General features: G+C 57.0%; 53 protein-coding genes (1 of these 53 only partly in view). 32 read left to right on the forward strand and 21 right to left on the reverse strand.

Annotated elements, in window-relative coordinates:
• Window positions 1-42 precede the first annotated feature (42 nt).
• Window positions 43-2,052: a vWA domain-containing protein gene (locus tag AC3Y7R_RS12035; protein WP_490042294.1), complete on the reverse strand. Its 2,010-nt coding sequence runs from the start codon at window positions 2,050-2,052 to the stop codon at window positions 43-45.
• Between the two features lies 1 nt (window position 2,053).
• Window positions 2,054-2,590: an RNA polymerase sigma factor gene (locus AC3Y7R_RS12040; protein WP_490042804.1), complete on the reverse strand. Its 537-nt coding sequence runs from the start codon at window positions 2,588-2,590 to the stop codon at window positions 2,054-2,056.
• A gap of 59 nt (window positions 2,591-2,649) precedes the next feature.
• On the opposite strand from AC3Y7R_RS12040, the gene AC3Y7R_RS12045 reads away from it, so the two are divergent.
• The 8 genes from AC3Y7R_RS12045 to aqpZ all read left to right on the forward strand — a co-directional run bounded on the left by AC3Y7R_RS12045 (window position 2,650) and on the right by aqpZ (window position 11,210).
• Window positions 2,650-3,441 carry an alpha/beta hydrolase gene (locus tag AC3Y7R_RS12045; protein ID WP_490042295.1) on the forward strand — a complete coding sequence of 264 codons (792 nt, stop codon included), beginning with the start codon at window positions 2,650-2,652 and terminating at the stop codon, window positions 3,439-3,441.
• 120 nt (window positions 3,442-3,561) lie between these two features.
• Complete coding sequence (locus AC3Y7R_RS12050; RefSeq protein WP_490042296.1) at window positions 3,562-4,638, forward strand: hypothetical protein; 1,077 nt, start codon at window positions 3,562-3,564, stop codon at window positions 4,636-4,638.
• Between the two features lie 314 nt (window positions 4,639-4,952).
• Entirely contained in the window at window positions 4,953-6,083 is a 1,131-nt protein-coding gene (locus AC3Y7R_RS12055; protein ID WP_490042297.1) for a hypothetical protein, read from the forward strand.
• A gap of 47 nt (window positions 6,084-6,130) precedes the next feature.
• The gene (locus AC3Y7R_RS12060) at window positions 6,131-8,062 is read left to right on the forward strand and encodes an ATP-binding protein (protein ID WP_490042298.1); all 1,932 of its coding nucleotides are present in this window, start codon (window positions 6,131-6,133) and stop codon (window positions 8,060-8,062) included.
• 40 nt (window positions 8,063-8,102) lie between these two features.
• Complete coding sequence (locus tag AC3Y7R_RS12065; protein WP_490042299.1) at window positions 8,103-9,461, forward strand: DUF6638 family protein; 1,359 nt, start codon at window positions 8,103-8,105, stop codon at window positions 9,459-9,461.
• A complete protein-coding gene (locus tag AC3Y7R_RS12070) occupies window positions 9,458-9,727 on the forward strand; it encodes a hypothetical protein (protein WP_490042300.1) in 270 nt (89 codons plus the stop codon). The genes AC3Y7R_RS12065 and AC3Y7R_RS12070 overlap by 4 nt, the downstream gene beginning before the upstream one ends.
• Before the next feature lie 13 nt (window positions 9,728-9,740).
• Window positions 9,741-10,397, forward strand: a complete 657-nt coding sequence (locus tag AC3Y7R_RS12075; protein WP_490042301.1) for a DUF1523 family protein — start codon at window positions 9,741-9,743, stop codon at window positions 10,395-10,397.
• A 132-nt stretch (window positions 10,398-10,529) separates the two neighbouring features.
• On the forward strand, window positions 10,530-11,210 hold the full coding sequence (gene aqpZ / locus AC3Y7R_RS12080) for an aquaporin Z (protein WP_490042302.1): 681 nt from the start codon (window positions 10,530-10,532) through the stop codon (window positions 11,208-11,210).
• Between the two features lie 64 nt (window positions 11,211-11,274).
• On the opposite strand, the gene AC3Y7R_RS12085 is transcribed toward aqpZ, so the two are convergent.
• Both AC3Y7R_RS12085 and deoC read right to left on the reverse strand, forming a co-directional pair.
• Window positions 11,275-13,575 (reverse strand): aldehyde dehydrogenase family protein, encoded by a 2,301-nt coding sequence (locus tag AC3Y7R_RS12085; RefSeq protein ID WP_490042303.1) that lies wholly within the window; start codon window positions 13,573-13,575, stop codon window positions 11,275-11,277.
• A gap of 78 nt (window positions 13,576-13,653) precedes the next feature.
• The gene (deoC, locus tag AC3Y7R_RS12090) at window positions 13,654-14,688 is read right to left on the reverse strand and encodes a deoxyribose-phosphate aldolase (RefSeq protein ID WP_490042805.1); all 1,035 of its coding nucleotides are present in this window, start codon (window positions 14,686-14,688) and stop codon (window positions 13,654-13,656) included.
• A gap of 124 nt (window positions 14,689-14,812) precedes the next feature.
• On the opposite strand from deoC, the gene rpe reads away from it, so the two are divergent.
• Window positions 14,813-15,490, forward strand: coding sequence for a ribulose-phosphate 3-epimerase (rpe, locus tag AC3Y7R_RS12095; protein WP_490042304.1), 678 nt, complete (start codon window positions 14,813-14,815; stop codon window positions 15,488-15,490).
• A gap of 113 nt (window positions 15,491-15,603) precedes the next feature.
• Here the strand turns inward: rpe and AC3Y7R_RS12100 are convergent, their stop codons facing one another.
• Both AC3Y7R_RS12100 and AC3Y7R_RS12105 read right to left on the reverse strand, forming a co-directional pair.
• Window positions 15,604-16,062 carry a GNAT family N-acetyltransferase gene (locus AC3Y7R_RS12100; RefSeq protein ID WP_490042305.1) on the reverse strand — a complete coding sequence of 153 codons (459 nt, stop codon included), beginning with the start codon at window positions 16,060-16,062 and terminating at the stop codon, window positions 15,604-15,606.
• A gap of 133 nt (window positions 16,063-16,195) precedes the next feature.
• Window positions 16,196-16,534 (reverse strand): hypothetical protein, encoded by a 339-nt coding sequence (locus AC3Y7R_RS12105; RefSeq protein WP_490042306.1) that lies wholly within the window; start codon window positions 16,532-16,534, stop codon window positions 16,196-16,198.
• A gap of 253 nt (window positions 16,535-16,787) precedes the next feature.
• Here AC3Y7R_RS12105 and AC3Y7R_RS12110 point away from each other — a divergent pair, with 253 nt between their 5' ends.
• Window positions 16,788-17,714: an ABC transporter ATP-binding protein gene (locus AC3Y7R_RS12110; RefSeq protein ID WP_490042307.1), complete on the forward strand. Its 927-nt coding sequence runs from the start codon at window positions 16,788-16,790 to the stop codon at window positions 17,712-17,714.
• Window positions 17,711-18,472, forward strand: a complete 762-nt coding sequence (locus AC3Y7R_RS12115) for an ABC transporter permease (RefSeq protein WP_490042308.1) — start codon at window positions 17,711-17,713, stop codon at window positions 18,470-18,472. Before AC3Y7R_RS12110 ends, AC3Y7R_RS12115 begins: the two co-directional genes overlap by 4 nt.
• Here AC3Y7R_RS12115 and AC3Y7R_RS12120 read toward each other — a convergent pair.
• Window positions 18,469-19,272: a CE1 family esterase gene (locus AC3Y7R_RS12120; protein ID WP_490042309.1), complete on the reverse strand. Its 804-nt coding sequence runs from the start codon at window positions 19,270-19,272 to the stop codon at window positions 18,469-18,471. The two genes, AC3Y7R_RS12115 and AC3Y7R_RS12120, sit on opposite strands and share 4 nt — an antisense overlap.
• A 64-nt stretch (window positions 19,273-19,336) precedes the next feature.
• A complete protein-coding gene (gene truA / locus AC3Y7R_RS12125) occupies window positions 19,337-20,116 on the reverse strand; it encodes a tRNA pseudouridine(38-40) synthase TruA (protein ID WP_490042310.1) in 780 nt (259 codons plus the stop codon).
• A gap of 105 nt (window positions 20,117-20,221) precedes the next feature.
• Between truA and AC3Y7R_RS12130 the strand changes: the two genes are divergently transcribed.
• Complete coding sequence (locus tag AC3Y7R_RS12130; RefSeq protein WP_490042311.1) at window positions 20,222-21,625, forward strand: YcjX family GTP-binding protein; 1,404 nt, start codon at window positions 20,222-20,224, stop codon at window positions 21,623-21,625.
• A complete protein-coding gene (locus AC3Y7R_RS12135) occupies window positions 21,622-22,620 on the forward strand; it encodes a YcjF family protein (RefSeq protein WP_490042312.1) in 999 nt (332 codons plus the stop codon). The genes AC3Y7R_RS12130 and AC3Y7R_RS12135 overlap by 4 nt, the downstream gene beginning before the upstream one ends.
• A 6-nt stretch (window positions 22,621-22,626) precedes the next feature.
• On the opposite strand, the gene AC3Y7R_RS12140 is transcribed toward AC3Y7R_RS12135, so the two are convergent.
• The 3 genes from AC3Y7R_RS12140 to AC3Y7R_RS12150 all read right to left on the reverse strand — a co-directional run bounded on the left by AC3Y7R_RS12140 (window position 22,627) and on the right by AC3Y7R_RS12150 (window position 24,475).
• Window positions 22,627-23,811 carry an FAD-dependent oxidoreductase gene (locus AC3Y7R_RS12140; protein WP_490042313.1) on the reverse strand — a complete coding sequence of 395 codons (1,185 nt, stop codon included), beginning with the start codon at window positions 23,809-23,811 and terminating at the stop codon, window positions 22,627-22,629.
• Window positions 23,812-23,873: 62 nt separating this feature from the next.
• Window positions 23,874-24,305 carry a group III truncated hemoglobin gene (locus AC3Y7R_RS12145; protein WP_490042314.1) on the reverse strand — a complete coding sequence of 144 codons (432 nt, stop codon included), beginning with the start codon at window positions 24,303-24,305 and terminating at the stop codon, window positions 23,874-23,876.
• A complete protein-coding gene (locus AC3Y7R_RS12150) occupies window positions 24,302-24,475 on the reverse strand; it encodes a hypothetical protein (protein ID WP_490042315.1) in 174 nt (57 codons plus the stop codon). Before AC3Y7R_RS12150 ends, AC3Y7R_RS12145 begins: the two co-directional genes overlap by 4 nt.
• Before the next feature lie 79 nt (window positions 24,476-24,554).
• Here AC3Y7R_RS12150 and AC3Y7R_RS12155 point away from each other — a divergent pair, with 79 nt between their 5' ends.
• The 3 genes from AC3Y7R_RS12155 to AC3Y7R_RS12165 all read left to right on the forward strand — a co-directional run bounded on the left by AC3Y7R_RS12155 (window position 24,555) and on the right by AC3Y7R_RS12165 (window position 28,636).
• Window positions 24,555-25,025 (forward strand): RrF2 family transcriptional regulator, encoded by a 471-nt coding sequence (locus AC3Y7R_RS12155; protein WP_490042316.1) that lies wholly within the window; start codon window positions 24,555-24,557, stop codon window positions 25,023-25,025.
• Between the two features lie 143 nt (window positions 25,026-25,168).
• Window positions 25,169-28,156, forward strand: coding sequence for an isoleucine--tRNA ligase (gene ileS / locus AC3Y7R_RS12160; protein ID WP_490042317.1), 2,988 nt, complete (start codon window positions 25,169-25,171; stop codon window positions 28,154-28,156).
• Window positions 28,157-28,171: 15 nt separating this feature from the next.
• Window positions 28,172-28,636: a methylated-DNA--[protein]-cysteine S-methyltransferase gene (locus tag AC3Y7R_RS12165; RefSeq protein WP_490042318.1), complete on the forward strand. Its 465-nt coding sequence runs from the start codon at window positions 28,172-28,174 to the stop codon at window positions 28,634-28,636.
• On the opposite strand, the gene AC3Y7R_RS12170 is transcribed toward AC3Y7R_RS12165, so the two are convergent.
• From AC3Y7R_RS12170 to fsa, 6 genes are all read right to left on the reverse strand, one after another.
• Window positions 28,633-29,328 carry a CDP-alcohol phosphatidyltransferase family protein gene (locus AC3Y7R_RS12170; RefSeq protein ID WP_490042319.1) on the reverse strand — a complete coding sequence of 232 codons (696 nt, stop codon included), beginning with the start codon at window positions 29,326-29,328 and terminating at the stop codon, window positions 28,633-28,635. The genes AC3Y7R_RS12165 and AC3Y7R_RS12170 overlap by 4 nt on opposite strands.
• Before the next feature lie 110 nt (window positions 29,329-29,438).
• Window positions 29,439-30,029, reverse strand: coding sequence for a cytochrome P460 family protein (locus AC3Y7R_RS12175; protein ID WP_490042320.1), 591 nt, complete (start codon window positions 30,027-30,029; stop codon window positions 29,439-29,441).
• A 101-nt stretch (window positions 30,030-30,130) separates the two neighbouring features.
• Window positions 30,131-31,060 (reverse strand): tyrosine recombinase XerC, encoded by a 930-nt coding sequence (locus AC3Y7R_RS12180; protein ID WP_490042321.1) that lies wholly within the window; start codon window positions 31,058-31,060, stop codon window positions 30,131-30,133.
• Window positions 31,060-31,761 carry a DUF484 family protein gene (locus AC3Y7R_RS12185; protein ID WP_490042322.1) on the reverse strand — a complete coding sequence of 234 codons (702 nt, stop codon included), beginning with the start codon at window positions 31,759-31,761 and terminating at the stop codon, window positions 31,060-31,062. Before AC3Y7R_RS12185 ends, AC3Y7R_RS12180 begins: the two co-directional genes overlap by 1 nt.
• Before the next feature lie 109 nt (window positions 31,762-31,870).
• Window positions 31,871-32,821 (reverse strand): DMT family transporter, encoded by a 951-nt coding sequence (locus AC3Y7R_RS12190; RefSeq protein WP_490042323.1) that lies wholly within the window; start codon window positions 32,819-32,821, stop codon window positions 31,871-31,873.
• A gap of 225 nt (window positions 32,822-33,046) precedes the next feature.
• Window positions 33,047-33,700: a fructose-6-phosphate aldolase gene (gene fsa, locus AC3Y7R_RS12195; RefSeq protein ID WP_490042324.1), complete on the reverse strand. Its 654-nt coding sequence runs from the start codon at window positions 33,698-33,700 to the stop codon at window positions 33,047-33,049.
• Between the two features lie 85 nt (window positions 33,701-33,785).
• On the opposite strand from fsa, the gene AC3Y7R_RS12200 reads away from it, so the two are divergent.
• From AC3Y7R_RS12200 to AC3Y7R_RS12215, 4 genes are all read left to right on the forward strand, one after another.
• Window positions 33,786-35,966: a primosomal protein N' gene (locus AC3Y7R_RS12200; protein ID WP_490042806.1), complete on the forward strand. Its 2,181-nt coding sequence runs from the start codon at window positions 33,786-33,788 to the stop codon at window positions 35,964-35,966.
• Window positions 35,967-36,073: 107 nt separating this feature from the next.
• Window positions 36,074-37,144 carry a histidinol-phosphate transaminase gene (gene hisC / locus AC3Y7R_RS12205; RefSeq protein ID WP_490042325.1) on the forward strand — a complete coding sequence of 357 codons (1,071 nt, stop codon included), beginning with the start codon at window positions 36,074-36,076 and terminating at the stop codon, window positions 37,142-37,144.
• Window positions 37,145-38,059, forward strand: a complete 915-nt coding sequence (locus AC3Y7R_RS12210; RefSeq protein ID WP_490042326.1) for a prephenate/arogenate dehydrogenase family protein — start codon at window positions 37,145-37,147, stop codon at window positions 38,057-38,059.
• Window positions 38,056-38,904: an extensin-like domain-containing protein gene (locus AC3Y7R_RS12215; RefSeq protein ID WP_490042327.1), complete on the forward strand. Its 849-nt coding sequence runs from the start codon at window positions 38,056-38,058 to the stop codon at window positions 38,902-38,904. The genes AC3Y7R_RS12210 and AC3Y7R_RS12215 overlap by 4 nt, the downstream gene beginning before the upstream one ends.
• Here AC3Y7R_RS12215 and AC3Y7R_RS12220 read toward each other — a convergent pair.
• A complete protein-coding gene (locus tag AC3Y7R_RS12220; protein WP_490042328.1) occupies window positions 38,901-39,902 on the reverse strand; it encodes a DUF2125 domain-containing protein in 1,002 nt (333 codons plus the stop codon). The two genes, AC3Y7R_RS12215 and AC3Y7R_RS12220, sit on opposite strands and share 4 nt — an antisense overlap.
• Window positions 39,903-39,967: 65 nt before the next feature.
• Between AC3Y7R_RS12220 and AC3Y7R_RS12225 the strand changes: the two genes are divergently transcribed.
• From AC3Y7R_RS12225 to AC3Y7R_RS12235, 3 genes are all read left to right on the forward strand, one after another.
• Window positions 39,968-40,513: a gamma-glutamylcyclotransferase gene (locus AC3Y7R_RS12225; RefSeq protein WP_490042329.1), complete on the forward strand. Its 546-nt coding sequence runs from the start codon at window positions 39,968-39,970 to the stop codon at window positions 40,511-40,513.
• 81 nt (window positions 40,514-40,594) lie between these two features.
• Window positions 40,595-41,821 (forward strand): biopolymer transporter ExbB, encoded by a 1,227-nt coding sequence (locus AC3Y7R_RS12230; protein ID WP_490042330.1) that lies wholly within the window; start codon window positions 40,595-40,597, stop codon window positions 41,819-41,821.
• A 4-nt stretch (window positions 41,822-41,825) separates the two neighbouring features.
• Window positions 41,826-43,670 (forward strand): peptidoglycan -binding protein, encoded by a 1,845-nt coding sequence (locus AC3Y7R_RS12235; RefSeq protein WP_490042331.1) that lies wholly within the window; start codon window positions 41,826-41,828, stop codon window positions 43,668-43,670.
• On the opposite strand, the gene AC3Y7R_RS12240 is transcribed toward AC3Y7R_RS12235, so the two are convergent.
• Both AC3Y7R_RS12240 and clpA read right to left on the reverse strand, forming a co-directional pair.
• Window positions 43,657-44,628 (reverse strand): M23 family metallopeptidase, encoded by a 972-nt coding sequence (locus AC3Y7R_RS12240; RefSeq protein ID WP_490042332.1) that lies wholly within the window; start codon window positions 44,626-44,628, stop codon window positions 43,657-43,659. The genes AC3Y7R_RS12235 and AC3Y7R_RS12240 overlap by 14 nt on opposite strands.
• Window positions 44,628-46,961: an ATP-dependent Clp protease ATP-binding subunit ClpA gene (gene clpA / locus AC3Y7R_RS12245; protein WP_490042333.1), complete on the reverse strand. Its 2,334-nt coding sequence runs from the start codon at window positions 46,959-46,961 to the stop codon at window positions 44,628-44,630. The genes AC3Y7R_RS12240 and clpA overlap by 1 nt, the downstream gene beginning before the upstream one ends.
• A gap of 281 nt (window positions 46,962-47,242) precedes the next feature.
• Between clpA and AC3Y7R_RS12250 the strand changes: the two genes are divergently transcribed.
• The 7 genes from AC3Y7R_RS12250 (at window position 47,243) to AC3Y7R_RS12280 (ending at window position 53,632) form a co-directional block, all read left to right on the forward strand.
• Complete coding sequence (locus AC3Y7R_RS12250; RefSeq protein WP_490042334.1) at window positions 47,243-48,004, forward strand: methyltransferase domain-containing protein; 762 nt, start codon at window positions 47,243-47,245, stop codon at window positions 48,002-48,004.
• A gap of 283 nt (window positions 48,005-48,287) precedes the next feature.
• Window positions 48,288-48,848, forward strand: coding sequence for a F0F1 ATP synthase subunit delta (locus tag AC3Y7R_RS12255; protein ID WP_490042335.1), 561 nt, complete (start codon window positions 48,288-48,290; stop codon window positions 48,846-48,848).
• 1 nt (window position 48,849) lies between these two features.
• The gene (atpA, locus tag AC3Y7R_RS12260) at window positions 48,850-50,388 is read left to right on the forward strand and encodes a F0F1 ATP synthase subunit alpha (RefSeq protein ID WP_490042336.1); all 1,539 of its coding nucleotides are present in this window, start codon (window positions 48,850-48,852) and stop codon (window positions 50,386-50,388) included.
• A gap of 15 nt (window positions 50,389-50,403) precedes the next feature.
• A complete protein-coding gene (locus AC3Y7R_RS12265; protein WP_490042337.1) occupies window positions 50,404-51,276 on the forward strand; it encodes a F0F1 ATP synthase subunit gamma in 873 nt (290 codons plus the stop codon).
• A gap of 18 nt (window positions 51,277-51,294) precedes the next feature.
• Complete coding sequence (gene atpD / locus AC3Y7R_RS12270) at window positions 51,295-52,719, forward strand: F0F1 ATP synthase subunit beta (RefSeq protein ID WP_490042338.1); 1,425 nt, start codon at window positions 51,295-51,297, stop codon at window positions 52,717-52,719.
• A 19-nt stretch (window positions 52,720-52,738) separates the two neighbouring features.
• Window positions 52,739-53,128, forward strand: a complete 390-nt coding sequence (locus AC3Y7R_RS12275; protein ID WP_490042339.1) for a F0F1 ATP synthase subunit epsilon — start codon at window positions 52,739-52,741, stop codon at window positions 53,126-53,128.
• A 153-nt stretch (window positions 53,129-53,281) separates the two neighbouring features.
• The gene (locus tag AC3Y7R_RS12280; RefSeq protein ID WP_490042340.1) at window positions 53,282-53,632 is read left to right on the forward strand and encodes an H-type lectin domain-containing protein; all 351 of its coding nucleotides are present in this window, start codon (window positions 53,282-53,284) and stop codon (window positions 53,630-53,632) included.
• Window positions 53,633-53,761: 129 nt separating this feature from the next.
• On the opposite strand, the gene AC3Y7R_RS12285 is transcribed toward AC3Y7R_RS12280, so the two are convergent.
• Window positions 53,762-54,778: a ribose-phosphate pyrophosphokinase gene (locus AC3Y7R_RS12285; RefSeq protein WP_490042341.1), complete on the reverse strand. Its 1,017-nt coding sequence runs from the start codon at window positions 54,776-54,778 to the stop codon at window positions 53,762-53,764.
• Window positions 54,779-54,896: 118 nt separating this feature from the next.
• Here AC3Y7R_RS12285 and AC3Y7R_RS12290 point away from each other — a divergent pair, with 118 nt between their 5' ends.
• Both AC3Y7R_RS12290 and AC3Y7R_RS12295 read left to right on the forward strand, forming a co-directional pair.
• Window positions 54,897-55,493 (forward strand): 2-hydroxychromene-2-carboxylate isomerase, encoded by a 597-nt coding sequence (locus AC3Y7R_RS12290; protein ID WP_490042342.1) that lies wholly within the window; start codon window positions 54,897-54,899, stop codon window positions 55,491-55,493.
• On the forward strand, window positions 55,494-56,136 hold the 5' portion of the coding sequence (locus AC3Y7R_RS12295) for an alpha/beta fold hydrolase (RefSeq protein ID WP_490042343.1). Its footprint extends 98 nt past the window's final position; 643 of the gene's 741 nt are visible here — the first part of the coding sequence; it begins with the start codon at window positions 55,494-55,496; its stop codon lies off the right edge, out of view.

Raw genomic sequence — 56,136 nt, forward strand, 5'->3', positions numbered from 1 at the left:
AAATACCTCCCCCGGAGGGTCGGGCACCACAAGCTCTTAGCTTTACTTTGGAGACAGGCTTTGTGCCAACCGCATCAAACTGATCGCCTCTGCACGGTAGCCGAAACTGTCCTCGCCCTTGGTTGCCGTCGCCAAACCGATGGCGTCGGCGTAGCCCCAGTCACCTAAGGCGGCGTTCCGGGTCAGTAGTTGCGCGAAGCCAGCGATGGCAGTGGCAAAGCCTGCTTCGGCGTTGGTCTCAGTTGCTTGGGTCGAGATGACTTGTTCCAGCAGCTGGCTTTTCTCACTCCCCGGTTCTTTGTAGCGCAGGCGTAGGAAGGCCAAGTCGCTGGTGTTGCCACCCTCAACCACAGTGCCAAACCGCAACGGGTCGGTAAGGGTCGCGTCCGAGCCGACGGGCGTGACCTCATAGAGAGCCGTCACTGTGTGGCCAGCGCCGATCTCGCCTGCGTCCACGTGGTCATTGTTGAAATCCTCGCGTTTTAGCGCGCGGGTTTCGTAGCCGATGAGGCGGTATTCTGCGACGGTGGCTGGGTTGAACTCGACCTGAATTTTCACGTCTTGGGCGATGGTAAACATGGCCCCTGACAGCTGATCCACCAGCATCTTTTGCGCCTCGGCCAGCGTGTCGATATAGGCGGCTTGCCCGTTGCCGTTTTGGGCCAACGTTTGCATCAGCGCATCGTTTACATTGCCGCGCCCGAAGCCCAAAACAGATAGGTAGGTGCCCGATTTGCGTTGTTGCTCGACGAAGCTTTTTAGCTCTGCATCAGATTGCATTCCGACGTTGAAATCACCGTCAGTGGCCAGTAATACACGGGACACCTCGCCGTCAGTGCTCATCCCTTTGGCCAGCGCATAGGCCGCGCGCAACCCTTCGCCCCCGGCGGTGGAGCCACCGGCAGATAGGCGCAGCAATGCCGCCTCGATCTTGTCGCGCTCGGATGCGGGCGTTGGCTCCAACACGGTTCCGGCTGATCCTGCGTAGGTCACGATTGCTACTTCATCTTCGGGGCGCAGTTGGCCTAGCATCAGGCGAAAGCTTTGTATCAGTAAGGGCAGCTTGTTCTCGGCATTCATCGAGCCGGAGGTGTCGAGCAGGAACACTAAGTTCAGCGGCGGGCGTTCCGTTATTTGCGCACCTTGGATGGCGATGTGCATGAGCTGCGTGTCGGGGTTCCACGGGGTCTGGCTTAGGCTCACGGTTTGGCGGAATGGCACGTCGCCATCCGGCGCGGGGTAGGCATAGGGGAAGTAGTTCACCATCTCCTCGATGCGCACGGATTTGGGGTATGGCATCCGGCCGCGCATCAGGCTGGAGCGCACCCAAGAGTAGCTGGCGGTATCCACGTCGATGGAGAAGGTCGAGACCGGCTCCTCGGAGGCGACTTTCAACGGGTTGGCAGTGGCGTCGGGGAATTGGTCGTGGGATTGGGCCATTTGCGGCTGCGGTAGCCGATCGCGTAGCGGCCCGCTGTTTGAGGCCATGAGGCCACTGGTCGCCGCACGGGAATTAGCGGACTTGGCCGTACGCTTTGGGGCAGTAGCCCCCATATGTTCAATAAGGCCGTCAATGTTTGAAATACCTGAGCTACTGTCATCTGAAGTCGCGTTTTGAGGTATATGCGGAGAAGCCGCTAGATCGATCAAGGGGCTGGCTTCAGGCGCAGCTACTTCGGCCGGGGCAGGCTCTGATATAGCGGGGTTACTTTTTGACATGACTGGTGGTTGAACAACGTGTTCGCTCTCGGTGATTGGGGCGGGTTTTGGGCCCATCAGGGGTGAGGTTAGCACGACACCAACGCCAATAATCACCAGTGAAGAGGCCGCCAACATCATGGGCTTCAAGTTTTGCTTCATAAACATCCGTTTAAATCCTTTCAGAAATTCTGCCCGCTGGGGGCTAATATCTGTAGGACGTGCGACGCTGGCCGTTCCTTGGAAATTTGCAAAACTTTCTTCTGCCATGCGCAAAGAAGCCTCTTTGGCCGCATCATCGGGCACGGGGGCGGCCTCGTGCAGTGCAGCACGCAGTTTGTCTAACTCATCCATATTATTTGGCCTCCCTTTCGGCCATCTCGCGCAGGTGGCGTTTTACTTCGGACATGCGCCACGCGATTGTTCCCTCGGATAGTCCCATGACCTCTGCCGCCTGTGCCTGCGTCAAATCCTCACCCAAAGTCAGGGCCACGGTTTCGCGCAACTCCGCGGGCAAAGCGCGCATCGCATTGGTTAACCAATCTTTAGCCTCAGCCGCTTCGGCATCCTCGGCGGCGCGGCGCATGTAATCTTGCCCCCAACCTGTCCGCGCTTTCGTGCGCCGCTGTGCTTTGCGGGCGCGATCAGTCGCGGCGTTCAATGTCACGCGGTACAGCCATGTGGTGAACTTGGCCTCGCCACGGAACGCGCGCAGCTTGCTCGGTAGGGCCGCGAGGATGTCATGGGTCAGATCCTCGGCATCAGCTTTATGCCCGGTGAGCCGCCATGACAGGCGGAACAACCGATCATAGTGACGGCGGACCAGCAGGCCAAAAGCCTCGCTATCCCCATCACTCGCGGCTTTCGCCAAGGCCTCGTCACTGGTTTTCATACGCATATTGATGGTAGGACGCATGGGCGGCGTCAATCCTTGGAAAGAAATTGAGAAAAATGTCAAAAACTCAACAAGAGCTTGATTTGGAGTATGAAAACGGCGGTTTTATCCCGAATGCACAAAGCTATGCAGATGCTTGGGAGGCGGCGTCTGTACAGTTTCGGGCGCAGCAGGCCGGGGAATATGACGTCTCTTATGGGCCAAACCCGCGTGCGAAATATGATTTGATCCGGCCAGAGAGCATCCCAAAGGGGCTGTTTATCTTTGTGCATGGTGGTTATTGGCTGCAACGCCATAAAGATGACTGGACGTGCTTTGGGGAGGGCGCGCTGAGCGCTGGCTGGGCGATTGCACATCCGGGCTACCCCTTGGCTCCGGAGATGCGGGTCAGCGAAATTACCGCACATATTGCACAGGCGGTGACGGCATTGGCGGCGCAGGTGGACGGTCCGATCGTGTTGGTGGGCCATTCGGCGGGCGGGCATTTGGTGGCGCGTATGGCAATGGCGGGCGTGTTGCCTGAGGGTGTTGCAGAGCGCTTGTCGCATGTGTTGTCGATCTCTCCCGTGTCGGATTTACGGCCCCTTTTAGCGCTGAGCATGAATGAGGTTTTGCGCCTTGATGCGGCTGAGGCGAAGATGGAAAGCCCAGTTCTGGGGCAGCCGCTCGATGTGCCTGTGACGGTGGTGGTCGGGTCGCAAGAACGCCCAGTATTCCTGGATCAGGCGCGATGGCTGGCGCAGGCTTGGGACACACGGCAGATAATTTTATCGGGGCGGCACCACTTTGATGTGATTGACGACTTGCGCAACGTGAACAGCGCGATGATGCGGGCTGCATTGCGTTAAAATGCCAAAATTTCCCTTTTTGCTATAGCGTGGGGCGGGTCCGCCGTGGCAAACTCTTTAAAACGGCTGTTTTAGTCACTATGTAAATAGCAGTAACATTTAAACGAGGGGAATTTATCTATGGCCAATTTCGATGCGCAGGTTCGTGAAAGCCAAGCCCAAGTGGCTGAGGCGCAATCTAAAATTTCCGAGATGACGAGTAAGATTGAATCTGCCCGGGCCAAAATGGCCGCAGGGGACGTGTTGGAATTGGACATTGAGAATGCCTCGCTAGAGGATGTGCACGCGCATACGGCGGCGATGGACGCTAATATTGCCGAGTTGATCATGGGCTTGGACGATGTGACTGCGGGGTTTTCGGAAGATTTTTCGGCGATGCGCGACAAAACGGGTTGGGAAAGTTTCGTTGGCATTTTTTCCTCCGGTAAGTCGGAAAGTATGCGCCAAGAGCGGATGCGCACGGCCTCTATCGACGATAAATTGCAAGACCTGATTGGTAAATCCGACACTATCGTGGTGCTGCTGCAAGGCCAGTTGGGCCTGTTGAATGAGCAAAAAGAAAAGGTCGAGAGCAACCTGACCGCGACGCTGGATGATCGTGAATTTACCGTGGGAGAGCTGGAAGCCCTGCGTGCTGACATTCTGGCGATGGACCCGAAACTGATCACGCTAGAGAATAAAATCAGCGTTGAGCAGGATGCCGCCGCGCGGACCAAGCTAGAGACCAAACTGGCGAGCTTGAACTCGAAATACAACGAGAAGGTGCAGGCCGAGCAGGTCAAACTGGCCAAGTCGCAAACTCTGGAGCGCTATATCGAGCAGGGTAAAACTTGGGTTGATAGCCTGCAAAACCAAGCGGCGACGCAGATGGTGCTGATCAACAAGTTGGAGACGGACACCAAGCAACGTGTTGTCCTATACGATGCGTTAACCAAGTCGTTGAAAACCGCGCAGCAGCAAGATGTGGCGCATAAGATCAACGAAATTGGCGTGAAAACCGACCAAGAGGCGCAATCCGCCATGGCCGGTATCGGTGCCGCGACGAACGCGCGCATGGCCGAGATGATGGAAGCCCACGGCGACCAAATGGTGTTCGCGCGCAAGGTGCTGGAGCAAAAGGCCAAGGCGGACGAGCGGTTCGCGCGGCGCTTTGAGAAGATTGTCGAGAAGCACGACAAGAACTTGTATGGGGCGTAAATGCGCTTTGCGCACCAACAGATACTCGCGTTAAGTCCCGGCCTTCTCCTGATTGCTAAATCAATGGTGGGGCTAGTACTTTCTTCCGATGCAAATGTGCCGTTTGTAGCGGAAGAAATCCATATTGTAATTTTAACTCCACTTCAGATTTTGTTTTATTTTGCTATAATCAGGTATGTTTGTTGGGCATGTTGGGGAACTAAAAGAGGTGAAGTTTTATTGCGACACGTCGGCTTGAGAGGCTCTTCAAAACACTATCGCCCCACGCGCCTCGAACGATGGTGGTTCTATTTAGATGAGAATGGCCAACTAAAATGACAAAAGACCTAAACCTCACCCAAGACCACTCTGGCTTGACCGATGACCTTGCGGCGCGGCGCTATTTTGCCAAGTTTGAGCGGATCACTGGCCATTTGGCCCGTGTGGCCGCCGAGATGGAGGCGGAGCGGACGTTCTCTAAGTCGGACGTTGCGATTATCTCTGCTTATGTGCAGAAGATTGCGTTCACGTTTCGCGCGCTCAGCCACAAGTATCTGCTGACCGGGCGCGACACGGGCGTGTTCTTTGGTTCGCTGTCGATTGATCGTCATGAGAGCGGGTTTCCGGTCTTTGCAGAGCTGATGAAGATGGCCAATGACGCGCAGCAGGCGCGGGCCCATTTGGCCGGAATGCGCAGCGTCGAGGAGCTGAAAGACGAGATGGTGCGCCAGATCGTGGGGGATTTGAGCATCCCCACTAAGCTGCAATATGCCATGTCGCAACGGCTGTATTATGAGCAGCTACAGATGGGGAAATTGTTTTGGGCCAGCAATGATGCGCAGGCGTTGTGGACTGGCAACACGCAGGATCGGCGCAGCTATCTGTTGCATTGGGCGGTCTATGACAGCCAACAAAATGTGCCGACGATCTATATGATGGATGTCGAGGATACGGGCGATGTGGCACTGCCCAAAGACGCGCGGCGCTGGCCTGCGGTGCAGGCGCATTTGGCCGCACAGGGCTCGGCCGGGTTGAAGTTGTTGACCATCGCGCAAGGCTTTGATCGTGACTTTGACGACCTGCACCCCAAGCGGTTGCGGCGCATTCATGTGGGGCCGATGTATTCGTCTGCGTTCACGTTGCAATCAGGCCCGATCCGCGAAGTGTTGGAAGAGGCGCAAGGGGCTGTGGGCGAGGATTGGACCTTGGCATGGACCGTGGAGGATTTGCATTCCGAGCGGGTGGAGCTGGAGAAGAAGGGCTGGTTTGGCTCTGTTGAGCGCGAAATTTTCAAGCTGGATCCCTTTGCCGGGCGCGGGGCGGAGACCGGTACGACAAGTATTGAACGCGCGATTATTTTGCCGCAGCGCCCGTTTCAGGTTTTGGCCGAGAAAAACCCGGCCGGATTTCGCGATGTGCGTAAATTTGTGGTCAGCCCTGCGGGGCGGGTTGTGAGCTACCGATAGGTTTATCCAAAAGTCCGTATTTTTAAGAACAAAGAAAAGAGATTAGTGTGAGCATTTCAGCCGATTTGATGGAACTGAGCGAAGACGACATCCGCAAGCATTATGCAGCGGCGGTGGCGATGCTGGAGGGGGTGGATCACACGCCGCGGATCGCGGTTGCCAAAGAGGCTCCTAGGGCGGAAAAATCTGCGGGGCTTGGCACGCGGCGGAGATTTCGCTCTACCACGCCGGGGCTTGTGACCCGTTCGACTGCGCGCCCTGAGGGTGTGCGTTTGATTGAACGGGTCGAGGGCGTGGGCGAGGATGCGCTGCCCTCTGCCATTCAAGCCACTGTGTTGCAAAACTTGCGCCGCGCGTTGGCGATTGCTTTAGCCACGGGCGAGGCATTTTCTGAGGCTACGGGACTGGCTGAGTTGAAGAAAGAAAACCTAGCGGGTCGCATTGCGGAAGCGCGCCGCGTTGAGTTTGGCGAATTGCTGGCGGCGGAAGCGTTAGCTGGTTTGTTTACATTCGCTAATGCGGTTTCGTTTCTTTTGGGGGTGCAATCTAGCGAGGCGTCAGTTGAGATTGGTGCGGTTGAGGAAATCCTGACCGATAATGTGCAACTGGCCCTGCACGGCGCGCTTTGGGAGTTGGACCAAGACCTGACTTTGTTTGCGGATGGTGACGCTAAATTGGTCGCCACCGTGCTGGCTTATGCCGAGCAGGTGATGGAAAAAGTCGCCTTGCGCGCCCAAAATACCTCTCGTTTACAGGCGTTTAACGCGGCTTCATATCGTGTTGAGGCGGACAATTTGACCATTAATGGCTTCGCCCCGGCCCATGCTGCCAAGGGCACCAAGCTGACGATGACCTTCAAGAAACCCAATGAGGTCGTTGGTAACCATATTGCTAAATACCAGTCGATGAAGCTGTCGAAGATGCTGATGGCCTATGATTTTGAGCGCAAGCTAAACCCGTTTGCGGAGCTTGGCGGTTTCATCTTTACCTTTATGGGCGACGGCAAGCCGGGCACTGGCAAAACCACGCTGATCCAGATGATGGCGGGGTTGGTGTCAGGCTATTGCGAGACGGCGGGTTATCCGTTTCGCTATCAAAACTTGTCCACGGATAATATTGACAGCTATCAGGGTAAATCGGGCCAAAACGCGAAAGCGTTCATTAATAATGTGCTCGACCCGAATGCGATTGGCTTTGGCACAATCGACGACATTGACCAGTTGGCGGGCAAGCGCGGCGACCGTCAATCTAGTGCGGGGCAGTTGGAAATTACCGCTGTTTTGATGGAGAGCTTTGCGGGCGCGAATACCGTTGTGCGTGGCAATTGTACGTTCGGGATGTTCTCCAACTACCCCGAGAATGTCGATGATGCATTGCGCCAACGCGCGGGCGCGCGCTTTTTGGTGGACGGGCCCATTACGCAGGATGACTACATCGACATCTTGCATTTGTTGATGGGCAAAAACCATGACATCCCGCTGGGTGATCACGAAGCATTTGCGGCCCAAGAGATCAAAAAGGCTGTTGCAGCCTCGTTTGAAGGCCATGGCAGGCCGCATGAGGACGGGTTGATCAAGGTCTTTGACCGCGTGTCATCGGAGATTGGGGAGTTGGATACAATCGCCAAAATGGGGGCCTATCTGAAAGGCATCCAAGAGGCGGATGACCGCTTTACTGGGCGTGCCATCAAGAACATCACTGACGCGGTAAAAGTGCGCGCTATGGACTTTGAGCTGCCGGATGAGTGGATGGAAGAGCCGGATTTATTTCTGTTCAAAACCTATGACGAGAAGAAGGGCATGATCGAGGAGCTGCGCCAGCCGATCACCGTGGACATGGTTCTGCAAGAGATCAACCGCTACGCGGATAGTGAGTTCCGCTATGCCGATAAGTCCGATGAGGTGGCGATTGAAAATATGGTACGTGATTTTGGGCGTTCTGAAGAGGCCAAACGGCGATATTTGGAGGGGAAGGGGTGACGCGCGTGAGCGGCATTTCTACAGTTAAAGGCACATGCCTATGATGCGTCTCATCGAAAAAGGGCTGATGTTTGGCAACCTGTTCCATGTGCAGGGCCAAGCCATGGCGGACCGCTATAATCGTGCGCTTAAGCATCTGACGGGCAAGACCACCAAGCTGACCGACTTTCACGTTGATATTTCGGGCTATGCGCCGGAGGTGGGCGAGGAGTTGGGGGATCATCTTTATCTCAACCCTAATGGCTGTAACCGTCAGTTTATTCTACTCTCGACCGAGCAAAAGACCGCGCCTTTGCTGGAGGCAAAGTTCTCTACGTCGCGTGGTATTTTGCGCCAGTTCATCATCTCCAACGAGGCGCAGCTTTTTGCGCTGACGGCGCGTGATGCGGTGGCGGGGGAGTTGGTGAACTCGATCTATAGTGTCGATAAGGCAGCGCATTTATTCGATATCCGCAAGATCAAAATCGAGGCGGACACGACATCTGGTGTGGTTGCCGATGCGGGCAAACTGGACGCGATGATCACAGAGTTTCGCGCCCGAGATGACGCTTGGTGGGACGATGTGTTGATCGCGGATATGATCACGCTGGCGCATAAAACCGGTGATGTGACGCGCGCTCCGGTCAAGCTGGGCTTTGCGGAATATGAGCAGGGCAACTTCTGGACTGCGCATTTTGGCGGGTTATATGCCTTCCGAGATGTCGAGAAGCCGGGGGTTATTTCGGTCTCGGATGATGACTTGGGGAAGCTACCTGTAGGCAAGGGCGGCGCAGCTATCCAATTATCGCAGCGCACCAAAATTGCCAAATTTCTGGACGCTAATGATTTGGTCGAGCCGATTGTGAAAGCGCGTGGCGTCAATGCCGTAGCGATTTTACGCCAGAAGCTGGATTTTATTATTGTAGATGTTGGTGCGACTATGGGCGCTGACTTGACCGATTTGCGCCGCGCAGATTTGCGGGCTTTGGCGCGGCAATATAGCGATCTGCTGCCGCCGGAATTCCATACCCTTAGCAAACTGTTGCGTTGGGCCGAGGGCGGCGGTGCGTGGCCGCGTATTGCCTCGACGAACCCGGCTTATTTTTACACATTGCGCGCCAAATCCCATGCGGATCGCGACTTGGTGAATATGCTGCTGTCTGAGTTGTCGATGCTGGACGTGCGCCAACTGTTCATTTGCCACAAGGAACTGTTCTACAGCCGTTACCGCGATTGGCCGGAGCAAAAGAAAGCCTTTGTGGCGGATTTCCTCGCAAGGGAGTATCAGGTGGACAAGGTGGGTGCGCGCGAGGCCTTGTTTGGCAGCGGCGACGCGCCTATGGAGGAGCCGCCCCAATCAAGGTCGCGCGATATTGTTGACGTGGTTGGCCCATGGGGTGCAGTGAGGAGAACGCGATGATTTTCGGACTAATCCGACTTGGGGCAATGGCATTCGTCGTTATGCTTGTGGTCTATTTCGTGCTGTCGGCATGGTCACGCTCGGTCCGCCGGGGCAAATTGGGCGCGGAATGGGACGAGGATGTGCACACGGGTGATCGTGATGCCTTTATCGAAGATGGCCTTGCCGAGTACGATCACTCCTTACGTCGCAAACTGATTTTTGGGGTCTTTATCGTTCCCTATCTGGTGATCGGCGTGCTGGTTTATGTGGTAAATTTCCAATGAAGGAGCCTCGCTGATGCGTTGGGTCAAATACACAATCGTTTTGCTTTTCTGGCTGCTGGTGGGATCATTCTTCCACTACACATTGCCACAACGAGACATCGTAAGGATCGTTGAAACAGAGGTGCGCCGCGTTGATTTCGGCGAAAATTCAATCTTCTGGGCTAGTGCGGATAGTGGGCAAGATACAACCGGGGTGAACCGCGATGTGCGGTTTATCAATGCGGTTTTGTATGAAAGCGGTCGGGTGATGGTTTACCGCAACGAGGATACAGGCTGGGGCTGGCCCCCATATTTCAAACTGGATTCGTCCAATTTGCAAACTGAAGCCGCCGATCTGGTGTCTAAGAAAGATGACCCGCAATGGGTTGTGATTACGCATTACGGTTGGCGCAATGAGTTTTGGTCGATCTTCCCCAACTCGGTAAGCGTGCGGGCCACTGATACGCCGGACAAGACGTTGATCCCCTATTTTAATATCCTGATCTTGATCATTTTGGCGGGGTTGTGTCTTGGCCTGTTTCGGATGAGCCAGTGGTTTAAGCGATCCAAGATTGACCCGATAACTGAAAGTGTAGGCGAGACTTGGGATGCGGTGGACGACTATACCGACGAGACCCGTGCGGGCTTTCGGGGATGGCTGGATAGCTGGAAAAGCAAGCCGCGCAAGTAGGCTGACTGGCACCTTCCAAGTGCAGGAGGGGAAATGCAGAGAGTTTCTCCCATTTAGGGGGATCCCAAAGTTGGTTTACCCTGCTCTGGTAATTGCAGGCAAAACGCCGCGATGGAGTTAAGGGGACAGGTAATGAACAAGTATATCGCGGAATGTTTCGGGACATTCGTTTTGGTGTTTTTCGGGGTCGGCTCTGCCGTTCTTGCGGGAGGCGACATCGGGTTTACCGGCATTAGTTTTGCCTTTGGTATTTCGGTCATTGCTATGGCCTACTCGATTGGTCAGATTTCTGGCGCACATTTGAACCCAGCCGTATCCATGGGCGCATTGGTTGCAGGGCGTATCAACGCCAAAGATTTTGTGGCTTACAGTGTGTCACAAACTATAGGTGCAATCATCGCGGCGGCTGTTGTCTATATCATCGCGACCGGAAAACTTGCTGGCTATGATGTGGCGGCGAGTGGTCTTGGCCAAAATGGCTGGGGCGAAGGTTATGGCGGTGGCTTTAGCATGACTGCGGCCTTCATCTTCGAGGTCGTCGCAACGGCTGTTTTCTTGGTTGTTATTCTTGGCGTGACAGCCGAGAGCGGCAATGGCGCGATGGCTGGTTTGGTCATCGGCTTGACGCTGGTGATGATCCACCTTGTGGGGATTCCAGTTACGGGCACATCCGTGAACCCTGCGCGCTCGATCGGGCCGGCATTGTTTGCGGGCCCGGTGGCCTTGTCACAATTGTGGTTGTTTATCGTGGCCCCGCTTATTGGCGGTGCGTTGGGCGGCTTTTTGCATAAAGCCCGCATTACTTCGCCGTAAAAACAGCATAATAACAGGTAATTACGCCCCGGCTGAAACATGCCGGGGCGTTTCTTTTTTGGGCCTATTCTCCGTAGGGTATCCAGATGTTTTTCACTTCGGTCGCGGCCTCTAGCATGGAGCGTGCGGAGCCGGGGGCCGTCGCGCTCAGGGTGCGTTTTAAGTTGCTGGCGGAGGCGCTTTCAATCGCGGATGCGTGGGCTTGATCCGAGAAGTTCCAGACCGCGTCAATGTCCATATGAGCGCCCATGTGGGGTGCCAGCTCTTTATGGTCGCCGGTGAGCAGGTTAACGACCCCGTTTGGCATGTCGGAGGTCTCCAAGACTTGGATGAAATCGGCAGCCGCCAGTGGGAATACCTCGCTCGCTGACACAATGATCCGATTGCCCATGGCGAGTGCAGGGGCGATGGCCTCGACCAGTCCGGCCAGTGGCCTTTGATCGCAAAGGGCTGCGATTACGCCAACGGGCTCCTTCATAGCCAAGGCAACGCCACGGATGGGGACGCCGTGAACCTGCCCGTCGAATTTATCGGCCCAAGCGGCGTAGGTGAATAGGGTTTGGATTGTGCTCTCAACCTCGTCGCGACCCTGATTTCCGGTCATACGCTTGATGCGGTCGGCAAATTCTGCGCCGCGGGTGGAGAGGTTCTCCGCCATGTAGTACAGAATTTGCGCGCGCAAGTGGCCGGTGGTGCGACCCCAAGATTTGGCGCTTTGGGCTGCTTCGACTGCGTTACGCAGGTCTTTGCGGTTGGCGAGGCTGACCTCCCCCAAGGCGTCTCCTTTGGGGCCATAAACCATGCGGGTGTAACCGCCATCGGGGCGCGATTGCTTGCCTCCGATGTAGAGCTTGGCAGTGCGATCAATCGGGTCGGACAACCCGCTGGTTCCAGTAAATGCGGTGACAGGTTTGGCGGGTTTTGGCACGGTCTTGGGCTTGGTATAGCTTGCCAAGCCTTCCCAACCGCCCTCGCGTCCGAAACCACTTTCGCGCACTCCGCCAAAGCCTGCGGCGGCATCCATTAGGTTGGTGGAATTTATCCAGACAATGCCTGCGACCAGTTTCGGGGCAACATCTAACGCCAAATTTATGTTTTCAGTCCAGACGGTTGCGGCCAACCCGTAGCGCGTGTTGTTGGCCATCGAGACGGCCTCGGCTGGGGTGCGGAACGTGGTGGAGACCAATACAGGCCCGAAGATTTCTTCCTGCATTAGGCGCGAAGATGTCGTCAGGCCAGTGATCAGGGTCGGTGGGTAATAGCAGCCTTCGGGTGCGGGTGTTTGGTAGGTTTCACCTTCGGTATTTGTGGCGACCATATCCGCAATAGTTGCGCGTTGAATGGGGTCTACGATGGCGCCCACGTCAATGCATTTGTCAAGCGGGTTGCCGATGCGCAGCCCGTCCATGCGGGATTTTAACTTGCGGTAGAAGGTGTTAGCGATGCCCTCTTGAACCAAGAGGCGCGAGCCAGCGCAGCAAACCTGTCCTTGGTTGAACCAGATGGCGTCCACCAAACCCTCAACGGCGCTGTCGATATCTGCGTCGTCAAAAACGATGTAGGGGGATTTTCCGCCTAACTCTAGTGACAGTGCTTTGCCGGAGCCAGCAGTGGTTTTGCGGATGATGCGACCAACCTCGGTAGAGCCGGTGAAGGCCAGCTTGTCGACGTCCGCGTTGGTGATCATTTCCCCCACCGCGCCGTCGCCTGTGACGATATTTACGACACCTTTTGGCAGCCCGATTTGGGTGCAGATTTCCGCGAATAAACACGCGGTTAGGCTTGTGTATTCCGCCGGCTTCAGCACCACGGTGTTGCCCATCGCCAGTGCTGGTGCGATTTTCCAAGCCAACATCAGCAGAGGAAAATTCCATGGAATAATCTGACCGCAAACACCAAGGGGTTGGCGGTCTGGCAGCTCGTCTTCCATCAGTTGGGCGAAGCCTGCGTGGTGGTAGAAATGACGTTGAGCCAGGGGGATGTCGATATCGCGGGACTCGCGGATTGGTTTGCCATTATCCAGCGTCTCCAGCACCGCAAACAGGCGGGAATGTTTTTGCAATGCACGCGCCAAAGAATAGAGGTATTTCGCACGGGTGAGGCCTGATTTAGACCATGATTTCTGTGCCTTGCGCGCCGCAGTGACGGCGGCGTCTACATCGGATTGACTGGCTTGGGACAGCGAGGCGAGCACCTCTCCGGTGGCCGGGTTTTTTGAGGTGAAATCTTCGGTGGGGGCGGTGAACTTGCCGTCGATAAAATGGCCGAACTGGCGGTTCTTGGCGTTGAGCCACGCCATTACCTCGGTGGTGCTCTCGGGGGCGGGGCCGTAGTCCATGGATTCGAGGATATCTTTGACGGTCATGGCGTGGTCCTTGGTTTTGTACGCAGGGTACATGGCGTACAGAATTGTTTCTCAAAGGTACAAATCGGGCGCATCTGATCAGCCCATCGGGTGGCGGTAGGAGGCAGAATAGGCACCAGTGACGTGGTGTTCTAACTGGCGCTCGATGTCATTTAACAGCGAGGATGCGCCGAAGCGGAACAGGTCGGGTTGTAGCCAGCGGTGGCCTAATTCGTCCTTCATCAAGGCAAGGTAGGTGATCGCATCCTTGGCTTTGGAAATGCCACCCGCAGGCTTGTAGCCAACGTGAAAACCGGTGGCGTCATAGTAGTCGCGGATGGCGCGGATCATCACGAGGCTGACGGGAAGTGTGGCATTTACGCTTTCCTTACCCGTCGATGTTTTAATGAAATCAGCCCCAGCCATCATGCAAATCAAGGAGGCCCGCGAAACATTTCTTAAGGACCCCAACTCGCCGGTGGCGAGGATGGCTTTGACATGGGCGTCGCCGCACGCCGCCCGAAAGGCTTTCATCTCGTCATAGAGAGCCTGCCAGTTTTGAGTGAGAACATGACGGCGCGAGATGACAATGTCGATTTCGCGCGCGCCTGCTTTGACGCTTTCCTCGATCTCGGCCACGCGCAGGTGGAAGGGAGACAGGCCTGCGGGAAAGCCAGTGGAGACAGCCGCGACAGGAATGCCGCTGCCTTGCAGGGCGTCAACGGCGGCCTCAATCATGTCGTGGTAAACGCAGATAGCCCCGGTCTGGATGCCGCTTACACCAAGCGCGGTTTGGATGTTTTCCGTGATGGGCTGGCGGGCTTTGGCGCAAAGGCGCTGGACGCGGCCCGTGGTGTCATCCCCCGACAAGGTGGTCAGGTCGATGCAGGTCACGGCCTTGAGCAGCCACGCGGCTTGATAGTCTTTCTTGACAGAGCGGCGGCCGGGAAGTGCGGCTGCGCGGCGCTCGATCGCGGAGGTATTGGCCTGCACTTTCGCGACCCAGTCAAGATCCAGCGCCATGCCTGCGTTGCGGGGCAGGTGCACTTGGGGCAGCTGCGTTTGGGGGTGGTTGGGCGCCACGGTTTTGGGTGTGGTCGCCAGAATATTGGAGGGAGTGCTCAAGATGCGCATCCTTTGATGTGATGAAGCAAGAAATGTGACATGGGCGGGCGGGTGTTGCAAGCATGCGTGCGACTTCCCAAGCGTGAGATGGACGGTTAGGAAAGGGGAGACATATGCATCAGGGGATTCTGCCATGACCATCGACCGTTCTGTGAAAATTGCGCCTTCCATTTTGGCGGCAGATTTTGCCAATTTTGGCGCTGAAATTGATGCGGTAGAAGCGCAGGGCGCTGACTGGATCCATGTGGACGTGATGGACGGGCATTTTGTGCCCAATATCAGTTTCGGGCCAACCACCTGCGCCGCTATCCGCCCACACATTAAGACTGTGATGGACGTGCATTTGATGATCGCGCCGGTTGATCCGTATATTGAGGCTTTCGCGCAGGCGGGTGCTGATTTTATCACCGCGCATGTCGAGGCGGGCCCGCATATTCACCGCACGTTGCAAGCCATTCGCGGCGCGGGGGCCAAAGCGGGCGTTGCGCTGAACCCCGGCACGCCCGCCTCCGTGGTGGCGCATTTGCTGGATGTGGTGGATTTGGTGTGCGTGATGACGGTGAACCCCGGCTTTGGCGGGCAGAGTTTTATCCCGCTTGAGGGCAAAGTGGCCGAGTTGTGCGCGATGATCGGGGACCGCCCCGTGCATATTGAGATTGACGGTGGCGTGACGCCAGCAACAGCACCGGGATTGGTGGCCGCAGGTGCGGATGTGCTGGTGGCAGGATCTGCCGTGTTTAAAGGCGGATCGGTCAGCAATCCGGCATCTTATGGCGAAAATATTCGAGCTATTCGTGCGTCTTATGCCTGAGCAGGTATGAAACCTGTTTGGGGGATTTGATCGTTCCGTTGAGCATTAGCCTTGGCTAATAACCGGCTAAGGGTCGATTTAAGCCCTTTGTGAGCGCTAGTCATAAGGCGCTTTCACGGCAATTTGTGCCATTCATATAGCGCATCTGGGATCTTCTCTTCGTTAGCCGCCCCGTCGGTTTCATGGACCATTTTGAACCCGTTGCGCTCGTAAAAACTAATGGCACGATGATTTTGCAGAAAAACCCAGAGCTGTAAGTACATGTTGCGCTCTTTCGCCTTATTCAAAAGTGTCTCGCCAAGTGATCTGCCGACATGAGTTGGAAGAAGGTAAAGGTGATCAACCCAGCCTTTTTTAAAGGCACAAAAGCCGACAAGGGCGTGGTTTTCTTCAGCAACCCAAACGTCACATTCCGGCAAGACCCTATTCTGAAAATAGGTCTTGCCGTCATCAGGAGAGTGCAACTCGGGCAGGTAAGGTAGGAAGGCCGCACGAGATTTTCGCGCAATCTCAGCTACGGTGCCGGCTTCGTTAGCCAGCGCTTGCCTAAAAGTTGTCGTTCTACTTATCAAAACCGGCCACCTCCATCGTCAGAAGACCCCATAGCTGACGTTTGTATCCGCAGAATAGCACTTAAAACGTCAGGGTCTTCAAGGATGTGGCTGTGATCCGAGAATGCGTTGGCTAAGACAAACCTACGCGGCGTTATAGGTCTAGGAAAAAGGGATCGTGGGTGTGCCAATAGTCCGTTAAGTCGCGGCCCGTTGGGGCAAAATTGCCGCGTTTCTGTAGGGCGAATAGGTCGCTGGCCAAGAGGGCTGCGACGCGGAAAGTTTGCTGGACCTCGTTGCTGGGGTCGGGCTGGGGGCCGAAGACCCGCTCGATTGCGTGGGCTGTGCTGACCAGAACGAAGACGATTTGCGCGCCAGTGACATCGGGCCACTCGCGCGCCAGATCGCGCACGACGCAGCGATAGCCGTCCTGCCCGCTGGAAACATGTGCGATTGCGAAGTCGATCATGGTGTCGATTTGCTGAAGGCTCAACGGGTATCAATCCTAATCATTACTGTCGTTTTATACGTCCCCTGTCACGTTGGGTATGTTGTCCAGATTTGACAGGCAGGGGTTTAGATTTAGTTTTCCTTTTGAACTAATGCGGGCGAATTTACCCAAAGGTTTAATTAAATCAAGTAGGTTGCGTTCCGCGCACATGTAACCGCATCTGCCGCACATAACTTTGGCTTCCTCTGACATGCCTCGCCGCTTACAAGGTCCTTTGATTTATAGAGGGGATAATATGTCCGCAGTTGTATCGGTGAAAAACGTCACAAAGGTCTATGAGGGCGGTTTTGAAGCGCTCAAGAGTGTTTCGCTGGACATTATGACCGGAGAAATTTTGGCGTTGCTTGGTCCCAATGGCGCGGGCAAGACGACGCTGATTTCGATTATTTGTGGCATGGTGAACGCCTCGTCCGGCTCGATTACAGTAGGCGGGCATGACAATGTGACCGATTTTCGCGCGGCGCGGCGGATGATTGGGCTGGTGCCGCAAGAAATTGCACTGGAGCCGTTCGAGACGGTGATGAATTCGGTTCGCTTTTCGCGCGGGCTGTTCGGCAAGCCGCGCAATGATGCCTATCTGGAGAAAATCCTGCGCCAGCTGTCCTTATGGGACAAACGTGACGCGCGCACGAAGGAGCTGTCAGGAGGCATGAAGCGGCGGGTTTTGATCGCCAAAGCGCTGAGCCACGAGCCGCGAGTTTTATTCCTGGACGAGCCATCGGCGGGGGTCGATGTAGAATTGCGCAAGGACATGTGGGACATCATGCGCGGGCTGCGCGCGGACGGGGTGACGATTATCCTGACGACCCATTACATTGAGGAAGCCGAGGCGATTGCTGACCGCGTGGGGGTGATCAACGGCGGGGAAATTTTGCTGGTGAAAGACAAGGCCGAGTTGATGGCGCAACTGGGCCAAAAAGAGCTGCGGATCGAGTTGCAAGACCCCGTGGATGCGGTGCCCGAGGCATTGGCCAGCTACAATCTGGAGCTTGGCACACAGGGTGAAAGTATAATCTATACTTACGACACAAAGGGCGATCGAACGGGGATTACTGCCTTGCTCAGCGACCTTGCCGCTCATGGGTTGGTCTTGCGCGATGTGTCGACGTCGCAATCCTCTTTGGAGGATATTTTTGTGGGCTTGGTGGAGGGTGCGGCATGAGCTGGACGGCGATCAAAGCAATCTATGTGTTTGAGATGGCACGATTTTTCAGAACTTTGTTGCAGAGTTTCATCTCTCCAGTGTTGTCAACATCGCTGTATTTCGTGGTGTTCGGTGCGGCCATCGGGTCACGCATCGAGACGGTTGAGGGGGTCAGCTACGGCGCGTTCATTGTGCCGGGGTTGATTATGCTGGCGGTGATGACGCAGAGCACGGCGAACGCCAGTTTCGGGATATATTTTCCGAAATTCATCGGCACTATTTACGAGCTGCTGTCCGCCCCAATTTCGTTCTTAGAAATTGTCATCGGTTACGTGGGCGCGGCGGCGACCAAATCGCTGTTCATCGGGTTGATCATTCTGGGCACCGCATTTGTGTTTGTGGACATCGAAATCGCCCACCCGTTTGCTATGTTGGCTTTCTTGGTGATGACCTGTTTTAGCTTTGCATTGCTAGGCTTTATCATTGGCATCTGGGCGAAGAGTTTCGAGCAGTTGCAACTTATTCCGCTGCTGGTGATCACGCCTTTGGTGTTCTTAGGCGGCTCGTTTTACTCAATTTCGATGCTGCCGCCGATCTGGCAAACAATCACCATGTTTAACCCGGTGGTCTACCTGATCTCGGGGTTTCGGTGGGCATTTTTTGGCACGTCTGAGGTGTCGATCGGCTTTAGCCTGTTTGCGATTGGGGTGTTTACGGCGGCCTGCATTGCGGTGATCGGTTGGATATTTAAGACAGGGTATCGGCTGAAAAGCTAAGGTGCTGTGAGCAGTTCGTCCAACTGGCGTGCGATCCAGCCGCGCGGAATGAAATGCCCGCGTTGATGCACGTCGAGCACCACTTTGCCAGTGTCGCAGCCGGCCCAGATGACCCGCTCGAAGGTGTCTTTATCGGTGGTGGCATAGGTGGCGTTGCCCGTGGGCGCACCGCAGCCCAGCCGTTTGCGCCACAGGGCAACGGGATAGGTAGTATCCCCATCGGGGCCGAAGGGAAAATCCATCACAGTATCGCGGGTGCCGTGAACATGGCGGACCTCGGCGGGGGCGGTGGTGCAGGTCTCGTCTTGGTCAAGCGTGCCGGAGATTGCCAGTAATGCGCGGACCTGAAGGCCGCTTTCGCAGGCGTATCGCCACGCCATAGCCGAGCCGTAGGAATAGCCGGAAATGAAGATTTGTGCGCGGTCAATGGGGAAGCGCTTGGCGGCATCTTCGATGACGGCGGTGGCGAAATTGGTGTCGGGGCTGTCAGCGCCCCAGAAGTCCCAAGAGCCGCCGCGCCCGTTGGGGGCAAGAAGCAGGACGCCGCGCGGGCGGGTGGCCCCGGAGATACGCGAATGTTTAACGATTAAGGTGCCTTGGCGGCCCCAGCCGTGGAAGTGTAGCAATATGGGAAGGGGGGTGATGCCGTCCCAACCGTCGGGGGGAAGCAGGTGGTAGGAGCGGTTGCCCAGAGGGCAGGGGATCTGGGCCGTGCAGTCGGATTCAGTAGCGGTTTGGGCCGCGCTGGCGGTGGCCCATAAGCCGAGGGCGAGCATCCGTAGTAGTTTCTTAACACGCATTTGTTAGCCCCTTGTGTGCCTAAAGCTTAGCGGCATGTCAGGGGGCTGGCACGTCACAAAGCCGTTAGGGCGCAAGGCCGGTAAAGGGATCGTCGGGATAGCCGACGCTCGCAAGGTACAAGCCACCCGGTGGGCAGACGGGACCGCAGGCGGCGCGGTCACGGGCCTCTAGGGCGGTTTTCATCTGGTCGGGGTGCCAAGAGGCGCAGCCGACTCGCTCTAGCGAGCCTACAAAGCTGCGGACTTGGTTGTGCAGGAAGCTGCGCGCGCGAATAGAGAAGTGGTATTCGGCGCCGTAAGGCACGGCGACTTCCTCAATGGTGAGTGCATCAAGGGTTTTGATCGGAGACTGGGCTTGGCAGGTGGTTGAGCGGAAGGTGGTGAAGTCATGTTGGCCGATCAAATGCTGGGCGGCTTCGCGCATCAGGGCGATGTCCAGCGGGTACTTTACTTGCCACACGAGACCCTTCGCATGAGCAGCAGGCGCGCGGCGATACAGGAGGCGAAACCAATAGCGGCGCTCTAGCGCGTCAAAGCGTGCGTGCCAGTCATCCGCAACTTTTGCCACTTCCAGGATCGAGATGGGCAGAGGTTTGAGGTGGTAATTCAACGCCTCATTCAGGCGAAAAACCTCCCAATCGCGGGTCATGTCAGCGTGGGCGATCTGCGCCAACCCGTGCACGCCAGTATCGGTGCGGCCTGCGGCGGCGATGGTGTCAAAATCTGGTTGCAGCTTGCGCAGCGCGGCCTCGATGGCACCTTGCACCGTCGGTTGGCCGTCTTGGCGTTGCCAGCCGTTGAAGGGCTGACCGTTGTATTCGATTTTGAAAGCATAACGGGGCATGGAGGACAGGTAGCGCGGGTGGCGCGCGATGCCAAGTCTTTGTGTGAGGTCTACACATGTGCGTTTGCGGGCCTTATATATCGGGTAGCAACCCGAGGGGCGGATTTGATTTTATACGATATTGTGGACGGCATCGGGCGCTCTGTTGAGGGGGCTACGCAGTCCGTTACGGGCATATTCGAGCCGACGATCCGACTGGGCGTCACCGGATTAAGTCGCGCGGGCAAGACGGTGTTTATCACCTCGCTGGTCGCCAATTTGATGAACCGTGCGCGCATGGGACAGCTTCGTGCCGCCGCGTCGGGCGGGATACAGGCGGCGTATTTGCATCCGCAGCCGGATGACACGATTGCGCGCTTTGACTTCGAGACACATCTGGCGGCGTTGACAGGATCGGAGCCGCATTGGCCTACGTCCACGCGCACCATATCAGAGTTGCGATTGTCGATGCGGGTTCAGCCGACAGGGTTGGTGGGCATGGTGTCGGGGCCGCGCACGGTGCATTTGGACATTGTGGATTATCCAGGTGAATGGCTGCTGGATTTGGGGCTGCTGGAAAAATCCTACGCGCAGTGGTCGGCGCAGGCTTTGGAGCGCGCGCAGGGCCGTGAGGCGGGGGCTGAGTTTTTGGCCTTAGTAGGCGAGGCCGAGGGTGGATCAAAGCTGCAAGAGCCGCAGGCAAAGGCTTTGGCCGAGGCGTATACGCAATATTTGCATACGATCCGCGAGGCCGGATATTCGGATTACACGCCGGGGCGGTTCTTGTTGCCGGGCGATTTAGAGGGCTCTCCGGTGCTGACCTTTGCGCCGATGGCGAAACTGGAAAAGGCCAAACGTGGATCGTTGTACCGCGAATTTGAGCGCCGCTTTGAGGCGTATAAATCAAAAGTCGTGAAGCCGTTTTTTCGTGATCATTTCTCGCGGATTGATCGGCAAGTTGTGTTGGTCGATGCGTTGGGCGCGATCCATGCAGGCCCGCAGGCGGTGGATGATTTGCGTGTGGCAATGGCGGATATTTTAGGCGCATTCAGGCCCGGCGCAAATGCTTGGCTGAGCCAGCTTTTGTTTGGCAAACGGGTCGAGAAAATCTTGTTCGCGGCAACCAAGGCGGATCATTTGCACCACAGCCAACATGCGCAATTGACGGCGATCATGGAGGCGTTGTTGCGTGACGCACGCGATAAGGCAGATTTTGCGGGCGCTAAAACCAGCGCGATGTCGATTGCTGCGCTCAGAGCCACGACCGAGGACCATTTGCAGGGCTTGGATGTGGTGCGCGGGCGATTGTTGGACAGTGGAAAACAGGCGGCGTTCTACCCCGGCGAGTTGCCATCTGACCCATCTAAGATTGTTGGGGCCGCACAAAACGGGGCGCAGACATGGCTGGATGCGGAGTATTCAGTGATGAACTTTGCACCTGCCAAGCTGAATTTGCCCCCCGGCGAAGGCCCGCCACATATCCGACTGGACCGCGCGGCAGAGTTTTTAATCGGAGATCGTTTGAGATGACTAAATCCACGAAGTCAAAAGGCCCAACATTGATTGAGCTAGACACGCCCGCAGAGGTGACGCCTGCAACGGCTCCGGTGATTGTGGATGATGTGCCGCAGGGGCGCGCGATGCAATCGATGGCGGCGTTGGCCGCGCGCAAGCCCTCGCGGTTGGCGAAGTTTTTCTGGTCGGCATTGCTGGCGCTGATTGGTTTTATGGCCAGTGTTGCCGCGTGGGATTTTGTGAACTCTTTGGTTGTGCGAAACCCAATTTTGGGTGCGATTGCCATGGGGCTGACGGGGCTGTTTGTGCTGGCACTGTTGCTGGTGGCGGGCAAGGAATGGCTAGCGATTGGGCGGCTTAAAAAGATCGACGGGATGCGCGGTGACGCGGAGGCCGCTTTGGCGGCGGATGATCTGGCGGCGTCAAAGACGGTGTCGGGAAAGTTGTTGGTGCTCTATGCAAACCGGCCTGAACTGAAAGCCGGGCGTGCGGCGATTGCGGCGCGCGGTGGTGATCATTTTGATGCGGACGCAGTTTTGGGCGCGGCGGAGGTGCATTTGCTGGCGCCGCTAGATGCTTTGGCGCGTGCAGAGGTGGAAGCGGCGGCGCGACAAGTGGCGATGGTGACGGCTTTGGTGCCATTGGCTTTGGCCGATTTGGTGACGGCGCTGACCTCGAATTTGCGGATGATCCGACGGATCGCAGAGATTTACGGCGGGCGGTCCGGCACCTTGGGAAGTTGGCGGCTGACGCGCGCTGTGCTGACGCATCTGGTGGCCACGGGGGCTGTTGCGGTGGGCGATGATTTGATCGGCTCGATTGCGGGCGGCGGGGTGTTGTCAAAAATTTCGCGCCGCTTTGGCGAGGGGATGATTAACGGTGCATTGACCGCGCGCGTGGGTGTTGCGGCAATGGATGTGTGCCGCCCGCTGCCCTATGTGACGCAAGATCGCCCGTCGGTGACAGGGCTGGTGCGGCGCGCGCTGACGGGGTTGTTTCCGTCAGGCTAAATGCGGTTAATCGCGCGGCGTGAGAGACGCCATTGGTGGGATCATGTCGCCGCGCACCAAGCGGGTGAGCAGTTTGGGCAGGGGCCCTAACTGGCTGACAGGAAACAAGAAACGATCGCGGATATACGGCAAAATGCGGCTGTCGGATTGATATTGCGGCGTGAAACTCCACGACATTGCTTGATATATACGTACGTGCCAGCGCCGTGCCATGGCGTAGGCGGGCAGGGCCTCGGATATCGGATAAATGGCGATGGCCTTGGCCAAGGCGGACGCGTCTAGCATGGCCATATTGGCCCCTTGGCCCAGTTGTGGCGAGGCTTTGTGCGCAGCGTCCCCGATGATGGCGAGGTGCTCGCCATAGGGTTTGCGCAGGGTGCCGTGGGAATATCTGGCCATGGTCATTTGGTCATGGTCGGTGATTTGCTCAAGGAAGGGCGCGATGGCGGGCCACAGGGTTGTGGCCTCGGCCTTCCAATCGTTCAGCGGGGTTTTGCACCACGCATCATAGGCATCGCGGGGCATGGACCAGAAGATGGCGGCCTGTTCTTGGCTCGATCCGGGCAGGCTGCCTGACGGCATGGCCCCGATCATGCGGTCGGCGCGGCGGTAGGCTTGGGTAAGGTGATCCTTGGGCAGGTCGGTGGTTTTAGGCCAAGGCACCGTGCCCCAGATTGCGCCATAGGGCAGGGGCTTGGCGGTGATCGGTGATAGGGGCGATGAGACGCCGGAGCTGTCGATGATCAGATCAAAGGGGCCTTGAGGGGCTTGGGTTTTGAAGTGCAGGTGGCGGTCATTAAGGCGGGTGATTTCATGTGATGGCACAAGGGTAGCGCCCGCTTTCAGCGCGGATTGCAAAATGGCATCAAACAGCGAGGCGCGGTGAATGGCGAGGCCAAAGTTTTTGCCATCTGGGTCGTGATCATAGGTGACATCTAGGACGGGGCGACCATGATCGACCTCATGACCAAGCATTCGGCGGATTTTGTTGCCTTTGGCGCGGGCTGCGTCGCCTGCGCCGATCTCGTCCAGCACGGCTTGGCCGACAGGTTGGATAACGAGGCCGGACCCCACAGGGCGGGGCTTGTCGAACCGGTCGAAAACCGTGACGTTGTGGCCCTGATTGGCAAGGAGTGCTGCGGCAGTCAGGCCGCCAATACCGGCGCCTGCAATGGCAATATCATATTTCATGAACCGCAACTTAAGGGGTTAAGTCGTGGGCGTCATGGGGAAATTTATGGGAGCTTAGGGGCTTAAAGGGACGGTGGGGCGTCTGCGGGGGCGTGCAAATCCTCGACGCCCAAGCGCAGCCCATGGGCGATGCGGTGGGCAAGGGTGGAAAAATCCTGCGCGGCATCCTCGGTTAATTCGCTGGCCAAAATCTTGTCGAACAGCGCCAACCAGCGCGGAAAATGCTCGGCGCGGACGTTGCCTGCGGCCATGTGTGCCTGCATCGGATTGCCGTCATAAACCCGTTGGCGCAAAACGACGTTGCGCCAGAAACGGGCAATTTTGTCCTCGTGGGCAGGCCAGCCATCGCTGGGCACATGGGCGGCAAAGATCGGGCCAAGCACTGTATCAGCGCGAATTGCCGCGTAAAATTTTGCGACAACTGTTTCGATTTGCTCGGTTGTGACTTTGATGCGCGGGGGCTGCGCCATGCGCGGGTGTTGCAGATCGCTCACATAAAAATCCACACGATTGGCAGTAAAATACACAGGTATACCAGCATGTTAAACATGGAACGGATGAGGCCCATGTCCTCGGTCGGTGCGACGCCGAAAAGTTGGCAGATTTTGGTGCCGGGCCATAGCAAGACGTCCGCGATTTTCTCAATGGTGGGTTTTGAGGACATGATGCGACCCTTGCTTCAATATTTGCACGAAAATTATCTACGGCTTTTAATTGCGCATTGCAAATGCTAATTAAACTCCATGCAATTGGATAAATTCACCGACTACGGCCTGCGAGTTTTAATTTACTTGCGGGTTTGTGGTGCGCGCAAGGCTTCGGTGAATGAGATTGCGACCAAGTTTGGGTTGTCAGAGCATCACCTCTCGAAAGTAGCGACGGCGTTGGTGTCTGAAGGGTATGTGCGCTCGGAGCGGGGACGCGGGGGCGGGCTAACCTTGGCGCGTGAGCCTGTGCAAATCAGCGTGGGCGCCGTGGTGCGCAGCCTATCGCGCAACCTGACAATCGCGGAATGTTTCGCGGGCAACGAGGCGTGTGCCATCACCCCAGCGTGCGGCTTGCGTGGGCCGCTGCGAGAGGCGCAGGACGCCTTTTTTGCGGTGTTGGATGGCTACAGTTTGGCGGATGTGAGTGCGCAAGGGGCCGCAATGTCGCGACTGTTGGGGCTGGAGGCCGTTAGTGCACTGGACGAACCGACCCAGCCGAGGTTATAAGCGCCCTATGACTTACTTTCGCGTCATTATACGAATTATTTCCCCGGCGCTCTGACACAGATGAGACGCCGGGCAAAGGTGTTTGAGATGCTCGCACCGACCCGAACCCGTATTTGCAAATCCGACGAAAAAGGACGCCAGACATGTGCGCCGACACCCCCGAGACCATTTCCTACAAAGATACGCTGAACCTGCCGAAGACGGATTTTCCGATGCGCGCGGGGCTACCCAAGCGCGAGCCGGGTTGGTTAGAGCGCTGGGCGCGGATTGGCGTTTATGAGCAACTGCGCAATAAGGCAGTCGACGCAAATGGCACGCGCGAGCCGTTCACGCTGCATGACGGCCCACCCTATGCCAACGGGCATTTGCACATCGGTCACGCGCTGAACAAAATCCTCAAGGATATGGTGGTGCGTTCGCAGCAAATGATGGGGCGCGATGCGCGTTATATCCCCGGTTGGGATTGCCACGGGCTGCCAATCGAGTGGAAAATTGAAGAGAAATACCGCTCCAAGGGGAAAGATAAAGACGCGGTTGACGTGGTGGAGTTTCGCCAAGAATGCCGTGAATTCGCAGCGGGCTGGGTGGATATTCAGCGCGAGGAATTCAAGCGCTTGGGCATCACCGGCAACTGGGATGATCCGTATCTGACGATGAATTTCCACGCCGAGCGGGTGATTGCAGAGGAATTTCAGAAGTTCTTGATGTCAGGGGTGTTGTATCAAGGCTCTAAACCTGTGATGTGGTCGCCGGTTGAAAAGACCGCTTTGGCCGAGGCCGAGGTCGAGTATCACGATCACGTATCACACACGATCTGGGTGAAATTCCCGGTGGTGGGTGTGGCTGGCACCGAGGCTTTGGTGAGCGAAATTTCAGGTGGTGACGAGAGTAAAGTGGCGGCCGCGGCGCAAGAATTGGGCGCGGATTTTGCCAACACCAATGTGGTGATCTGGACAACGACGCCATGGACTATCCCGCAAAACCGCGCGGTCTGCTTTGGGCCGAAAATGTCCTATGGTTTATATGTCGTGACCGAGGCGGCCGAGGATAACTGGGCCAAAAAGGGCGAGAAATACTTGATGGCCGATGGTTTGGCCCAGAGCATTTTTGCCACCGCCCGCGTGGACGGGTTCGAGCGGTTGCGCGATGCGCCGCCAGCCGTGTTGGAAGCGTTAACCTTGAAGCACCCGCTGCGCGGCGTGCCCGAGGGCAAGGGCGAATGGGACTACGACGTGCCAATGTTGCCGGGCGATCATGTGACCGAAGAGGCAGGCACGGGCTTTGTGCACACCGCGCCGTCCCACGGGGATGATGACTACCAGATCGGCGTCAAATTTGGCCTGCCGATGACCTATAATGTCTTGGAGGATGGCTCTTATCGCGCCGACTTGCCGCTGTTTGGGGGCAAACGTATCCTCAAGGCGAATGGCAAGGAGGGTGACGCGAACAAGGCAGTTATCGAGGTGTTATCTTCGGGTAACCTATTGATGGCGCGCGGGAAAATCACGCACTCTTATCCGCATTCTTGGCGCTCCAAAGCGCCAGTGATCTACCGCAATACGCCGCAATGGTTCGCCGCCATCGACAAAGAAGTAGGCGATGGGCAGGACACATATGGCACCTCGATCCGCGAGCGCGCGCTGCGCTCGATCGACGAGTTGGTGACATGGACGCCGCAAGCCGGACGCAACCGTCTGTACTCGATGATCGAGGCGCGCCCCGATTGGGTGCTGTCACGCCAGCGCGCGTGGGGCGTGCCGCTCACCTGCTTTACCAAAGTGGGCGCGTTGCCCGATGACGCAGAATTCTTGCTGCGAAATGAGGACGTTAACGCCCGCGTTTTGGAGGCTTTTGAAGCTGAGGGCGCGGATGCGTGGTACAAAGAGGGCGCGAAGGAGCGGTTCCTTGGCGGTATCGTGAACCCCGACGACTACAATCAGGTGATGGACATCTTAGATGTGTGGTTCGACTCTGGCTCGACCCATGCGTTCACCTTGCGCGACCGCGAAGACGGGTCAGCGGACGGGTTGGCCGACCTGTATCTGGAGGGCACGGATCAGCACCGCGGCTGGTTCCACTCTTCAATGTTGCAAAGCTGTGGCACCCAAGGGCGTGCGCCGTATCGTGGGGTTTTGACCCACGGGTTTACGCTGGATCAGAAGGGCATGAAGATGTCCAAATCTGTGGGCAACACCGTGGCGCCTGAGAAGATCATACAACAATATGGCGCCGATATTTTGCGCCTATGGGTGGCGCAAGCGGACTACACCGTGGACTTGCGGATCGGGGATGAAATCCTGAAAGGTGTGTCCGACAGCTACCGGCGTTTGCGCAACACGATGCGCTTTATGTTGGGCTCCCTGAGCGCCTTTAGCGAGGCCGACCGGATGGACCCCGCCGATATGCCAGAGCTGGAGCGCTGGGTGCTGCACCGGGTTGCCGAGTTGGACGAGGTGGTGCGCGAAGGCTACGATAAATACGATTTCCAAGGTGTGTTCCAAGCGATCTTTACTTTCGCAACCGTGGATTTGTCGGCGTTCTACTTCGATATCCGCAAGGATGTTTTGTACTGCGATGGTGATACAGAACGCCGGCGCGCGGCGCGCACGGTGCTGGATATTTTGTTCCACCGTCTGACGGCTTGGTTGGCCCCAGTGTTGGTGTTCACCTGCGAAGAATTGTGGCTGGAACGCTATCCGGGCGATGACAGTTCGGTGCATTTGACCGATATGCCAGAAACCCCATCTGCATGGCGCGATGAAGCTTTGGCTGCCAAATGGTCAACTGTGCGCCAAGTGCGCCGGGTGGTGACAGGGGCGTTGGAAGTGGAGCGGACGGCGAAGGTTATCGGCTCATCATTGGAAGCCGCGCCGAGTGTGTTTGTATCGGGCGACGTGGCCGAGGTGCTTAAAACGGTTAGTTTTGAGGATATGTGCATCACGTCGGGCATCTCGGTGACGACGCAAGCCGCACCAGAGGGGGCCTTCGCGTTGGAGGACACTGATGGCGTGGCCGTGATCTTTGACAAAGCTGATGGCGACAAATGCCTGCGGTGCTGGAAGATCCTGCCAGACGTGGGCAGCCATGCGCATGAAGGGGTCTGCGGGCGCTGTGACAAGGCGCTAGATTAAGATGAGCGGCGGGAAATGAACGACAGGGCGCGAGCAGGTCTCGATAGCCCCGTCGGACCGATCACTTTGATCGAGCGGGATGGCGCGATTGTGGAGCTGGAATGGAACGCTTCTGGCGGGCTAGCCCCGTCTGATTTGCTGCGCGAAGCTGTTGCGCAAGTGGGGCAGTATTTCGCCGGGGAGCTGCGCGAATTTAGCGTGCCATTAGCCCCGCGCGGGTCCGAGTTTCAACAGAGGTTTTACGCCGCGTTGTGCGCTATTCCCTATGGCGAGACGCGGACCTATGGCGATTTGGCGCATGATCTGGGCGTCTCGGCGCAGGCCATTGGGCAGGCGTGCGGTGCCAATCCGATTGCGATTTTGATCCCGTGCCACCGGGTTTTAGGGGCTACAGGTTTGGGCGGGTTTTCTGGCGCTGGCGGGGTCGAGGCCAAGGTGGAATTGTTGAAACTGGAAGGTGCGGCGTCGCTGCTGATCTAGCCGTCTTTGCCGTGGAACGCTTGTTGCGCGACGCCTGCAAACAGTAGGTAAAGCGAGGTGATTATCAGCCCCCAATGCGCCCAGCTTGCCGAGTCGAAATCCAACCAAGCGGCCCAGCCTGCAAAAATTGTCCAAGCCAATGCCATGGGCAAAGTGATGGCGCGCCACCGCTCTGTGCGCACAGGGTGGACGAATTTAAGCGGCAGAAACATGGCTATGGCCAGCACGGTGATCAGCGCCAAAATAACCCAGAAGTTTGGCTCTAGGGCGAAGACCACAATGGCAACCATGTTCCAACATCCGGGAAATCCAGAGAAGGAATTATCCTTGGTTTTCATCCGTGTATCGCAAAAATACAGCGCGGAGGCAAAAGTGATAACGATGATCACGAACCAACCGGTCCAGCCTTCAAATAGACCCGATTTGAACAGGGCGAAGGCGGGAATGAACACGTAAGTCAGGTAGTCGATGATCAGGTCGAGCAGCACGCCATCGAATTGCGGGGCGTATTGTTTGACGTCATATTTGCGCGCTAACGGCCCGTCGATGCCGTCCACGCCGAAGGCCACGACCAGCCACACGAACATCAACGCCCATTTGCCATCCACTGCCGCGAGCATGGCAAGCATGGCCAAAACCGCGCCAGTGGCGGTCAAGAAATGAACAGAGAGGGCTTTTACTTGCGGTGTCATGCCCCGTCATGGCCCAAATTTGAGCGGGATGCAAAGCCAAAGGGTTAACGCCCTATGCTGAAAACAGGCGCAGCCATATAGGCGCGCCTGAAGATTGTAGCGTGGCTAGCCTAGTGGCTGATGCGCACCTCTTCGAGGGGATAGGCCAGCATGTCCTGATCCTCATAGGCCGCGTGGCAATCATGGCAGAAGCTTTGCTTAATTTTCATGACTTTGCCGTTGGGCTGGATGCCTGCGTAAAGCCAATCGGCGGTCTCTGGGATTGAGCCAGCTTCCATCTTGGTCATAACGAACAGCGGACCGATACGGGCCTGCTTTTTCTTCTTGGAAATGGAGATGGATTCCTTGGCCAGAACGGAGCCAACGGGCATCACCACGCCCTCATTGGCGAATTCAAGGTACTGTTCGGCGGCCAGATCATTGGCGAAGGTCTGTAGCAGGCGGTTGCCATGCGGGCCAGCGACGCCGGGGCGCGTAGAGGTTACGGTCCAACTGCGGAAGTTGGAGCCAACCTCGTCGCCCGCTTTGGCATAACCCTCGGCCATCGCGTCTTTGAGGCAGTCGTAAATCTCGGTGATCTGGGCGGCTTCTAGGTCAAAAGGGTCAGCCACATCAACGGGACAGTCGGTAGCGGCAGAGGCCGCAGTGGCCATAAGAAGGGTGGCGGTGGTGGCTGCGGCAAGCGTGGCTTTGATGGTCATGAAAAAAGTCTCCCGAAATGAATGCGTCGGTGAAAGTGTCGCAGGCGGGAGGGTGTTAGGCCAAGTCACCTTTCCAAACAAATGGACACAAAGGCGTGAGACTAGCCGTGTTTGCGGCCCTTGGGGTGGGCGTTATCGTAGACCTCCATCAGGCGGACGGTGTCGACAGCGGTGTAGGCCTGAGTGCTGGAGAGGGAGGCGTGGCCGAGCAGTTCTTGGATCGAGCGCAGGTCGCCGCCGGCCTCTAGCAGATGGGTCGCGAAGGAGTGGCGCATCGCGTGAGGTGTGGCGGTGGCGGGCAGCCCAAGTTGCATGCGCGCGCTTTCCATGGCTTTGGCAATCAGGCGGGGGTTAAGTGCGCCGCCACGCGCGCCACGAAACAACGGGTCATCAGGGTTCATCGCGAAAGGTTGCAGCGCGAGGTAGGTGTCGACGGCGCTGCGGGCGGGGCCGATGACGGGGACGATACGCTCTTTGCCGCCCTTGCCGGTGATGCGGATGACGTCGGGCAGGGGGGCATCGCGGAAAGTCAGGCCTAGGGCCTCGGAGATGCGCAGCCCGCAGCCATAGAGCAGGGTCAGCACAGCAGCATCGCGCGCGGCGATCCAGTCTCTGGGGGCTTGGGCGTCCACGGTGTCGATCATCGCGCGCGCGGCATCAACAGCCAGCGGGCGGGGCAATTTTTTCTGAAACTTTGGCGCGCGGGTGGAGAGGACGGCGGTGGGCTCGAACCCTTCGCGCTCGGCCAGCCAGCGGTAGAAATTTTTGACCGAGGACAACTCGCGGGCCAAGGAGCGCGCGGCGACGCCACGACCCCGCTCATGTGCCATCCACGCGCGCATGTCAGTGGTTTTGATCCGGGCAAGGGGGGCCAAGCCCGCTGCATTACCGAAATGGCCTGTTATAAAGGTGAGGAAGCCCAAGACGTCGCCGCGATAGGCCTCGAGCGTGTTTTGGGCCACAGCGTCGAGTGATTTGCGGTGGCTGAGCCAAGCTTCCAGCGCGTCGCGCGAAGCTGGCGAGATTAGCATTACGCCAGCCAGCGTTTGATCGCGCGCTCAAAGGCTGCACCGAAGAAGGCCAGCAGATCGGTGCCCTGATTGGGGCGGAATTGATGCGGGTCTTCGGAACCCATGACCAGAAGTGCGGGCAAGCGGCCATCGCCAAGATCAAGCCGTAAAAGGGCCTCGGATTTGATGTAGGAGGCGTTGTCTCCGTAGACGTCTTCGGATGCGGGCGAGACTTGGCGCAATGAGACCGGGCGTACGGGAATATCGCGGCCTGCGGTAATATAGTGGTCGACGACGCCCGGCTCGACGATGGACAAAACGTCCTCGAAGCCGATGGAGGGGCTTTCGTGTTCCTTGGATTCCAAGATCAGGCGCAGGCGAGAGACGCGCAGAGCCTCTAGTAGGTCACCGGACAAAGTGGATAGAAATGTCGGGAAATCGGTTGGCTCAAGGACCTTCAAGACAGCGCTGTGGATCAGGTTTGTACCCGCAAGATTTTCATAAGCGGCGGCGATCACCGAGCGGTGAGTGTCTTCAAGGCGGTCAAGACGGCTTTCCAGCCGGTCCATGGCGATGCCACGCAGATCAACGATGTTGCCCCCTAAGGAGCGCTCGTTTGCGTCGATCAAAGCTCGCATAAGATCTTGATCTTCCAGAATTACTTCCGGGTCTGTCAGGATTTTGTTGCGCAGCGCATCCAGCACTTCGGCCTGCTCAATCATGCTCGTTGCCTTTATCTAGGGCGTTGTTTCGCTGGACTATAGCGCATGGGTTTTGATTTTTCTATCCGCAGATTTTGCAGGCGCGTGGGTGTTACCAATCAGGATCACTTTAGCCTTGGCGTTTTGGGGTTTGGGACTTGGCGATTTGGGTTTCGCGCCAAACGGTGAATAGGCCAGACGACAAGATCAGCACGATGCCGGCCCAAGCGATTGCGTCGGGCCACTCATCAAACAGGGCGATGCCGAAGGCGATGGAAAGTGGCAGAGCGAGGTACTCGAATGGGGCGACAAGGGCGGCCTCGCCGAGGCGGTAAGCTTGAGAAATGAAGTAGCCGCCGACGGAGGCGAACAGGCCGAGCACCATAATGAAGGGCAGGTCAGCGGGTTCTGGGGTGACCCATGGGCGGAATAGGAACTCCAGCGACGGGTCGGTGGTGGTGGCGAATTTTCCGTCGCCAATGAGGGCCCCGAGGATACAGGTGGCGATGATGAACATCAGTTGGATGTAGAACACCATAGAGACGGCTGTTTCTGTGTCGCGCAGATACCGCGTCATGATGTGCAGCCCGCCATACCCAAATGCGGCGGCGATGGGCAGCAGGGAGGCGAGCTGAAAAGCGGAGGTGCCGGGGCGCAGGATGATCAGAACGCCGACTAAGCCGACGGCGACAGCGCCCCAACGGCGCGGCCCGACGGTCTCGCCCAAAAACAGCACCGAAAAGATGGTGATGATAAAAGGCGAGACGAAAAATAATGCTACTGCATCGGCCAATGGAAGGGCGGCAAGGCCCAAAAAGAAGGTCATGTTGGCGAAGAACACCAAGCCCGCGCGCCCCATTTGTGCGCCTAGGCGACGTGTTTTCAGGGCGCTGAGCCCGCCTTGGAACGGGGCCATGACCAACAGCACCACCGCCATGCCGACAAGCGAGCGGATTAGCACGATTTGGTGCAAGGCATAGCCGCCGGACAGGAACTTCATGGTGACGTCATTGAGGGAGAACAGGGTCACGGCAATGGCAGCGAAAAGTGGTCCGAGAGTGGTGGGGGAAAGGCGTCTCATTCGTCGACGCTAGGGCAGGGATGAGGAAGGGTCTAGTGGCAAAGTTGGCGCGTGGTTTAACCAAGTAGTTTAACCTAAAGGAGCGCCTGCGGCGCGCTTCATTTTTTATTTGGCGCGCGGTGGGAGGGTGTTGCCCGATATCACACGGGTTTTTCTACCGCGCGGAAGTGACCCCTCGCGCTGCGTGGTGCAATCGCGGGGGGTAATGTGGTGAGACGTTGTTGTTTAGACGATTTTTATGTTCGCCTTGGCAATGTCTTTCATGAAGCCGTCCAAGCCTTTGTCGGTCAGCACGTGGTCGGCCATTTTCTTGATCACGGCAGGTGGTGCGGTGGCCACATCTGCACCGACTTTGGCGCAATCGGACATGTGGTTGGCGGAGCGGATGGAGGCTGCAAGGATCTGCGTGTCAAAGCCATAATTGTCGTAGATTTCACGGATGTCGACGATCAATTCCATGCCATCAATGTTGATATCATCAAGACGACCGATGAAAGGCGAGATGAATGTCGCACCGACTTTGGCGGCCAGCAGCGCCTGATTGGCGGAGAAGCACAGGGTCACGTTAACCATGTGGCCCTCGTTGGTCAGCACGTTACAGGCTTTCAGCCCGTCCCATGTGAGCGGCACTTTGACGGCGATGTTGTCGGCGATCTTGGCCAGCTTGCGGCCCTCGATGATCATGTCTTCGGCGTTCAAAGCAACGACTTCGGCAGAGACGGGCCCGTCCACGATGGAGCATATTTCTTTGGTGACTTCGAGGATGTCACGGCCGGATTTGGCGATCAGCGACGGGTTGGTTGTGACCCCATCCACGATGCCCAAAGCGTTAAGTTCCTTGATGTCGTCAATTTCAGCGGTGTCTACGAAGAATTTCATGGGGTATGCCTTTCGGATGGCGGTTGCTGTGGTTAAGTTTGGCTTTACCTCAATTGCGTAGGTGAGGGCAAACGGTGAAGGGTCAATTGTGAGCGGATTTTTCCACGAAGGCGAATTGGTAGGCGTTGTGACCGACCAGCCTTTGGGCCGGATGTTGGATTACAAAGCGCCCGAGGGCGGCTGCCACCTGGGCGCATTTGTCGAGGTGCCTTTGGGGCCGCGCAAGGTTATGGGCGTGGTTTGGGGGGCGGGAGCTGGCGACTTTGATTACAAAAAGGTGCGCTCGGTTATTCGGGTGCTGGACGCGCCGCCAATGCGCGACGAGATGATGGAATTCCTGACGCGTTGTGGCGCGTATACGATAACGCCGTTGAGCGCGATGGTGCGGCTGGCGACGCGATCGCCCGGGCTGGGCGACCCGCCAGCGATGCGCAAGGTTTTCCGTATGGGCTCGGGGGTGGTGGACCGGATGACGCCTGCGCGTGAAAAAGTGCTGGCGGTGCTGGAGGAATTTGGTGGGCTGGCGTTTACCTTAAAAGAGCTGGCGGATCAGGCGGGTGTTGGCACGTCGGTGGTCAAGGGATTGGCGGCGCAAGGTGCGGTGCGCGAGGAAGACAGCCCACGCGATTTGCCGTTTATGCGGCTGGACCCGAAATTGCCCAGCAAGGAATTGACCACAGATCAGACGGCGGCGGTGGCGGCGCTGGAGCGCGACGGCTATTCGACGACCTTGCTGAAAGGCGTGACCGGATCGGGCAAAACAGAAGTGTATCTAGAGGCGGTGGCGGCCTGTTTGCGGCGCGGGCGTCAAGCGTTGGTGTTGTTGCCAGAGATTGCATTGACGTCGGAATTTTTGACCCGGGTAGAGGCGCGATTTGGCGCGCGGCCTGCGGAATGGCACTCGGGCGTGACTATGACAGAGCGGCGCCGTGTGTGGCAGATGGTGGGTGATGGCGGGGCGCAATTGGTGGTAGGCGCGCGCTCGGCGCTGTTTTTACCGTACCGTGATTTGGGGCTGATTGTCGTCGATGAGGAGCACGACAGCTCCTACAAACAAGAAGAGGGCGTGTTCTATAACGCGCGCGATATGGCGGTGCTGCGCGCGTCTATTTGTGGGGCGCAGGTGGTGTTGGCCTCGGCCACGCCGTCGCTAGAATCCTGGGCCAACGCGGAGGCAGGGAAATACACTCGGGTTGAGTTGACATCGCGATTTGGTGACGCAGTTTTGCCTGAAATGCGCGCGATTGACATGCGCCGTGAAGATTTACCAAGCACACGTTGGGTGTCGCCGACATTGCAAGCCGAGATTGCCAAGCGGATCGAGAAGGGCGAGCAATCGCTGGTGTTTTTGAACCGCCGTGGGTATGCGCCGATGACCCTGTGCCGGGCTTGCGGGCACCAGATTGTGTGCAAGGATTGCGACGCGCGGATGGTGGAGCATCGGTTCCTTAAGAGACTGATGTGCCACCAATGCGGCGAGACAGAACCGATGCCGACAGCCTGCCCATCATGTGAGGCGGAAGACCGTTTGGCCCCAATCGGGCCGGGGGTGGAGCGTATGGGCGAGGAGCTGGGAGAGCTGTTCCCAGACGCGCGTGTGGTGGTGTTGTCGTCGGATCTATACGGCACTTCACGCGAGTTGAAGGCGCATATCGAGGCGATTGCGCGCGGCGGTGCGGATATCATTATTGGCACGCAATTGGTGGCTAAGGGGCATAATTTTCCGCTGCTGACATTGGTGGGGGTGATTGATGCGGATTTGGGGCTGCAAGGCTCTGATTTGCGCGCGGCAGAGCATACGTTTCAATTGATGCGCCAAGTGGCTGGGCGTGCGGGGCGGGCGTCCAAGCGCGGGGTAGCGCTGTTGCAGACTTTCCAGCCGGAACATCCGGTCATTACAGCCATTTTGAACGGTGACGAGGAGGCGTTTTGGCGCGCCGAGGCAGCCGAGCGTGAGCAGGCGGGGATGCCGCCCTATGGGCGCATGGCGGGGATAATTTTGTCGGGGCCGGAGGTGGCTCCGGTGTTTGATCTTGGGAATGCATTGGCGCGCAATGATGGTGCGTTGAAGCGGGTAGGTGCGCAGGTCTACGGGCCTGCACCTGCGCCGATTGCGCGCATTCGGGGGCGGCACCGTGTGCGATTGCTGGTGAAAGCGCCCAAGGGGGTGGCGTTGCAAAAGGCATTGTTGGAATGGGTCAAGCCGGTCCGGCTTCGAGGGGATTTGCGATTGCAAATTGATATCGACCCGCAGAGTTTCTTTTGAAGGGCGCTCCGCAGGGAGTATTTTCACCAAGAAGAAAGGGGGCGGTTGCGCCTTTTCAAGCTGGGTCGTGCTGGTTAGAACAGGCGGGACTTTAGGGGTATTATGACATGACGATCACGCCGCAGCCGGGGATTATGGATATCAAGCTGTACCAGTCCGGGGCCTCCAAGATTGAGGGCGTGTCGGGTGTGGTGAAGCTGTCATCGAATGAGAACCCGCACGGGCCATCTAAGCGGGCTTTGGATGCGTTTCGCCAAGCGGCGGGGGAGTTGAGTGTTTACCCCTCGATCGACCATTTGGAGCTACGTGAAGCGATTGGTGAAGTACAAGGAATGGACCCGGAGCAGATTATATGTGGGGTCGGATCGGACGAGGTGATCTCGTTTTTGTGCTATGCTTATGCGGGACTGGGCGATGAGGTTCTTTATACTGAGCATGGGTTCTCGATGTACCGGATTTCAGCCTTGGGTGCGGGGGCAACGCCTGTTGTGGCGCCCGAGACCGAGCGCCACACGGATGTGGACAAGTTGCTGGATGCGGTGACTGAGCGGACCAAGTTGGTGTTCATTGCGAACCCGAACAACCCGACGGGAACGATGATTGCTGAGGCAGAAGTTGCGCGTTTGGCGGATGGGTTGCCGGAGGGCTGCTTGTTGGTGCTGGATGGGGCCTACGCCGAATTTGTTGACGGGTTTGATGCGGGCAAAGCAATAGTTGATGCGCGCGAGAACGTGTTTATGACGCGGACGTTTTCCAAGATTTATGGCCTTGGCGGGTTGCGGATCGGTTATGGATACGGCCCGCAGGAAATCATCGATACGCTGAACCGTTTACGCGGTCCGTTTAATCTGGGGGTGCCTGCGCTAAAGGCGGCGGAAGTTGCGATGCGCGATGTGGGGTATACCGACTGGTGCCGCAAGGAAAACGCGCGGATGCGCGACTGGATGACGGGCAAGTTGGCGGCGATGGGCGTGGCGTGCGATCCGTCTGAGGCTAACTTTATTTTGGCGCGATTTGACGATGCGGCACAGGCCGAAGCGGTGGATGCGCATTTAAAAGCCAAGGGGCTGATTGTGCGACTGGTTGGCAGTTACGGCTTGCCGAATTGTTTGCGCATTACGATTGGCACGGAGGCGGCCTGCAAGCGAGTAGTGGCCGCAATCAAGGAGGTGCTCTGAATGGCACAGATATACGAGCGGGTGGCATTGATTGGGCTTGGATTGATTGCAAGCTCGATGTTTTATGCAATGAAACGCAGTGGCTTAGCGGGCGAAGTCGTGGGGTATGCCCGCTCAAAAGAGACCCGCGATGTGGCGCGTGAAATAGGGTTGTGTGACCGAATTGTGGACAGCGGGGCGCAGGCCGCAGAAGGCGCTGATTTGGTTGTTTTATGCGTGCCGATAGGGGCCATGGGCGCGGTGGCAGCAGAGATTGCGCCTGCGTTAAAACCGGGTGCGGTGGTGTCAGATGTGGGGTCCACCAAAGGGGCGGTGATCGAAGTAGTATTGCCGCATATTCCTGACGGCGTGCACTTCATTCCGGCGCACCCGTTGGCGGGGACAGAGCAATCGGGGCCAAGGTCGGGATTCGCTGAGTTGTTCGACAATCGTTGGTGCCTGTTGACCCCGTTAGAGGGAACCGATTCGGATGAATTGGCGCGCTACAAATCCTTCTGGGAGGGGTTGGGCTCGAACGTTGATGAGATGGATTCTGAACACCATGATTTGGTGCTAGCAGTGACGTCACACACACCGCATTTAATTGCCTACACCATGGTTGGCGTGGCCGATGATTTGGGGCGGGTGACTGATAGCGAGGTGGTGAAATACTCGGCTGCGGGTTTCCGGGATTTCACGCGGATTGCGGCGTCAGATCCGACTATGTGGCGCGATGTGTTCTTGTCCAACAAAGAGGCGACGCTGGAGATTTTAGGGCGCTTCACGGAAGAACTATTTGCCTTGCAGCGCGCTATTCGAACCGGAGATGGTGAACATTTGCATGATTACTTCACACGAACACGCGCTATTCGGCGTGGAATTATTGAAGCTGGGCAAGATACGGATGCTCCGAACTTTGGACGTAATGTGAAATGAAAAAGCTGCTTGTTGCTTTGGTTTGCGTCGCAGGAATGGGGCAAGCCAATACGGCTAAGTCGCTGCGACCTTTGCCGCGTGAAGCGATCGTTGCGGCACCGGAGCGGGCGGTGATTGTGGCATCTTCAGCGTCGGATTTGGCACCTGCGCGCTCGATACGGCCTTTGGTGCGGGGCGGTGTAGAAGTTGGGAATAAGGAGCACGAAAATACGTTCGGGCAACAGCTTAAACAAGCGTTCAACAAGAGACCTAATTCCGGGGCAAAGCCTGCAAAGAAGCCAAAACAGAAGAAGGTGAGCAAGCGGGCAGCCAAGCGACTGCGGGGGGCCGTTTGTGGTGATCCGAGCATTCGTGGCGAGAAAATTAGCCGCATTCCGGCAAAGCTAAAAGGCTGCGGTTTGAGCGATGGGGTGAAGGTGACAGAGGTGTCGGGCGTGGCGCTGACGCAGCACGCCAAGATTGATTGCACCACGGCTAAAGCACTGAAAACATGGGTAGATAATGGCGTGAAGCCTGCTGTTGGGCGGCGTGGCGGCGGGGTTAAATCGCTGAAAGTTGTGGCGCATTATGCGTGCCGGACCCGCAACAACAAAAAGGGCGCACGAATTTCCGAGCATGGCCGTGGGCGCGCGATTGATATTGCTGCGATAAACTTGAAGGATGGGTCCTCCATGACGGTGTTGAAGGGGTGGCGAAGTGCCAAGAACGGACGCGCCTTGAAGAAAATGCACAAAGCGGCGTGCGGGCCTTTCGGGACGGTTTTAGGGCCGAATGCGAACCGCTATCACCAAGACCATTTTCACTTTGACACCGCGCGCTATCGCTCGGGGACGTATTGCCGTTAACGAAGGTTAATCGTGGGGGCGGGGCCGATCGGAATTGGCCCTAGATAGATTATACCTTTGGAAAAACTGAGCGGGGCATCGAGGGAATTCTTCGCGCCGGACAGCGCGGCTAAAAAGCCCAACCCCAACTCTGCGGCGGAAGCGGCCTCGGCGGGCACGGCCCCGGCGCTGACTGCGAGGGCAAGCATTTCGCGCCAATTGCGCGCGTTTATCGCGACTTCTCCGGTTGGGCGGCCCTCGTCATCCACGGACAAATCACCCTTGGCGCGCAGTTGCAATTCACCCCATGTGGCGCCAGCGTCTTTGATGCTTAGGGTGGTGATGTCGGGGCGATCTTGCTCGATCACGCGGATATCAAGGGGACGTTTGAAGCCGATTTCTGTGTCCAGCCGAAACCCTTCGATGATGTCGGGAAGGCTGCCACCAGCGTCCAATAAGTTGCGCAGGTTGTCGCTGGGGGTGAGGGTGTCGGCCTGCGCTGCGATGTCATAGCTCATCGGCTTGCCGATTGCCTGGCGGATGGCCAGATTGAAGGTGTCGGTCCCCGCCTGCCAGCCCGCGGAGGAAGACAACTCGGCGCCTTCAACAACTACGGTAGCACTGTCGAGTTCCAGTCGGGCATTTGGAAAAACCTTTAAAGAAGCCGTCATCTTGTTGGTTTTTATAGAAATTTTCTGAAACGGAGTGGAGAGCGTTTGGGTGTTGGGCCATGCCGCGATCAAATGGTTAGGCTGATAGCTAAGTGAAAATATCTGAAAGAATGGGGCAGCCCAGCTTAGGCCGGTCTCGGGGTCGGTGAGCTGAATATCGGTGATCGTGGTGTCAAAGCGGTTCGGGAAGCCGCGCAATTTGAGGTCGGAATATTCGACCTGCCAGCCCTCAGCACGGCGCGCCTCTAGCCAGGCTTTGGTGGCCTTTTTCGAGGCTGTCGCGCCGATGCCCCAATAGGCGGCCCAAGCGGTGGCGGCGACCAATACGATGACGATCAATTTACGCATGAGATTTGTCCTTTTCCCGAGCCTTGAGATGCTGTCTACAAGGCGAATGATGGAAGGACCAGACAATGACTGACGCACCTCTTTGGGTTTTTGGCTACGGATCGCTGATGTGGAACCCGGGCTTCGAGCCGGCCGAGCAGGTTTTGGCACGCTTAGACGGGTTTCACCGCTCGTTTTGCATGTGGTCGATCCATCACCGCGGTTCGGAGGAAAAGCCGGGATTGGTGCTGGCCTTGGACGCAGTGGAGGCGGCTGATGCGGGGTGCGAGGGCGTGGCGTTTCGGGTTGCTGATGCGGAGCGCGAGGCGGTTTTGGCGGAGTTGCGCGAGCGCGAATTGGTGTCGGCGGCTTATGTAGAGCAGGTCCATGAGTTGCAGTTGCGCGACGGGCGCGTGGTGCCGGCATTGTGCTATGTGATCGAGCGTGACCACGTTCAATATTGCGGTGACTTGGCGTTGGAACGACAGGCGCAGGTGATTGCAAATGCCGTTGGTGGGCGTGGCCCGAACACTGAATATTTATACAATACAGCGCAGCAACTTGATGCCTTTGGTATTGAGGATGTGGATATGGCATGGCTGGTGGGGCGGGTGCGCGACCTAAAAGGCTAGTTTATCCTTTGAAAACGGCTCCTGCGCCCCTATCATGTTTTACATAAAAAGAAGTCCGAGCATGTCAGAGGCCCCTATCTAATGGACACTCCAGTCGAGCGGCACCTTACGCCGCAATTTACCCAGCCGGTGCACCAAATTTTTGTCATGCTGGTTATTTTGGCCCTCGTGATTTTTGGCGGCTACCTGATTTACCCCTCGGTTGCGCCAGTGTTTTTGTCCAGCCCCTACCTGAATGGGGTCATATTTATGGTCTTCGTGATCGGGGTTTTTGCCTGCTACTGGCAGGTGTTGCAGCTGATTTCATCGGTGTCCTGGATCGAGAGCTTTGCTCAAGATCGCGCGGACCATGATGCGGTTCGCGCGCCGCAGTTGTTGGCGTCTTTGGCGGGGTTGTTACGCTCGCGCGGGGCGCGAATGCAGATCAGTTCCGGCTCGTCGCGTACTATCTTGGATTCAGTCGCGACCCGCATGGATGAGGCGCGTGATATTACGCGATATATCATTAATCTATTGATTTTTCTTGGACTTTTGGGGACTTTCTACGGTCTTGCCACAACCATACCGGGCGTTGTGGACACGATCCGCTCGTTGAATGTTGAAGAGGGCGAGAGCGGGGCCAAGGTGTTTGGCGAGTTGATGAATGGGCTTGAAGGCCAGTTGGCTGGCATGGGCACGGCCTTTGCCTCGTCTCTTTTGGGGCTTGCGGGGTCGCTGATTGTGGGGCTTTTGGAGCTGTTTGCGGGGCATGGGCAAAACCGATTTTACCGCGAGATGGAAGAGTGGTTGTCGACGATTACCCGCGTCGGGTTCTCGTCAGGTGACAGCGAAGGGGGCGGTAGTTTTGATCAAGGAGTTGTAGCCACAGTGCTCGACCATATGGTTGAGCAAATCGACAGTTTGCAGGGCTTGTTTGTGCAGGGCGAGGCCAGCCGTGCGGGCAGCGCCGAAAAGCTTGATGCCCTAACCGGATCGCTGCGGCATTTGACGGAACGCCTTGATATGACGCTGGACCCGACGGATGCGCTGAACCGGGTGGCTGACGGGCAAGAACGGCTTTTGGACAAGCTGTCAGAAACAAATGAAGAGGGAGTGGACCCTGAGAGTCGGATGCGGTTGCGCTCCATTGATGTGCAACTGTTGAAAATTTTGGAAGAGATGGCCGCGGGGCGGCAAGAGAGCCTGTCGCAACTGCATGGGGATCTGTCCCAAGTCACCCAAGCGGTGCGCCAATTGACCCGTGAGCGCAGACCAGCAAACACCCGTAAGCTACCAGAAAATCCGGCGGACTTAGGGCAGGAGGACTAGCCCAATGGCCTTGTCGCGACGCAATGGTCAACGGTTCGAGGCCAACATCTGGCCAGGATTCGTTGATGCGATGACGGCGTTATTGCTGGTTTTGGTTTTTGTGTTGTCGATTTTTATGATCGTCCAGTTCATGCTGAGTCAAAAGATTACATCGCAGGATTCGGAGTTGGATCAGTTGACAGGTGAGGTGGCGTCGCTGGCGCAGGCCTTGGGTCTGGAGCAACAACGCAGCTTTAGGTTGGAGCAAAACATCTCGGAGTTGGACGCCGAAGCGGCGCGGCAAACAACGCTGATTGCCTCACTGTCGGCACAAAATAGCGCACAGACGGGCCGGATTTCCAGCTTTGAAGAACAAGTAGCGGGGCTGTTGTCCGAGCGCAAAGGATTGCGTGGACAGGTGGCGTCACTGACCGGTGATTTGGATGCCTCGCAGGAACGGGCTGCCGGACTGAGTGCGCGGGTCGAGGATATCGAGGCTGGGCTTGCCCGGGAAATTTCTGAGAAAGAGGCGGTGCAATTGGCTTTGGCCTCGGCGCGCTCAGAGATTGATCAGGGCGTGGAAATGGCGCGTCTGGCTGCCGCGCGACGCGATGCTTTGGAAGCGATGATTGCGGATTTGAAGGTTAAGAGTGCTGATCAAGAGGTTGCGCTAAGCGAGGCCGAGGCCGCGCGTTTGGTTGATGCTGCGGCAGCTCAAGCCTTGCAGGATCGCCTGAAAAATGCGGGCGCGGAGCTGACTGCAATGACGTTAGCCTTGGAGCAGCAGCGTAGCGAGGCGGAGGATACATTAACCTTGTTGGCGGCCGCACGGGTGGCCGAAAAAACGCTGAGTGAGGAATTGGCCGCGAGCCGTGCATCTGGCGCATCCCTTGATGATCGGCTGGCGGCGGCTTTGGCGGCACAGGTTTTGGCGAGTGCTGATCTGGAGGCTCACTCTGCGAAAGAGGATGTTTTGCGCGCGGAACTGGCGGCGGCGCTGTCTGAGGGTGCGGCGGCTCAAGACGGGTTGCGGCAACAATTGGTGGCCGCTTTGGCGGCGAAAGTTGCTGCCGAATCCGGTGCCGGAGAGGCGTTGAGTGCGGCGGAGCAGCATGCAGTCTTACTGACTGCGGCGCGCGATGCGTTGGCCGATGAGCAAGCGGTGAGCCTAGAGGGGCAGCGCAAAGTTGAGGTGTTAAATCAACAGGTGGCGGCTTTGCGCACGCAGTTGGGGGCGTTGCAGTCGATCCTGGATGAGACCGATGCGCGACGTGAAGCAACAGATGTTAAGGTGCAAAACCTTGGCTCGGAGCTGAATTCCGCCTTGGCTCTGGTTGCCTCGGAGCAGCGGGCGCGGGCCAAGTTGGAGGCTGCCGAGAGGCTTCGGTTGGAGGCTGAGGCGAAGGAGTTGAAGAACTACCGGTCGGAGTTTTTTGGTCAACTGCGCGCATTGTTGGGGGGGCAAGAAGGGGTCAGGATCGAAGGGGATCGGTTTGTGTTCTCGTCCGAGGTCTTGTTCCAGCCGGGGCGGGCGGAATTATCTGCGGCGGGACGGGGCGAGGTGGCCAAGGTCGCAGCAATTCTAGCGCGGGTCTCAAGCGACATTCCCGACGCGTTGGATTGGGTCATTCGGGTTGACGGGCATACCGATAATGTGCCGCTGTCGGGGAATGGCGTGTTTAGAGATAATTGGGAACTGAGCCAAGCCCGCGCCTTATCCGTGGTGCGCTATATGTCGCGCAGCCTGGGCATTCCGCCCAGCCGTTTGGCCGCGAACGGGTTCGGTGAATACCAACCGGTGAATAGGGAAAACACCCGCGAAGCGCGTGCGCAGAACCGGCGGATCGAGTTGAAGCTTACGGAGAAATAGTGACGCTGAGTGTCTTGGCCGTCAGGATGGTGTCGCCGCGCATGAGGGTGACGGTGCCGTCATATTGACCCTTTGGCCAGCCGTTTGCCGGGCGCTTTTTGCCCGTGGCACGAAACAGTTGCGCTTGCGGTTTGCTGAATTCAACGAGTTGGTCGTGGCTCCATCCCCGTGGTCCGGTCATGGTAAGCTCCATGGTATCGCCCGCCCGCGTGCCAAAGGCGTAACCCCATAGAACCAGAGCCGGGGCATTGGCCGACAGGATTGCGACGCCAGGCAGGCCCGCCTTAATGGCGTTGAATTTCGGGATGTCTGAGGCAAAACCCGCATCCAATAACGCCCCGGGAAGATAGGTAATCGGGTCTTCCCATAGAGATTTCTCGGAGGTGCCGCAGGTGCCATTGGCTTCGGTGGGGGCAAATGGGTCCACAACCTCGCCGTCGTGGCGCAGGGAGATGTGGACATGGGGGAATTCGGTTTTGCCGCTGAGGCCGACCAACCCCAATTTTGTGCCTTTAGCGACGCGTTGGCCTTTAGCGACCGAGATCGAGGCGTTTTTCATGTGACAATATTGGGTTTCCCAGCCGCCGCCATGGCTAATGACAAGGCCATTGCCACAGTCTTTGCCACCCAAGTCAGGAGCGTTCGGGGCATTATAAGCGGTGTCGGGCATATCGTTGCGAATGGCGCGGACGGTTCCGGGGGCTGCGGCAAGGACGGCGACACCGGCGCGCATGTCATCCAGTGTCGGCACCCGAATGTCGGTGCCTTTATGCCCGTCGTAGGTGAGTGGCCCACAGGTGTAGTCGCTGTGGCCCGGTCCCGGATCGCTGTCCACGTAGTTTTGGATGAAGCAAGTTTCGCCCAAAGTGCAGTCGATGGGCAGGGACAGTAGCGGGCCCTTCGCGACCACAGGGGCCGCGAAGGTTGTAAGTGTAAGAGCGAGGAGCGGCGCGCGCATTATTCAGCGGTGAGCAATGGCGGCTTTTTCTTCGAGCTGATCCGTGCGGCTTCGGGTTCCAGAACCGTAATGTCGATTTTACCCTTCTTGACGCCGACCTTGACCACACCACCTTTGGCAAGCTTGCCGAACAGCAACTCCTCAGCCAGAGGCTTTTTGATTTCCTCTTGGATGACACGGCCCAAGGGGCGTGCACCCATTCTGTCATCATAGCCCTTGTCGCCGAGCCATTCGGCGGCGGCGGCGCTGAGCTCGATTGTGACGTTGCGGTCCATAAGTTGTGCCTCAAGCTGGAGCACGAACTTTTCGACCACGCGGGTAATGACTTCCTTGCCAAGGGACGCGAAGCTGATCACCGCGTCTAGGCGGTTGCGGAACTCGGGTGAGAAGGTGCGCTCGATGGCGGCGGTATCCTCGCCCTCGCGGCGATCCCGGCCAAAGCCGATAGCCGATTTGGACATCTCCATGGCGCCCGCATTGGAGGTCATGATCAAGATCACATTGCGGAAGTCGACGGTCCGGCCATTGTGGTCGGTCAGCTTGCCGTTATCCATTACCTGCAACAAGATATTGTAGACGTCGGGGTGGGCTTTCTCCATCTCGTCGAGGAGCAGAACGCAATGCGGGTGTTGATCCACTTGATCGGTGAGCATGCCGCCCTGATCAAAGCCAACATAGCCGGGAGGCGCGCCGATCAGGCGAGAGACGGCGTGTTTCTCCATATATTCGGACATGTCAAAGCGTAGAAGTTCCACGCCCAAAGAGCTGGCCAATTGTTTGGCGACTTCGGTTTTGCCGACACCAGTGGGGCCCGCGAACAGGTAGTTGCCGATGGGTTTTTCCGGCTCGCGCAGACCGGCACGGGCCAATTTGATGGCGGAAGACAGCGCCTCGATGGCCGCGTCTTGCCCAAACACCACGCGTTTGAGGCCATTTTCCAAGTCTTTGAGCACCTCGGCGTCGTTCTTAGTAAGGTTCTTGGGCGGAATGCGTGCGATCTTGGCGACGACAGCCTCGATCTCTTTGGTACCGATGGTTTTGCGGCGTTTACTTTCCGGCACCAGATGTTGCGCGGCCCCGGCCTCGTCGATCACGTCGATGGCCTTGTCGGGCAGCTTGCGGTCATGGATATAGCGCGCGGCCAACTCCACCGCCGACTTGATTGCGTCGGTGGTGTATTTGATGTCGTGGTGTTCCTCAAAGTAGGGCTTCAGCCCCTTGAGGATTTTGATCGCGTCATCGACTGATGGCTCGTTCACGTCGATTTTCTGAAAACGCCGCGCCAAAGCCCGGTCTTTTTCGAAGTGTTGGCGGAACTCTTTGTAGGTCGTGGACCCCATGCACCGCAGTTTGCCACCCTGAAGCGCAGGTTTCAGCAGGTTGGACGCGTCCATCGCCCCGCCAGAGGTGGCACCAGCGCCGATGATGGTGTGGATTTCGTCGATGAACAGCACAGCATCAGGATGCTCTTCCATCTCGGTCATCACCGCTTTCAGGCGCTCCTCAAAATCACCACGATAGCGCGTGCCAGCTAGTAACGCGCCCATATCAAGCGAGAAGATCGTGGCACCGGACAGGATTTCGGGCGTATCCCCCGAGACGATCTTATGGGCCAGACCTTCGGCGATAGCGGTTTTCCCGACACCGGGGTCACCTACCAGCAACGGGTTGTTTTTACGGCGGCGACACAGGACCTGGATGCAGCGCTCTACTTCTTCAGAGCGTCCGATTAACGGGTCTACATCGCCTTTGAGGGACTTTTCGTTCAGATCGACGCAATACTTGGCCAGCGCGGATTCTTTTTCCTCGCTGCCGGACTTACCCGCTTCATTGGCGTGCTCCTCGTCGAATTCCGGCACACCGGAGACGGGGCGTGCCTCGCCGAAGTTGGGGTCTTTAGCGACACCATGAGCAATAAAGTTAACTGCATCATAGCGGGTCATGTCTTGTTCTTGCAGGAAGAAGGCGGCGTTGCTTTCACGTTCGGCAAAAATGGCGACGAGGACATTCGCGCCTGTCACTTCGTTGCGGCCTGAGGATTGCACATGGATTGCGGCGCGCTGGATAACGCGCTGGAAAGCGGCTGTCGGCACGGCTTCCGAGCCTTCAACATCGGTGACCAGCGTGGACAGCTCGTCCTCGATGAAACTGGCAAGAGTTGTACGCAGGATGTCGAGATTGACACCACAGGCGGTCATAACTTTGGCGGCTTCCGGCTCGTCGATGAGTGCCAGCAGGAGATGCTCCAGCGTCGCAAGCTCATGGCGATGCGTGTTGGCCTGTGCCAGCGCGGAATGAATTGCCTTTTCGAGAGTGTCAGAGAATGACGGCACCCTATGCTCCTTATTTTATGCGTGGGCAGGTTCTGGGCTGAGGGCCCGGTCTCTACCATTGCCTCTTAGACCTTACAGTTCGGTTTAAATTCCAAAGCTTCAAGTCCTTTCTTTTCACAATGAGCCTGATTGCTGTGAAAAGAAAGGGAGGATTACCCTGAAAATTCCCAAAAACTGTGCGAGGCCCTCTGCTTTGTTCTAAACCTTGAGGTAAGATGTGTATGCAGCTTTGCAAGAGCCCAAAAGCGAGGCAGAGTGTTCGGGTATACTAAGGGCTGGTTATGCATTTGGATGTTCAAGACCTGAAAAAGTTTTACTACCGCACCGGTCTTGGCCGCGTGGCACAACGTGCGGTGCGTGATCAGGTGCGCTCGCTTTGGTCTAACACGAAGGGGCAAACCGTGGTCGGCTATGGGTTTGCGGCCCCGCTGTTGCGCCCTTTTTTCGGCGAGGCGCGTCGGGTTATGGCCCTGATGCCGGGTCCGCAAGGCGTCATGCATTGGCCCGCGGGCCAAGACAACATGTCGGTGCTGTGCGAGGAAACCCTGTGGCCGTTAGAGACTGGGCAGGTGGATAAGCTGGTATTGATGCATGGGCTGGAGACATCGCAGAACCCTACCGCATTGCTGGAGGAGTGTTTTCGCGTGCTGGGCCCCGGGGGGCGGGCGCTGTTTGTGGTGCCCAACCGCGCGGGCCTGTGGGCAAGGCGCGATGCGACGCCGTTTGGGTTCGGCCGGCCCTATTCGCTAAGCCAGTTGGAGGCGCAGCTGAGGCGGCATTCTTTTACGCCGGAAAGTCACCGCGCGGCGCTGTTCACGCCACCGAGCCAGCGCAAGGTCTGGCTGAAGTGGGCGAATAGTTTTGAGGCTGCCGGGCGGCGGGTCTCGTCGTATCTGGCGGGGGGTGTTTTGATCGTCGAGGCGAGCAAGCAAGTTTATGCGCCGAAGAAAAAAGGGCTGAAAGTGAACGTCAGAACGCCACTTCGGGCGCTGGAAAGTGCCGCGAAGCCAGTGGTTGGGCGTGACATTGTTAAATCGGATTGAACGAAAGCGTGGGTGACTCGCGGGGAAAATCGACAAAAAAAGGTCATTATCTACTCAATACTGGGGGCTTCAATCCGTCGCACCCGCGCATGATTGCGCTAAAGGCCCTGTAAAAACAGGGGTTTTTTTGATGGTATTATATTGGCCTTACCTGTTGCGGTGAGCACACCCGTTTGCTAGATCACCACTGATTTTGAAGGCTGCGGGGTGCGTGGCCTTTTCTGCAATCGCCAAGACAGACTTTATTTCAAAGTTTGCTGGCCTCGTTATCGGAAGGGTGGATGTGTCCGAACCAGTCTCGATCTCCACAGGCATCGCCGCGCGTTATGCGACAGCCGTGTTTGAATTGGCCAAAGAAGGCAAAAAGCTGAAGGCGTTGGAAACCGACGTCGACACGCTAGATACCGCATTGGCTGAAAGCGCAGATTTCCGCGACTTAATAGCATCGCCGCTGTACTCTCGGGAACAGCAAGCCAGCGCAGTTGTGGCAATCGCCAAGAAAATGAAGTTGTCGCCAGTTATGACCAAGACGCTGAACCTGATGGCTGATAAGCGCCGTCTGTTTGTTCTGCCGCAGTTGGTGTCAGGCTTGCGGGAGCTTATCGCCGACGAGAAAGGCGAAGTAACCGCTGACGTCATCGCCGCCAAGGCTTTGACCAAGGTGCAACAAGACAAACTTGCCAAGTCGTTGACGTCGACAATTGGTAAAGATGTAAAAATTAATATGTCCGTCGATGAAAGTCTCATTGGCGGCCTTGTCGTAAAAGTGGGTTCCAAGATGATCGACACCTCGATCCGCTCGAAACTCGCTTCCCTCCAGAATTCCATGAAAGAGGTCGGATAACATGGCGATCCAAGCTGCAGAAATCTCTGCGATCCTAAAAGACCAGATCAAAAACTTTGGCAAAGAAGTCGAAGTTGCCGAAGTTGGCCGCGTGCTAAGCGTTGGTGACGGGATTGCTCGCGTCTACGGTCTCGACAATTGCCAAGCTGGCGAAATGGTCGAATTCCCCGGTGGCATTCAAGGCATGGCCTTGAACCTTGAGAATGACAACGTTGGTGTTGTTATCTTCGGGTCCGACAGCCAAATCAAAGAGGGCGACGTTGTTAAGCGGACGAACTCTATTGTGGACGTTGCTGTCGGTGACGAGTTGCTAGGTCGCGTTGTTGACGGTCTTGGCAATCCACTGGATGGCAAAGGCCCGATCAAAACCAAGAAACGCGCTATTGTTGACCAAAAAGCGCCGGGCATCATCCCGCGCAAATCGGTTCACGAGCCAATGGCAACTGGTCTGAAATCTGTGGATGCGATGATCCCGGTTGGCCGTGGCCAGCGCGAGTTGATCATTGGTGACCGTCAAATCGGTAAAACAGCTATCGCGCTCGATGCGATCCTGAACCAAAAGTCCTATAACGAGGCCGCAGGCGATGACGAGAGCAAGAAGCTCTATTGCATCTATGTAGCGATTGGCCAGAAGCGCTCTACTGTGGCGCAATTGGTTAAGAAGCTCGAAGAATCTGGCGCGCTTGAGTATTCGATCGTTGTGGCTGCAACCGCATCTGATCCTGCTCCGATGCAGTTCTTGGCACCCTACGCTGCGACCGCAATGGCCGAGCACTTCCGTGACAATGGCCGCCACGCGCTGATCATCTATGATGATTTGACCAAACAAGCTGTGTCTTACCGTCAAATGTCGCTGTTGCTGCGTCGCCCACCAGGGCGTGAAGCGTATCCTGGAGATGTTTTCTATCTTCACTCCAGATTGCTTGAGCGTTCTTGCAAACTGAACGAAGATAACGGCTCTGGCTCGCTGACGGCTTTGCCGATCATTGAAACCCAAGGTGGCGACGTGTCTGCGTTTATTCCGACAAACGTGATTTCGATCACTGACGGTCAGATCTTCTTGGAAACCGAGCTGTTCTACCAAGGCATCCGCCCTGCTGTGAACACTGGCTTGTCAGTTTCGCGTGTTGGCTCGTCCGCACAAACAAACTCGATGAAGTCGGTTGCTGGTCCGGTTAAATTGGAATTGGCTCAATACCGTGAAATGGCTGCCTTCGCGCAGTTCGGATCGGATTTGGACGCTGCAACTCAGCAATTGCTGAACCGTGGTGCGCGTTTGACTGAGCTGATGAAACAGCCACAGTATTCGCCATTGACCAATGCCGAGATCGTTTGCGCAATCTATGCAGGCACCAAAGGCTATCTGGACAAAATTGCCGTCAACGATGTTGGCCGTTTTGAAGCTGGTTTGCTGGCGCATCTGCGTGGCAAAGGTAAAGCGGTTCTGGATATGATCACCAAGGATGACCCCAAAATTAAGGGTGATGCCGAGGCGGCCATTAAAGCCGAGATCGACGCGTTCGCAGCTGACTTCGCATAAGGGGGGCTTAGGCATATGCCAAACCTCAAGGTTCTAAAAAATCGGATCGCGTCGGTCAAATCGACCCGCAAGATCACGAAGGCGATGCAGATGGTCGCCGCCGCTAAACTGCGCCGTGCGCAGGAAGCGGCGGAGGCTGGGCGCCCCTATGCCAAACGGTTTAACGCCGTGATGGCACAGTTGGCCGGTTCTGTATCGTCTGACAGCGGCCCCAAGCTGCTGGTAGGTAACGGTGCTGATCAAACGCATCTGTTGGTTGTTATGACCGCAGAGCGCGGCTTGTGCGGCGGCTTTAACGGCAACATCGCCAAAATGGCGCGTGCGGCTGCAAACAAGCTGATCGCCGAAGGCAAAACAGTGAAAATCATCACTGTGGGTAAGAAAGGCCGGGAGTCGATAAAACGCGACCTCGGGCAATACTTCATCCACCATGTCGATTTGTCAGAGGTCAAAAAGCTTGGCTATGACAACGCGGCTGGCATTGCCCAAGATGTACTGGCCCGCTTTGACGCTGGCGAGTTCGATGTAGCAAAGATTTTCTACTCGAGCTTCCAGTCTGTCATCAGCCAAACCCCGACCGAGCAGCAGATTATCCCTGCTGACTTCTCGGACGCGGAAGCCACTGGCGAGAGCACAATCTACGACTACGAGCCAAGCGAAGAAGGCATTCTGGCCGACTTGCTGCCGCGCGCAGTCACCACGCAAATCTTCTCGGCCCTGTTGGAAAACGGCGCCTCGGAGCAGGGCGCGCGGATGTCCGCCATGGACAACGCAACCCGCAACGCAGGCGATATGATCGACAAGCTGACCATCGAATACAACCGGTCACGTCAGGCTGTCATCACCAACGAGCTTATTGAAATCATTTCGGGCGCGGAAGCGCTCTAGACCCCGGAGAACCTTAAAATGGCCAACTCAAAAGGCAAAATTACACAGGTTATTGGCGCGGTTGTCGACGTCCAATTCGCCGACGACCTGCCCGAGATTCTGAACGCGCTGACAACTGATAACAACGGCAAAAAGCTGGTGTTGGAAGTTGCACAGCACCTTGGTGAGAACACCGTTCGCACAATCGCTATGGACTCCACCGAGGGTTTGGTGCGCGGACAGGAAGTCATCAACACGGACGGCCAAATCACCGTACCAGTAGGGACCGGCACATTGGGCCGCATCCTGAACGTCATCGGCGAGCCAGTGGACGAGAAAGGCCCGGTCAGCGCGACCGAGTTCCGCTCTATTCACGGCGACGCGCCTGCGTTTGAAGACCAGTCCACAGCGACTGAAATTCTGGTGACAGGCATCAAAGTTATCGACCTTCTGGCACCATATACCAAGGGCGGCAAAATTGGCCTGTTCGGCGGTGCTGGTGTTGGCAAAACGGTTCTGATTATGGAGCTGATCAACAACATCGCGAAGGTGCACTCTGGTGTGTCCGTGTTCGCGGGTGTTGGCGAGCGGACCCGTGAAGGCAATGACCTTTACCACGAGATGATCGAATCCGGTGTTATCGTTCCTGACGATTTGGAGAAATCCAAAATTGCGCTGGTTTACGGTCAAATGAACGAGCCTCCAGGTGCGCGTATGCGGATTGCTTTGACTGGCCTGTCTTTGGCAGAGCAGTTCCGTGATGACACGGGCTCGGACGTTTTGTTCTTCGTGGACAACATCTTCCGCTTTACACAAGCCGGTTCCGAAGTGTCCGCGCTGTTGGGTCGTATCCCATCGGCTGTTGGCTACCAGCCAACGCTGGCCACTGACATGGGCATGATGCAAGAACGTATTGCATCGACCAAAGCGGGCTCGATCACTTCGGTGCAAGCCGTGTATGTGCCTGCCGATGACCTTACCGACCCGGCACCTGCGACATCGTTTGCCCACCTTGACGCGACAACGGTTCTTGACCGTGCGATCTCGGAAAAAGGCATCTACCCTGCGGTTGATCCGCTCGATAGTACGTCGCGCCTGATGGACCCATCTGTTGTTGGCGAGGAGCACTACCAAGTTGCCCGTGACGTCCAAAGCATCTTGCAGCGCTACAAATCATTGCAAGACATCATCGCCATTCTTGGCATGGATGAACTGTCTGAAGACGACAAAATCGCAGTGGCACGGGCGCGTAAAATTGAACGCTTCTTGTCCCAACCTTTCGATGTTGCGAAAGTGTTCACTGGTTCTGATGGTAAGCAGGTTCCGCTGGAAGACACTATCGCGTCGTTCAAAGCCGTTGTGGCTGGCGAGTACGATCACCTTCCAGAGGGCGCCTTCTACATGGTTGGCGGCATCGAAGATGTGATCGCTAAAGCCGAGAAAATGGCTGCTGACGCAGCTTAAGCCTTAAGGAGGCCATCACATGGCTGAGATGATGCAATTCGAACTGGTCTCACCTGAGCGGAGCTTAGCTTCCGTGCAGGCTTCCGAGGTGCAAATCCCCGGGGCTGAGGGTGACTTCACCGCAATGGCGCAACACGCGCCGGTGATTACAACCTTGCGTCCCGGCGTTTTGAGCGTTGTGACGGCATCTGGAACCGATGAGTATTTGGTGACAGGCGGTTTCGCAGAAGTTGGCACAGCAGGCACCACTGTGCTGGCCGAGCGGGCCTTTGCAAAGGCGGATGTGACTGCGGAGTTGATGGAGGTCCTGATCAAAGAGGCCAACATGCAACGAGATTCGGCCAACACAGATGTAGCGGCAAAATATGCCGACGATTTGGTCGCAGCGAGCTCGCAAATTTTGCCTTAAGCGGGATAAATTTGTGATTTTGCGATAATTTTAGAAAAAGCCCCGCTATGACGGGGCTTTTTCACGTTTATTTAGGAGCGAAAGGCTTACCACGAAGTAGTCTGACATAGTGTCGCCAATTTTTCCGAGTATATGCGAGTTCAAAGGTAGAAAATGCAGCGTTTAACCAACAATCATATCGGTATCTCGCAGGGCTCTCGCGTCCTGTTCTCCGACCATATTGATGACGGGCCTATGTGGACCGGCACTGGCCCGCGTGAGCATCGCTTTGAGGTGGAGTTTGCCGAGCGCTACGCCTCCGTGCCCAATGTGATGGTGGGGATTTCGATGTGGGATAGCGCCTCGTCAACCAATCAACGCATGGATATTTCCGCCGAAAACATTTCTGAGGGTGGATTCGATCTGGTGTTCCGTACATGGGGGGATAGCCGGGTGGCCCGCGTGCGTGCCAACTGGATTATTATAGGCGCGCTGCCCAATGAGGATAGTTGGGACCTGTACTGATCTAGCCAAATGGTGCGCGCTTCGCACGCCCGACATTGTTTGTCTTGGGGGCGCTGCCCCCAAACCCCCGAGGTATTTTCGGAAAAAAGAAGTTCTCAGTGCCTCAGGATTTAGCTGCTTGGCCCAGCCTTAGCTGCTTGGATAGAGGCTTTCGTAGATCGGCTCCAGCGTCGCGTTGTCGAACAGGGATGAAACTGACATGCCACCAGAGATGTTGAGGATTGCTTGGGCGAATAAGGGTGCTGTTGGTACGATGCGGATGTTTTTGCAGGCTTTGACGGCTTTGGTCGGCTCGATGCTATCTGTGATCACCAGACTTTTCATCACTGAGTTGGTGATCCGCTCGACCGCGGGGCCGGATAGGACGCCGTGGGTGATGTAGCTGTGAACCTCGGTGGCACCGGCCTCCATCAGCACTTCGGCGGCTTTGCACAGAGTGCCAGCAGTGTCGCAGATGTCGTCGACAATGATACAGCGCTTGCCTTTGACGTCTCCGATAACGGTCATCTCGGCGATTTCTCCGGCTTTCTCGCGACGTTTATCCACGATGGACAGCGGCACCTTGATGCGTTGCGCCAATTCGCGCGCGCGCGCCACACCGCCCACATCGGGAGAGACGATCATCACATCTTCCATGTCCTTGAAGTGGTGCAAAATATCGAGCGCAAAGATCGGCGAGGCGTAGAGGTTGTCGACGGGGATGTCGAAGAAGCCTTGGATCTGGGCCGCGTGCAGGTCCATGGTCAAAACCCGCTCGACGCCAGCCTCGGCAATCAGGTTGGCCACCAGTTTGGCCGAGATCGGCGTGCGGGCCTTGGTGCGGCGATCTTGGCGGGCATAGCCGAAGTATGGGATCACTGCGGTGATGCGTTGCGCGGACGAGCGACGCAGCGCATCGGTCATGATCAGCAGCTCCATCAGGTTGTCATTGGCCGGGTTCGAGGTGCTTTGGATGATGAACATATCCTCGCCGCGGACGTTCTCGTAGACTTCGACGAAAATCTCGCCATCGTTGAAGCGCTCGACCCGTGTATCAATCGGATTGACCCGTTGCCCGCGATGCATTGACATGCGTTTGGCGATGGCCTTGGCGAGTGGAATATTGGAATTGCCGGCGATAAGTTTTGGATCTGTGGTGATTGGCATGTGGTGTCCCCGTTTGGCAGCTATCACAGACCTGTGTTCCCCAACGCGGCCCGCGTTGCGAACCCCGTAACACCGCACTAGGATTCGCGCAAAGGTATAAGCTGATAAGGACGTCCAAATGCCACATATTGATTACTATTTTGCGACCATTTCACCCTACACGTATCTTGCGGGGACACGTTTGGAGGAAATGGCGGCCAAACACGGCGCGACGATCACTTACAAGCCGATGGATATTATGGGGCTGTTTGCGCGCACGGGGGGCACGCCGCCGCCGCAACGCCATCCCAACCGTCAAGAGTGGCGGCTGCAAGAGATGCGGCGCTCGGCCAAGAAACTGGGGATGGCGTTGAACCTGAAGCCTGCGTTTTGGCCCGCGAACCCTGCGCCGTCCTCTTATGCGATCATTGCGGCGCAATCGGCGGGGGGTGATGTGGGCGGCTTGGTGCATGGCTTTACCCGCGCGTGCTGGGCCGAGGATCGTGACATTGCAGATGATGGCGTTGTGCGTGAGGTGTTGGAGCAAGCGGGGTTTGATCCGACGCTGGCGGATAAGGGGCTGCTGGCCGGAGCCGAGCAATACGGCCGCAATCTGGAAGATGCGGTGCGGTGCGGTGTATTTGGCGCGCCGACTTATATTACTGACAGCGACGAGCGGTTCTGGGGGCAAGATAAGATCGAGGACTTGGGCCTGTTCTTATCGGGCGCGTTGTAGATGGCTAAGGCGCTGTTTGTGCACGGCATGCTCGCGGATCAGCGGGTGTGGCGGGAGGTGACGCCTGAGTTGCCGGATCTGGACTGCCGCTTTGTGGAGCTTCCGGGCCATGGCGATGCGGTGGACTGGGATGGCGGTGATTACCAGACCCAAGCCTACCGGATGGCGGAAGTTGCGTGTGGGGTTGGGAAAGAGCCGGTGCATCTGGTCGGGCATTCGTTCGGCGCGACGGTGGCATTGCGCTTGGCGGTGGAGCGGCCGGAGTTGCTGCTTAGTCTGACGTTAATTGACCCGGTGTTCTTTTACGCGGCGCGGCAAGGCCAACCAGAAATGTTTCAAGCCTACCGAGCGCGCTCTGCGCCAGTGATGGAGGCAATCGTGCAGGGCGAGTTCCTGCACGCGGCAGAGCTGTTCATACGCGATTGGGGCGTTGAGGGGGCTTGGGCGCATTTACCAGAAAGCGTGCGCGAGGGTATTGCCGCCAAGATGCGTCTGGTTGCGACTTCGGGGCCAAGTATTGCTGAGGATACGGGAAATATCTGGGCGCGGTTAGGGCGGATCAAATGCCCCGTTGCGCTGATCATGGGGGGGCGCTCAGAGCCTATTATGCGAGGGGTCAAGCGGGGGCTTGAGGCGGAAATGA

Source organism: Litoreibacter sp. (assembly GCF_058136045.1).

Bases quoted from the DNA above. Each gene is read 5' to 3' on its own strand.
- AC3Y7R_RS12035 (WP_490042294.1), bottom strand. From the start codon at position 2,052: ATGGATGAGTTAGACAAACTGCGTGCTGCACTGCACGAGGCCGCCCCC.
- AC3Y7R_RS12040 (WP_490042804.1), bottom strand. From the start codon at position 2,590: ATGAAAACCAGTGACGAGGCCTTGGCGAAAGCCGCGAGTGATGGGGAT.
- AC3Y7R_RS12045 (WP_490042295.1), top strand. From the start codon at position 2,650: ATGTCAAAAACTCAACAAGAGCTTGATTTGGAGTATGAAAACGGCGGT.
- AC3Y7R_RS12050 (WP_490042296.1), top strand. From the start codon at position 3,562: ATGGCCAATTTCGATGCGCAGGTTCGTGAAAGCCAAGCCCAAGTGGCT.
- AC3Y7R_RS12055 (WP_490042297.1), top strand. From the start codon at position 4,953: ATGACAAAAGACCTAAACCTCACCCAAGACCACTCTGGCTTGACCGAT.
- AC3Y7R_RS12065 (WP_490042299.1), top strand. From the start codon at position 8,103: ATGATGCGTCTCATCGAAAAAGGGCTGATGTTTGGCAACCTGTTCCAT.
- AC3Y7R_RS12070 (WP_490042300.1), top strand. From the start codon at position 9,458: ATGATTTTCGGACTAATCCGACTTGGGGCAATGGCATTCGTCGTTATG.
- AC3Y7R_RS12075 (WP_490042301.1), top strand. From the start codon at position 9,741: ATGCGTTGGGTCAAATACACAATCGTTTTGCTTTTCTGGCTGCTGGTG.
- aqpZ (WP_490042302.1), top strand. From the start codon at position 10,530: ATGAACAAGTATATCGCGGAATGTTTCGGGACATTCGTTTTGGTGTTT.
- AC3Y7R_RS12085 (WP_490042303.1), bottom strand. From the start codon at position 13,575: ATGACCGTCAAAGATATCCTCGAATCCATGGACTACGGCCCCGCCCCC.
- deoC (WP_490042805.1), bottom strand. From the start codon at position 14,688: ATGCGCATCTTGAGCACTCCCTCCAATATTCTGGCGACCACACCCAAA.
- rpe (WP_490042304.1), top strand. From the start codon at position 14,813: ATGACCATCGACCGTTCTGTGAAAATTGCGCCTTCCATTTTGGCGGCA.
- AC3Y7R_RS12110 (WP_490042307.1), top strand. From the start codon at position 16,788: ATGTCCGCAGTTGTATCGGTGAAAAACGTCACAAAGGTCTATGAGGGC.
- AC3Y7R_RS12115 (WP_490042308.1), top strand. From the start codon at position 17,711: ATGAGCTGGACGGCGATCAAAGCAATCTATGTGTTTGAGATGGCACGA.
- AC3Y7R_RS12120 (WP_490042309.1), bottom strand. From the start codon at position 19,272: ATGCGTGTTAAGAAACTACTACGGATGCTCGCCCTCGGCTTATGGGCC.
- truA (WP_490042310.1), bottom strand. From the start codon at position 20,116: ATGCCCCGTTATGCTTTCAAAATCGAATACAACGGTCAGCCCTTCAAC.
- AC3Y7R_RS12135 (WP_490042312.1), top strand. From the start codon at position 21,622: ATGACTAAATCCACGAAGTCAAAAGGCCCAACATTGATTGAGCTAGAC.
- AC3Y7R_RS12140 (WP_490042313.1), bottom strand. From the start codon at position 23,811: ATGAAATATGATATTGCCATTGCAGGCGCCGGTATTGGCGGCCTGACT.
- AC3Y7R_RS12150 (WP_490042315.1), bottom strand. From the start codon at position 24,475: ATGTCCTCAAAACCCACCATTGAGAAAATCGCGGACGTCTTGCTATGG.
- AC3Y7R_RS12155 (WP_490042316.1), top strand. From the start codon at position 24,555: ATGCAATTGGATAAATTCACCGACTACGGCCTGCGAGTTTTAATTTAC.
- ileS (WP_490042317.1), top strand. From the start codon at position 25,169: ATGTGCGCCGACACCCCCGAGACCATTTCCTACAAAGATACGCTGAAC.
- AC3Y7R_RS12165 (WP_490042318.1), top strand. From the start codon at position 28,172: ATGAACGACAGGGCGCGAGCAGGTCTCGATAGCCCCGTCGGACCGATC.
- AC3Y7R_RS12170 (WP_490042319.1), bottom strand. From the start codon at position 29,328: ATGACACCGCAAGTAAAAGCCCTCTCTGTTCATTTCTTGACCGCCACT.
- AC3Y7R_RS12175 (WP_490042320.1), bottom strand. From the start codon at position 30,029: ATGACCATCAAAGCCACGCTTGCCGCAGCCACCACCGCCACCCTTCTT.
- AC3Y7R_RS12180 (WP_490042321.1), bottom strand. From the start codon at position 31,060: ATGCTAATCTCGCCAGCTTCGCGCGACGCGCTGGAAGCTTGGCTCAGC.
- AC3Y7R_RS12185 (WP_490042322.1), bottom strand. From the start codon at position 31,761: ATGATTGAGCAGGCCGAAGTGCTGGATGCGCTGCGCAACAAAATCCTG.
- AC3Y7R_RS12190 (WP_490042323.1), bottom strand. From the start codon at position 32,821: ATGAGACGCCTTTCCCCCACCACTCTCGGACCACTTTTCGCTGCCATT.
- fsa (WP_490042324.1), bottom strand. From the start codon at position 33,700: ATGAAATTCTTCGTAGACACCGCTGAAATTGACGACATCAAGGAACTT.
- hisC (WP_490042325.1), top strand. From the start codon at position 36,074: ATGACGATCACGCCGCAGCCGGGGATTATGGATATCAAGCTGTACCAG.
- AC3Y7R_RS12210 (WP_490042326.1), top strand. From the start codon at position 37,145: ATGGCACAGATATACGAGCGGGTGGCATTGATTGGGCTTGGATTGATT.
- AC3Y7R_RS12215 (WP_490042327.1), top strand. From the start codon at position 38,056: ATGAAAAAGCTGCTTGTTGCTTTGGTTTGCGTCGCAGGAATGGGGCAA.
- AC3Y7R_RS12220 (WP_490042328.1), bottom strand. From the start codon at position 39,902: ATGCGTAAATTGATCGTCATCGTATTGGTCGCCGCCACCGCTTGGGCC.
- AC3Y7R_RS12225 (WP_490042329.1), top strand. From the start codon at position 39,968: ATGACTGACGCACCTCTTTGGGTTTTTGGCTACGGATCGCTGATGTGG.
- AC3Y7R_RS12230 (WP_490042330.1), top strand. From the start codon at position 40,595: ATGGACACTCCAGTCGAGCGGCACCTTACGCCGCAATTTACCCAGCCG.
- AC3Y7R_RS12235 (WP_490042331.1), top strand. From the start codon at position 41,826: ATGGCCTTGTCGCGACGCAATGGTCAACGGTTCGAGGCCAACATCTGG.
- AC3Y7R_RS12240 (WP_490042332.1), bottom strand. From the start codon at position 44,628: ATGCGCGCGCCGCTCCTCGCTCTTACACTTACAACCTTCGCGGCCCCT.
- AC3Y7R_RS12250 (WP_490042334.1), top strand. From the start codon at position 47,243: ATGCATTTGGATGTTCAAGACCTGAAAAAGTTTTACTACCGCACCGGT.
- atpA (WP_490042336.1), top strand. From the start codon at position 48,850: ATGGCGATCCAAGCTGCAGAAATCTCTGCGATCCTAAAAGACCAGATC.
- AC3Y7R_RS12265 (WP_490042337.1), top strand. From the start codon at position 50,404: ATGCCAAACCTCAAGGTTCTAAAAAATCGGATCGCGTCGGTCAAATCG.
- atpD (WP_490042338.1), top strand. From the start codon at position 51,295: ATGGCCAACTCAAAAGGCAAAATTACACAGGTTATTGGCGCGGTTGTC.
- AC3Y7R_RS12275 (WP_490042339.1), top strand. From the start codon at position 52,739: ATGGCTGAGATGATGCAATTCGAACTGGTCTCACCTGAGCGGAGCTTA.
- AC3Y7R_RS12280 (WP_490042340.1), top strand. From the start codon at position 53,282: ATGCAGCGTTTAACCAACAATCATATCGGTATCTCGCAGGGCTCTCGC.
- AC3Y7R_RS12285 (WP_490042341.1), bottom strand. From the start codon at position 54,778: ATGCCAATCACCACAGATCCAAAACTTATCGCCGGCAATTCCAATATT.
- AC3Y7R_RS12290 (WP_490042342.1), top strand. From the start codon at position 54,897: ATGCCACATATTGATTACTATTTTGCGACCATTTCACCCTACACGTAT.